Here is a 43850-nt window from a genome sequence, read left to right as displayed (position 1 = left end):
GCCGTAGAGCCGTAGAGCCGTAGAGCCGTAGAGCCGTAGAGCCGTAGAGCCGTAGAGCCGTAGAGCCGTAGAGCCGTAGAGCCGTAGAGCCGTAGGCCCTTCCCCGTGAGCCGGTGACCGTCCTGGGCTTCATCCGATGTCCCTGACCATCGTGGACGGGTCCCGCCGCGCGGTTCGCCCCCGATCCCGCAGCACCCGCCCCTCCACCAGATACACGTCCAGCACCTCCACCACCGGACGCGGCAACGGCACATCCAGCGTCCGCCCACCCTTACCGAAGATCCGCCAGCGGGGAGCCGGGGGGCCTGGATTCGTCAGCTGACCCCGTCGCTGCGGTCAATCGGCCCGGCTCCCTACAGCCCACCGCGGCGCCGGCGCCGCGCAGCGCGCTGGCGAACTCCGGCTCCCGATCCCCGCATAGCTGAACGGAGACCCGCGCCCGTCCAGGTACTTTCTCTAACCCGAGGGCTGCACCGCCACAACGAGGCCTTCGCCACGGTCGATAGAGAGAACTGCCCGCTGGCACGTCCGCGTTCGTGAGGGGGTGAAAGTGGCCAACAGTGAGCGCACGGACGAATCAGACTGCACACGGAGAGGGCGCGCCCTAGAACACTTGGCCCCGGCCTGGCGCCAGCCGCAGTGGTCGGGCGAATTGCTCCCGCTCCCGACCGAGACTTCTCGAAGCAGCGCCGCAGGGCCACAGCGCCACAGCGCCGCAGGGCTACAGCGCCGCAGGGCCACAGCGCCGCAGGGCCACAGCGCCGCAGGGCCACAGCGCCGCAGGGCCACAGGGCCACAGGGCCACAGGGAGGACGACACCGCTGCGGTCACGCATCGCCGGCCTCCGAACCCCGACATCCGCGCCCGGCCGTCGGCGCGGGAGACCGGCCGGTGGTGACCGCTCGGCACCGCAGTGGGCATGCACGCGGCTCCGCGGCCCGCCCGAAGCAGCCCCACGCGGCTCCTGCCCGAGCGACGTCCCCAATTCCCCGCCCCAGATCCGGACGTTGGTCACGGCAATGTACGAGCGAAAGCGCCGCTGGACGTTCTCATCTACGGGCGGACGCCGACCCGGCGGGCGAATACCGGCCGCCGGCTTCTCCGCAGGCGCGCTCACTTGCCGCCATCCATCAGGAGCGCTGTGGTGAAAGAGGTCCGCGCCCGACGACCGCCGCCTCGTCCTCCCGTCGCGTGATTCCACGCAGCCCGGTGAGCGCACGCGGACACATAGAGAGGTCGCGGTGCCGTCCATGACGCTCCCCAGCTTCGGCGAGACCAGCTAAGTCCACCCCGATTGGCCGCAATCAACTCGCCGATCATTCTTTAGCCGGAGTGGCGAACAGCAGGGAGCTAAACCTCTGCGCACGGCCGCCGCTCGCTCACACGGCGGATCGCCAGGATGGTTCCGGCCACGTAGAGGACGCCTCCGTGCCGGTGTCGTGCCGCATGACCAGACTCTCGCTGGCACCACCGAACCCAATCCCGGTGCACACCACGAAGCTGGGCACCGCACGGAGTGGACCCGACTCCCAGCGACGTCAGTCCCGCGCGCCCTCCACAGGCCCTATTCAGACACCAGCCAGAGGAACTCCCGGCTCGGGCGTCCGGAAGCACCCAGCGTCTCGGCCAGCCGCCATCCTGGCTCGGGCGTGCGGACGGCGCGCAGCGGCTCGGCCAGGGACACCCCCCGGCTCTGATGTCCGGATGGCGCCCAACGGCTCGGCCAGCTCCCGGGCGGTACCGCTGGGCACGACCGGCTTGGTGACGCTGGCGTAGTCGATGATCTCCCAGTGCTCCAGATACTCGGACGTGTGCCTGGCCGCCCGCAACAGAACCGCGGCCGTCACGAAGGAGTTGCCTGCGACGATCACTTCGCCCCGCGGTCGTGTGCCAGCCGGTCCAGGTCGGTGTAGTCGTCAGCGGTCAGCCTGCTTGATCCGACCACCACATGCACCCGGCCCGTACTGCCGTCCGCGCGTTCTTCTGGCGGCGGCATTGGCGTGGTCGACCACTACGTCGGCCGAAGTGGCGTCGAGCGCCTCGGCGACGGACCAGTAAACCGCCTCCAGCGTTCGTCGAGCCGACAGCCGTCGCCAAACTCTCCCCAGACGCCGAACGCGAGACCCCATCGGCCAGCGTCAGATCATCGGCCTCGCAATCGCAGTCACAATCGGTGCCGCCGTCCACCCGGCCACTCCGGCAAAGTAAACGTTGATCGTGCCGTCACTGTGGGCACCCCCACGGCTGCCCTCTATTTCTCCACCAACCTGCACGAAGCACCGCATGGAGAGCCGACGACCCCACGGAGAAAGCAGCCTGTGCCCAGCAGGCGGCGATCCTTCAGCGCGAGAAGGGGGCGCCCCAACGGAACGCTGCCCGGGGAGTCGACGACCCACGGGGGCAGCTCCTGCCCGCGCGCGATCCTGGAGCGCAAGCAGGACGCCTTATCTGCAGCAGCAACCCGTCGACCAAGTCAGCCCTGACCTGAGCGCGACGGAGTTGGACATGCTCTCCCGGTCGTTCCGGCCGGCGCAGGATCTGGCGCTGGGCGCAGGCCCCCGGCCACGACGGCGTGGTGCTGCATCGCACCATCCAGGCGCTGCCAGCGGCCAGGCCCAGCGTTGCGGGCGCCGCTGGGCCGGTTGTCGCCGCAGCCGCCGCAGCCAGACGCCAACCGGGTTTCACGTGAAACGAAACCTCCGATCCAAGCCGAGAGTCTGACGCTCAGCCGCCCTCTTCGGCAGCCCGCCGCTCGCGTGACTGCAATTGGGCCGTCGCACCGTCGCCTCATGCCGGTGGTGTTGATTGTGGTCCAGGCGTCGTGGACGCCGAGGGAGTTCCCGCACGCCCGCCCTCGGGGAAATCACCGGCGGGCCGCCCTGAATACGTCCGGGGCGCCCGCCGCGCCAGCTCTACCACCAAATGACCCTGACTTTGTGCGTGGCCGATCGGTGCCGCTCGACCCGTACGCGCCGATGGCGAAGTACTGACCGGAGTTCGCCGCACTTGGAGAGCCAGCCGGGGACTCCCCAGGAAAGCAGCCCTTGCGCGGCGATCCTATGAGTGGGCAGGACGATTCATCTTCAGCAGCAAGATCCGTTCACCATGTCAGCTCTGGACTGAATAGGGCGGCTCAGACCTCCTCCCCCGCTGTTTCACGTGAAACGAAGCCTCCGATCGACGCGGCGAGTCCGAGATCCGCTTGCCTCCCTCTGGCCACCCGCCGCTCACGTTGCTGCAATAGGGGCCGCTGCTCCGTCTAGTCATGCCCGTGGGATGGGCGCATGAGCGACTCTCGAATTGGCGCCCGAATCGCGACGTGATCAGCGATCGTCCACTGGCGATGCCATCGGGGCGCCGACTCGAACCGTCAGCCGCATCTTGTGCCGCCACACGGCGTTCTTCACCCCCACGCGGCATCGCGCGGATCGAGTGGGCGCTGACCGACCATGCCAAGATCTAGAGGGTTAGCCGCGCATTCCAGCACGCCTGGCCGACTTGGACATCAGACAAGGTTCTCCCGGCCCCGCTGGCCGTGGACCGATGGCAGAGCCGAACGCCTCCATCGCACCTGGCTACCAAACGGACCTACCGGCGCCCCTACCTACACCAGTACCGACCGACGCCCCAAGCACTCAGGCCCTGGCTGGAGCACGCCAAACCAAACGCCTGCACTCAGCCTGGGCAGCCAACCCCACCCGACCACTACCAAGATCATGACCGAGTGCAGCACGTGGCTGGCTGGGCGGTAGACGTCCCCCGCTTGCGGCACCCGGGGGGTGCCGGTGGTCGCAGATGACGACCCGCTGGAGGTCGAGGCGACAGCCGTCATACCCCGCGGACACCGCTCCCACTGTTGCCTGTTGCGGTGTCAGCCGGGCGTGTGGGGCCCGGCCCCGTAGCGTGCACCGCTGGCGGTGGAGAAGGCCGGGGCTCCACTGACCCTGTCGCCGGAGGGCAGGTCAGCGCCGTCTACCCGAAGCCAGGCCAACGGTAGCGGGGGCAGCCGGGTTATCCCCGGGCGCGCCGAGACGGCCGCCACGATCTCGCACATGTCGCCGACCTTGAGGTCGGCGTGCAGCCACGCCCAGCGCTGCGCGTTTCCGTGTCCGTAGACGCAGGCAGACGCGCCGGGCGCGCCGCCAGGACGAGAATGCGGTCGCAGACCGCGCCTTGGTGGTGTTAATGGTGGTGCAGGCGCCGTGGACACCGAGGACAACGCACGCCCGCCCACGGTGGATCGCTGGCAGGTCGCCGTGAACGCGTCCAGGACGCACGCCGCGTCAGTTCCCCAACTACTAGATGACCTTAATTCTGCGTGTGGCTAAGCGTGGGCTGCCCGATCTCTACTTTTACCGTCGCCGGCACCGGCCCGCTGTCAGACCTTGCCGTGGTCCGCACCGATGGATCCACCCCCCACGGCCCGGCCACCCTTGGCGGCGCCGACGACGTGGTCGTCGGGTAACTGGTCGTGGCACTCGGCAACCTCCTCGGCTGGCCGGGTCGGTGGCCGCCAAAGTGGTGTCGGCGCTCAGCCGGTACCTGCCGATCTCGTGGCCCGCCTGCTCCGGGGCCGACGTGGGGGCGGGGCTCATCCCACCCGAGGGCGCTGCCGGCGGGCGACGGGCCATTGAGGACGACATTCACTCCGTCCACTATGTCGGCCCTGGAACCGAGCAGGAGGAGTCAGGCATCCTCTCCCGTTGTTTCACGTGAAACGGGCCCTTCGACCGAAGCCGCGAGACCGACATTCGCCTCGTCTCTTGCCGTCGGCCGCCGGTGACGTTGCCGCTGGCGCAGGGCGGCGCTCGGTTGGGCGAGCCGCCTGACCCGCGCCCGGCGCTTGCGGGGCCCACTTGGGCGCTGAGGGACGTGAAGCTCGCTGACTCATACCTGTGGATGGGCCGACACGAATCGGATCTTCACTGATGATCTGGTGGCCACATCAAACTGGCGTGCCGTGGCGGGCGCCTGGCCGAGGTGGCGAGAACCGCTCGTGCGGCAGACCGTCCTCCGTTCCCGCGTCCGCGCTCGTGACCTCTGCCGCCATCGCCGCGTCGTTGGCGGCCCTTCCCCGTCTTGGGCAGCACCGCTTGGGCCGGGCCGCTGGCCTGGGAGCCGCCGTCGCGACCGCGCCGCGATCGTCTGTCATACATCCCCCGGGTCCCCACGATCGGTTCTTCCCTCTCCTTCTCGGCGGCTTCCTGGGGCCCGTGTCAACGGCGGCCCTCGACATGGCCACGTCCCCAGGTGTGACGGACCGGCCGCGTGCTGCCGACCCTGGGGCCAGTAGCTGGCGGCCGGGCGCTCCCCGCGTCGGCTGCCAGCCACCGGCCATGTAGGGCCAACTCGACGTACCACCACTGTGGCCACCGCGAGGGCTGAGCCGGCTCGGGCCATCCATTGCCGCCATCCCTACGGCTCGCCCGCAATGGCGCGTGCGTGCGCATCGCCGCGTCGGCTGCGGCATTGGCAAGTGGCCGGGTGCTTCCCAACAAGGTGGCCCTGTGGCCGCCACCATGGCATGACCAGACTGCTGTTGAACGGGTGGTGGGACGGGCGGGCTCGCCCGTGGCTCGCCGCCTGGGCGAAGCCGGTGATCAGCGGTATTTCGTGTATCGGTGATTCACCGAACCTGGCCGCGCGTGTCGTCGGCCCGCCTGAGGAGCGGGAGCATTACTCCCTCAGCTCGTGGCCGATCCGCGCGTGGGTCGTTGGCCGTCGGTCCGGTGGCCTTGCGGTGGTCGGGACTCGTCGACCGGTTGCGGGCGGCGAATGCCGATTTCAGCAGCTTTGGCCCGGGCATGAGGTGGCGGTCCGCCCTGCCGACCGTAAGACCATCCTGCATCCGCGGGTGGGTCGACTGCTAAGGACTGCGAGACCCTGCTCATGGTCGACCAGCGTCAGCAGTTGCTGGTGCTCCTCCCTCTGGGCCTTTGCCGAAGAAGTCTCGCCTAACGCCGCGCATTGTTCGGTCGCACCGGGAGGCAGCGCGGCACCCGTAAACCGGGGCTACGGGTGCCGCTGCGCGTTTACGCCGACCATCAAGTCTTGGCCACGCCGTCGGCATTCCAGATCGCCGTCGTACCGCTTTGCTGCTGGGACGGAGGCTTCGCGGGGAGGAGGTGTCGAGCGCGTCGGCGTCGGCGCTGCTGCATCAGTGCGCTTTTCGGGCACGGGCGATGGGTTCGTGAAGATCGGCTTGAGCTGTCGAACGCGCGGGCCAAGACGTTGTGGAGTGCCGCAGTCACGCGGACAGGATCGGCCTCGGCGGGGCGGGCGCATCGGGGGATCACGGCGACACGGTGGTCGCGAGCCAGGCGGTCCGGTGTGGGCCTAGACATCGGCAGTCGCCCAGCACAGCGTGCATTGCGGCTACCCGGCGATCGCTCTAGAACTTCCCGAGCACCATGCGAGACGTCCTTGTGGCATGGTGGCGGCAGAAGCGGTTCGGTGACCGCCCAAGGGACACAGTGGCGGGGTGTGTTCAGCGACGGACCGTCCCGCCGTCGGGCGAAACTGTAGATGCAGCGGCCTGGCGTGACAGGAAGCTGTGACCACTGGAGCACAGGCTTTCCTGCCCTGCGCGCGGGTCGTGGGAAGCTCACTGGGCTACATCTCGACCGATGGGCTGAAGAACCTCATGACCAGGCTCGGGCAGGACATCACCGATACCTGCGCAGTGGATGTGGTGGTGGCCGCCGGCGCCGTACTCGTCATGGTCATGCCCCATCGCTCTATGGCGTCTCGCGCTCAACCTGCCCGGGGGAGAGTGAGGCCGGTGGGGCTGTGGTTGTGGTGGCGTCGCGGCCCATGGTCAGCGCGCAGGTCGGCGGACACCGCTCCGGGGTGGAGTGACCGCGACCGTCAGGAGTCGGGCGCCAGGGAGAAGACCCGCGGCGGCCCTGCGCACCGTGCCTGCACGTTCACCGCCGAGCCATCAAACCCGCCAGGCCCTCCGTCCGTCCGCACCGTCCTGTTCTCCGACGGCGCGTACGGTCGTTAGAGCGGTTGGACTCAGTGGCACTGCCAGGTGAAGCGGGCCTTGTCGAAGCGATGGGCGGCGAGGTCTTGGGCGGTGGCCAGCCAGTAGAGGACGCCCGCATCACCCCACATCATGTCGGCGTCGGTGTCGCCCGCGAACTGGGCTAGGAGTTCCCACCGCGATGCTTCGGCGAGGATGTCGTCCAGATGCGGATTGTCGGGAGTGAAGTCGTCGATGTCCCAGTCCGGTGGGAAGTCGGCGACCTCATACTCGACCTCGCCTTGGACGTTGCTGGGCAAGCCGCCCACCTGATGTTTGTGGGTGGAGCACAGGTCCCGTACGGCGTCGTTGAACTCGGCGTACATCGGGTCGGTGTCCAGCGTCTCGGGGGCGATGCCGAGCGGTTCGTACATCTCGAAGGTGTCGATCAGCGGCAGGGCAACGGCTGGTTCCGCGCGGAGCGGCACCTGCTTGTAGGGCTTCAGAGGGCTCGGTGCCCGGCGTGGCTGTACGGGTGTACCCGCAGGGATGTGCAGGAGCCGCGATCCGGGCTGGGACTCGGGTTCTGATGGATGAACCCAACTCCCGTAGTTGTCGGCCTGCCCGTCGAAGTAGAAGAAGAGCAAGGTGCCGCTCGCGGGCAGCGCCAGCCCCGTGTGAGTCGTCGACAGTGGACGGCAGTCGAGTGCCGCGACGAAGGACAGCGGGCCGTGACCTTCCCACACTGGCCAATCGGAGGTCTCCGGAAGCTGTGGTTCGCCGCCCAGGACGCCGATCCGGTCGTCTCCGGGTTGAGCGGCCGAAAGGATCTGGCCCGACGGTCGCAACAGTGAGCTGTAGCGGTCCGCAAGATCGGCGGGGAGCCGTTCCCGCGCCAGCCCGCTGATCTCGGAGAGGCTGATCATCATGCGGCGGAAGTATGCCAAACCCGGGTGACACGGGCTGGAGGGATCACTGGCCTCGCGTCGATCGAGGCCGCCTGTCCCTGGCTCTGCGCCGCAACTTCCGATATCGCCAAATCGCTGCGCCACCGCCTCATGCCCTCGCCATGTTCCGACGCGACTACGACGAGCCGGCTGGACGCCAGAGGCTCGCGCGCCGGATGCGAGGTGCCTGGCATCGAGGTGGGTGCCGCCAGCGTCCCTACGTATCCGCGCCACCCCTTCGTCGCCACGACGCGCGTGGCCTTTGGTGCCCATCGGTTGTCGCTGGATCGCTCTGCACCTGCTTCCGGGCGGTCCTGGCCACATGCCCGCCGCCCCGACAGGTCCAGCTCATGTTCACCTGCATCGGTTGCTCTCACTTGCAGAGGCTGCGGCGACCAATGAGCCACACAGCGCCCCGTCTGCAGGCTTACCAAGGTGTTGGACGTTCAGGCTGAATCGGGCGAACGACTGTATGGACGGTGTCCACTTCCGCCGAGATCGTCCCGCTGCTGAGGCGCGGGCGATGGCGCCCGGTGATCTGTGGGGTGGTGGAGGTGGGTAGGCGGCTTGGGATCTTGTCTCCTTGCCGGAGGCGGGCTCGTCGGCCGGGGTGGTGTCCAGGCGGATGGGACCCGATCCGTGCACGTACGGCTTCCTCACCGGCACAGTCGGCCTCGGCATGTCGTTCATTGGCGTCGTCACGCGGGCGGGGCGGCGGGGTGGCAACGACCCGCCTCTGCGTGGTCGGCGGACTGGACGTCTATCTGGGGAGTGGTTCTGCCCGTGGGGCTACGCGGGGGTGTTAGGGGAGGTGGGCCTGAAGGAGGGATTCGCAGACTTCGCCCAACTCCAGGCCGGCGACGCTGACGGCTCGGGGGAGGAGGCTTGTCTCGGTCATGCCGGGGGCGACGTTGACCTCTAGGAAATGGACCTCGCCGTCCTGGGAGACGATGAGGTCGGTGCGGGACAGGTCGCGGAGGCCCAGGGCGCGGTGGGCGGTGACGGCGGCGGCGGTCGCGCGGGTGGACGCCTCGGGGGTGAGGCGGGCGGGGGTGACGAACTCGGTGTCGCCGGCGTCGTAGCGGGCCGTGTAGTCGTAGATGCCGCCGGGGGCGACGATCTCGACGGCGGGGAGGGCGGTGGGGGTGCCGTCGCGTTCGATGACGCTGACGGACACCTCGGTGCCCTCGATGTAGCGCTCGACGAGGGCGGCGTCGCCGTAGGCGAAGCAGCCGACCATGGCGGCCGACAGGCCGGACGCCTCGTGCACGACGGAGGCGCCGAGCGCCGAGCCGCCCCGGGTGGGCTTCACGAACAGGGGGAGGCCGAGGCTGCCGACGATCTTGTCCATGACCGATGTGGCGCCGAGGTCGTGGAAGACCTCCTTCGGCAGCGCGACGGAGTCGGGTGTCCGCAGGCCGGCGCGGCGCACGACGGACTTGGCCGTCGGCTTGTCCCAGGCGACGCGACATGCGTCAGGACGGGCGCCGACGTAGGGGACGTCGAGCAGTTCGAGGACGTCGCGGATGGAACCGTCCTCCCCCGCCGCGCCATGCAGGACGGGGAACACGACGTCCGGCGGGTCGTCCGTCAGGGAGTCCAGCAGTGTCGCGTCGGCGTCGCGGAGCTCCACGGGGATGTCGCGGGCGCGGAGGGCGTCCGCGACACGGCGTCCGGACCGGAGCGACACCTCTCGCTCGTAGGAAAGTCCCCCGGCGAGGACGACGACATGCCCGAGTTCCAATGCAGGTGCCCCTCAGCGTGTTTCACGTGAAACGGTCAGACGACGTCCGGACCCGGTGCCTGGACGCCGGTGGAGGTGTCGCCGACCGCGCCGCCGAAGGTGTTCCGGAGCTGGATCTCCTGCTCCACCACGCCGGCGAGGCGGCGGACGCCCTCGCGGATCCGGTGGGGTTCCGGGAAGCAGTAGGACAGGCGCATGTGCCGGTGCCCGGTACCGTCCGCATAGAAGCCGGTGCCGGGGACGTAGGCGACCCGCTCGGCGATCGCCCGCGGCGCCATCGCCTTGGCGTCGAGGCCTTCCGGAAGTGTCACCCAGACAAAGAAACCGCCCGCGGGGCGCGTCCAGGTGCAACCGGCCGGCATCAGCTGGTCAAGGGACTCCAGCATCGCGTCACGGCGGGCCCGGTACAGCTCGCGGAAGTCCTTGATCTGCTCCCGCCACGGCTGGGTGGCGAGGTACTCGCGAACGGCGAGTTGCGAGAAGTTCGAGGGGCACAGGATCGCGGACTCGGCGGCCAGCACGAGCTTGGCCCGCACCGCATGCGGCGCCAGCACCCAGCCGACGCGCAGGCCGGACGCGATCGTCTTGGAGAACGACCCCAGGTAGATGACGCGCTCGGCGTCGTCCGCGCGGAGGGCCCGCATCGGCTCGCCGTCGAAGCCGAGGAGGCCGTACGGGTTGTCCTCGATGACGAGCACGTCGTACTCGGCGCAGATCTCGAGGACCTGGGCGCGCCGGGCCGTCGTGAGCGTGACCCCCGCGGGGTTCTGGAACGTCGGGACGGTGTAGAGGAACTTGACCCGCCGGCCTTCGCGACTCAGCCGCGACAGGGTCTCCCGGAGCGCCGAGGGGATGAGGCCGCCCTCGTCCAGCGGCACGTGCACGACGTCGGCCTGGTAGGCGGCGAACGTGCCGAGCGCGCCGACGTAGGACGGGGCCTCGGCGAGGATGACGTCCCCGGGATCGATGAAGATCTTGGTGATGAGGTCGAGCGCCTGCTGCGCGCCGACCGTGACGACGACGTCCTCCGCGGACGCGTGGACGCCCTCAAGGGACATCACCTCGCAGATGTGCTCGCGGAGCAGCTCGTCCCCCTGGGCGGAGCCGTACTGGAGCACCTCGGCGCCCTTGCCGGCGACGAGCTCGCCGACCATCTGGCCGACGGCGTCGAGGGGGAGCGCCGACACGTACGGCGCCCCGCCGGCCAGCGAGACCACCTCGGGACGGGCGACCATCGCGAACAGAGCCCGGATCTCGGACGGCACCATGCCGGCGGCACGGGCGGCGTAGCGATCGGCGTAGGCATCTGAACGCGAGTGCTGTTCCACGAGGCACCTCCGAGGTGGAAATGGCTTCCCTGCAAACTACGCCATGGTCATCGCGGCGACGCCCGCGGGTGTGGCGAGCCGCGGGGTTGGGGAAACTCCTGTCCGATACGATGCCCGCGGGTCCCGGAAGGTTGCCGGGAACTTCCGCCGCCACGGGTTCCAGGCCCGACGGGCGAGGATCGCAGCAGGGGGTGCCGACCCGGTGTCGCGTCGTCTCGTCAACATCACGCTGGACAATCTCGGTGATCTGCCGCACCGCTGTCGCGGCTGCGTGTTCTGGGAACTCGACCCGGTGAGCCGGGAGCGGGCGCAGGACAGCGGGGACGCCGGTCTGGAGAAGGAGGCGTGGATCTCCTCGACGCTCCTGGAATGGGGCAGTTGCGGGAAGATCGTGTACGTGGACAACGTCCCGGCGGGGTTCGTGATGTACGCGCCGCCGCTGTACGTGCCGCGCTCGGTGGCGTTCCCGACGAGTCCGGTCAGCGCGGACGCGGTGCTGCTGATGACCGCGCACATCCTGCCGGAGTTCGCGGGCGGCGGCCTCGGCCGGATGCTCGTCCAGGGCGTCGCGAAGGACCTGACGCGCCGCACGGTGAAGGCGATCGAGGCGTTCGGCGACCTCAAGGGCGAGGAGGGCGGGTGCATGGTGCCCGCCGACTACCTGCTGTCGGTGGGGTTCAAGACCGTCCGGCCGCATCACCGCTATCCGCGGCTGCGCCTTGAGTTGAAGTCGGCCCTGTCGTGGCGTGAGGACGTCGAGGTGGCGCTCGAACGGCTCCTGGGCTCCATGACTCCCGAAGGGGCACTGCGGCCGGTCTGAGGCGATCTGAGCCGGTTTGAACGACGTGTGGCCCGCACTCCGGACGGAGTGCGGGCCACACGCTTTCGCGCTCGCCGCGGGAGACGGGAGGCGGCTCAGATGAAGTCGGCGAGGTCCTTCAGCAGGGCGGCCTTCGGCTTGGCGCCCATGATCTGCTTGACGACCTCACCGCCCTTGTAGACGTTCATCGTCGGGATCTGCATGACGGCGTACTGCTGCGGCACCTTCGGGTTCTCGTCGATGTTCAGCTTGACGATCTCGATCTTGTCGCCGTGCTCCTTGGAGATCTCCTCCAGGATCGGCGCCACCATCCGGCACGGGCCGCACCATTCCGCCCAGAAGTCGACGAGGACCGGCTTGTCGTTCTCGAGGACCTCGGTCGCGAAGTCGGCGTCGGTCACGGCTTTCATGTTTCTCCCTCTGTTCTCGCGCGGGCGGGACCCTTCCCCCGCCCGCGATGCGGCTCGTCCGTCCTGTGGTGGGCATGGCCGGTCGGCGGGCGGGGTCCGCCCTGCCTCGCGGTGGTGGGTCAGGCCTGCGGGACGGTCTCGGCGGCGTCCTGGTCCTGGAGCCAGCGTTCGGCGTCGATGGCGGCCGCGCAGCCGCTGCCCGCCGCGGTGATCGCCTGGCGGTAGATGTGGTCGACCACGTCGCCGCAGGCGAAGACGCCGGGGATCTTGGTCTTCGTCGTCGGAGCGTCGACCAGCAGGTAGCCGTCGGTGTCGGTCTCCAGCTGCCCGGCGAACAGGTCGCTGCGCGGGTCGTGGCCGATCGCGATGAACAGGCCCGTGAGCTCCAGCTCCGACTCCGCGCCGGTCTTGGTGTTGCGGACGGTCACGCCGGTGACGCGGTCGTCACCGTGGATCGCCGCCACCTCGCTGTCCCACAGGAACTGGATCTTCTCGTTGGCGAAGGCCCGATCCTGCATGATCTTGGACGCGCGCAGCTCGTCCCGCCGGTGGATCACCGTCACGGAGCGGGCGAACTTGGTCAGGAAGATCGCCTCCTCCATCGCGGTGTCACCGCCGCCGACGACGGCGATGTCCTGCTCGCGGAAGAAGAAGCCGTCACAGGTCGCGCACCAGGAGACGCCGCGTCCGGAGAGCCGCTTCTCGTCCGGCAGGCCCAGCTCCCGGTAGCCGGAGCCGGTCGCGACGATCACCGTCCGGGCGAGGTAGGTCTCGTCCCCGACCTTGACGACCTTGGGGTCGGCGGTCAGGTCCACCTCGGTCACATCGTCGGTGACGAGCTCGGCACCGAACCGCTCGGCCTGCTTGCGCAGGTTGTCCATCAGGTCCGGACCCATGATCCCGTCGGGGAACCCGGGGAAGTTCTCCACGTCGGTGGTGTTCATCAGCGCACCGCCGGCCGTCACCGAACCCTCGAACACCAGTGGCTTCAGGTCGCCGCGAGCCGCGTAGATGGCGGCCGTGTAGCCCGCGGGACCGGACCCGATGATGATGACGTTACGGACGTCGCTCACAGTTCTTGCCTCTCCTCGTTGGCCGCCGGTGCCGCACGTCCGGCCTACCAGTCGCGTCAACCGATCCTAGGGCCCGAGGATTCCCGGCACGCGGGGACCGGCCGCGCGCCGGCCCGCCCGGCGCTGTTCAGGGCTGCTCTAGGGTGTGGCCCATGGCACGCATCCTGCTTCTCCACTCGATGTACGGGCTGCGGCCCGCGGTGCACCAGGCGGCCGACCGGCTCCGCGCGGCCGGGCACGAGGTGCACGTCCCCGACCTCTACGACGGGCGTGTCGTCGACGACGCCGAGGCCGGGATCGAGATCAAGGAGGAGATCGGACGGGACGAGCTGCTGCGGCGCGGGGTCGCGGCCGCGGCGCCCCTGATGGGCGACGGCGGGCTCGTCTACGCGGGGTTCTCGCTCGGCGGCTCCATCGCCCAGAACCTCGCGTTCGCCGACGAGAAGGCCGGCGGGCTGCTGCTGATGCACGGCACGTCCGACATCGCGGAGGGCGCGTCCACCGACGTCCCGGTGCAGCTGCACGTCGCCGACCCCGACACGTGGGAGCCCGTCGACTGGCTGAACGCCTGGTACCTGCAGATGCGCAAGGCGGGCGCGGACGTGGAGGTCTTCCGCTACCGGGGCGCCGGCCACCTGTTCACCGACCCGGACCTGCCCGACTACGACGCCGACGCCGCCGAACGCGCCTGGACGATCGCCCTGGACTTCCTGGCCACCCTCTGACCGACCCGCCCCCGCACGACCGGGCCCACCCCCCAGCACCCCGAGTATTCGGTCTGCTGGTGCCTGACGCGGTGCCTGACGCGGTGCCTGGGCGTGGGGTTGGTGCGGTGCTTGGCGCCTGGTGCGCGTCGCGAGCGGAACACCCCCGGCCGGAGGTGGTGAGAGGGAAGGCCATGGACGGCGGTCGGGGCGTCCATGGCCTTCGGATATGTGTGAAGCCTGCGTCAGGCGTTGGTGAGTTTCTTCAGCAGATGGTGGTTCTGGGCGGTGCAGTCGGGACCGACGACCCAGATGTTGTGCTTGCCGGGCTTGTCGCCCTTCACGGCGATGACGATCGCCGGTTTCCCGTCGTACTTCGCCTGGTCGACCAGCTGGAGCGACTGCTTGTTGGCGACGCTCGTGACGCATCCCCGGAGACGGGCGTCGGGGGGTGCGGCGCTCGCGCGGAGCTCCTGCTCGCCACCGATGACCTGGCCTACCTGGTCGCCGAGAGTCCCGGAACGGTAGTCGGTGCCGCTGTGAGCGACCTTGAACGCCGGCTCCGGGGCCGCCACCTTCGGGTTCACACCCGGCGGGGCCTCGCCCGATGCGCGGTCCTGGGCCGGGTGCCGGGCCGCCCCGTCGGTGCCGTTCGCGCCGTCGAGCGCGATCTTGCCGACGGTCGCTCCGCCGCCGACCACGATCACCGCCGCCGCGGCCGCCGACAGTATCCGCCAATGCCGCCTTCCGCGCCGCTGTTCCAGGCTCACCACGGTGGCGGTGTGCATCGACTCCGCCGCGATGGCGGTGTCGATGCGCTCGGCCAGTTCGGCGGGCATGGACGGCACGGGTGCCTCCGCCAGGATCCGGGAGACGTCCGCAAGGTCGGCGGACAGCTCACGGCAGTCGGCGCAGGTGTCGAGGTGCGCGTTGACGGAGGCGGCTTCGTCGTCTTCGAGTAGTCCCTCGGCCAGGTCGGCCAAGACGTCGTAGTCAAGGTGTGCGGGGTTCACTTGGGCATGCCACCTCCTTCCACACCTCCGACGTTTTTGCGTTCCCGTCGGTTCCGGTGGTGGACGAGAAGGGGGGCGAGCCTGGCGCGACCCCGCGCGCACCGGCTCTTGATCGTTCCGGGTGGGACCTCCATCACCTGCGCGGCGTCGTCGACGGAGTAGCCCATCATGTCGACGAGGACGAGGGCGGCGCGCTGCTCGAACGGCAGCTGCTCCAGGGCGGTGTGGACGTCGAGGGACACGCCGTGCGCGTCGGTCGGGTCCGGCATCTTGGGCGCGACGGCGTCGAACGTCGCGTCGTCGCCCATCGGCGTCGCCGGGCGGACGGACTTGCGCCTGATGCGGTCGAGGCAGGCGTTGACGACGATGCGGTGCAGCCAGGTGGTGACGGCCGCGTCGCCGCGGAACCGTCCGGCCGCGCGGAACGCCGAAAGGCAGGCGTCCTGCAGCGCGTCCGCGGCCTCCTCCGGGTCGCCGAGCGTCCGCAGCGCGACCGCCCACATCCGGTCGCGGTGCCGGTGGACGAGTTCGGCGAAGGCGTGCGGGTCCCCCTGGGCGTGTGCCGGGCGAGGAGCTCCTTGTCGGGCACCTCGTCGACACGACGCATGCTCACCGACGTCATGAGCGACCGCTTTCTCGTTCGGGACGCCAGGCCGGCGCCGGACGTCCTCGACCGGCTGCTGAGGTAGGCACCAAGGATTCCTGGGGACGAGGGGACAAAGTAAAGTGCTCACAGGCACGATACAGACATGCGCCGCTCCACGTCACAGCTCAGGTGACGGGCGAGAGACGATCAGCCCGCCTCGCCGTAGACGGTGATCTCGCCGAGCCGTCCCTTGAACGGCCCGCCGGGCAGCTGGGTGAACCACACGAGCACGTACCGGCCGGTGGCCTGCGGGTTCGCGGTGATGGTGATCTCGCCGCCGTTGGGGGCCTGCTCGCCGACCCGTTGCAGGGCGGTCGGGGTCTTGGAGTCGCCGACCCGCACCTGGAGCGTCCCGCCGGTGACCGGGGAGTGGATCTTGACGTCGGCGACCTTGACGGGCTTGCCCATGTCGAGCAGGACGCCGAGGCCCTTGGACAGCCTGCCGAAGTCGGCGCCGTTGTAGCTCTGCGTCTCCCACTGGCCGGAGGCCTTGCCGTCGGTCAGCGTGGACAGGTGCTTGCCGATCGTGTCGTCGCCGTTGCCCGCGGCGGTGCGGAGCTCGGCGGGCTCGATGTTCTGCGGGGTGAGCTTCGCGACGGACGGCGTGACCGGAGCGCTCGTCTTGCCCTTGTCGGTGACGCCGCCGTCCTTGGGGTCGTCGCCGCCGCTGTTGCTGGACAGCGCCCAGGCGCCGAGGCCGACGATGACGGTCAGCGCGGCGGCCGCGACGCCGAGGAGGGCCCGGTTGGCGGGACGTTTCGGTGCGCCGTGCCCGTGCGCGGGGCTCGTCCGGGTGGACGTGGCGGCCGGCGGCGGAGGCGGGGCGGCGTGCCGCTGGGCACGCGACCGCGGCGGCGGGACGTGCGAGGGCGTGGACGCCTCGGGCGCGGGCGGCCGGTGCGGTTGCGTCGTCGCCGCCGTCGACGGGGTGGCGGGACGCCGGGGCGGGGTGGACGCGGGGGACGCGGGGGACGCGTGGCCGAGGCCCGCGAACAGCGGCAGCGGGGTGCGCGGGACGCCGCGCAGCGCCTTGGCCAGGTCGGCGGGGGCGGCGAGCGGTTCGGCGGTGCCGATGCCGAGGCAGCGGCAGACGATCGCGTCGATCGCGTGGGAGATGCCGGCCTGGACCTGGCGGGGCGCGTGCGGGACGCCGTCGGCCTCGGGGGCGGCGGGCAGGCCGGAGCCGTCCTCGTCGCCGGGCCAGTGGGCGGTGAGCGCCGCGTACAGCATCCGGCCGAGGCCGCGGACGTCCTCGGCGGCGGGGTCGTCGGAGTGCCGGTCGCCGAGGACGGCGTCGATCGCGACGCCGAGGAGCTTGACGGTGCCGCCGGTCGTCCAGACGAGGTCGCGGGGGGTGAGGCAGAGGTGGGAGAGGCCGGCGGCGTGCGCGGCGGAGATCGCCTCGGACGCCTCGTACAGCAGCGTCGCGGCGCGGCCCGGTTCGAGCGGGGCCTTGCCGAGCATGCCCTCCAGCGTCTCGCCGGCGACCCACTCGCTGACGATGTAGGCGCTCTCGCCGGAGTCGTCGGCGTCGAACACCTGGGTGAGGCGGGGGTCGGTGAGCCGGCTGGCGGAGCGCGCGGACGTGACGGCGTCGGCGATCCGGGGGAATTCGGGGTCGAAGGTGCGGACGGCGACCGCCCGCGCGAGGATCTCGTCGATCGCCTTCCAGAGCGACGATCCGCCCGAGTCGCTGATGCGCTTCTCAAGCCTGTAGCGGCCGGCGAGACGTGTGCCGGGCTCGATGACTGACGTGCTCACGGCAACGTCCTGCACAGGTGGTCAGATCCCATGTTCGTGGCGTGGCAGCTTACGCCTCCGACCCTCCTCTTTGCGTTCCCCAGGGTGTCGCCCCGCAAGCCGTAGTCCCCCACATGGTAGTGGTTACTCGCACCAGTGGCCCGTCTTATCGCCGCGCGTCCTTTTACTTTGCCCGACCCGGCAGGCGCCGCGCGAACGTGGCGAGCGTGGTCTGGATCTCCTCGACCCGCATCAGCTTGGCGAAGAACACGTAGAGCAGCCCGCCGCCCACGGATCCGGCGACGAGGGTGGCGAGTGCCGGCAGCAGCGTGTCGGTGCCGGCGAGGGCGTCTGCGACGGTGTGGGCGGCGTAGGCGAACCCGACGAGCGGCCAGATCGCGACGAGGAGCTTGAGGTGGCCGCCGACGATGCGGCGGCCGTCGATGCCGCCGAGTTTGCGCCGCAGCACCAGCCAGCAGGTGATCGTCCCGACCAGGTTGGTGATCGCGAACCCGCCGGCGATGCCGACCACGATCCACTTGACGTCGAGGACGTTGTAGGCGGTGAACGCCATGACGATGTTGGACGTGGTGACGACGAGGCCGACGAGGGCGGGCGTGCGGGTGTCGCCGTGGGCGTAGAAGACCCGCAGCATCAGCTGGTAGATGGAGAACGGCACGAGCGCGATCGCGAACATCTGCATGACCCGCGCGATCACCAGGGCGTCGTCGGACGAGGTGTTGCCGTGCGCGAACAGCACCGTGGTGATCTCCGGGCCGAGCACCAGCATCAGCGCCGCCGCGGGCATGATGATCACCGAGGAGAGCCGCAGGCCGCTGGAGAACGCGGCGCGGACGTCGGCGGTCTTGCCCTCGGCGGCGAACCGGCTCATCCGCGGCAGCAGCGCGGTGATCACCGACACCCCGACGATCGCGTAGGGGAGCTGGAAGAGCTGGTAGGCGTTGAAGTAGGGGGTGTAGCCGTAGCCCTCGCCGAGGCCCTCGTCGACGGCGAGGTTCCCGGCCCGGTTCGCGAGCGCGGTGACGACGGCGAGCGCGGCCTGGGTGGCGACGACGTACAGCAGCGTCCAGCCGGCCATCTTGCCGACCTCGCCGATCTCGCCGCGGCGGAAGTCCAGCCGGGGCCGCCACCGGAACCCGACGCGGCGCAGCGACGGCCACAGCGCGACCGTCTGCAGGACGATCCCGCCGGTGGTGCCGACCGACAGCAGCAGCATCTGCCCGTCGGAGATCGAGGACGGGTCGACGCGGCCGGTGGTGATCGCGAGGAACGCGCCGCCGATGGCGATCACGACGATGTTGTTCAGGACCGGCGCCCACATCGGCGCGCCGAAGCTGCCGCGCGTGTTGAGGATCGCGCCGGCGAACGCGCCGACGCCGTAGAAGAACAGCTGCGGCAGGAAGAACTGGGCGAACAGGATGGCGACCTCGCGCTGGTCGCCGGTGTAGCTGCCCGCCAGGACGCTGATGAACAGCGGCGCGAGCAGCACCGACACGACGGTGAGGGCGCCGAGGCCGATCACCGCGAGGGTGAACACGCGCTGCTCGTACTGCTCGCCGTAGGCCTGGTCGCGCTGCTTCGCCCGGACCAGCAGCGGGACGATGACGCTGGTCAGGATGCCGCCGAGCAGCAGGTCGTAGATCTGGTTGGGGATCGTGTTGGCGGTGTTGTAGGCGTTGGCGAGCAGCCCGGTGCCGAGCGCCGCGACGATGACGGCGGTGCGCAGGAAGCCGGTGACGCGGGACGCGAGGGTGCCCACCGCCATGATCGCGCCGGACCGCAGGATGCCGGACGCGCCCTTCCCGGAACCGCCGGAGTCACCTGAGCCGCCGGGGCCCGGCGTGTCCACGATCGTGGTGTCGGCGACGGGGGAGCCGCCTCCGGGGAGGGGCAGGTCAATCGCCGTCTCGGCGGCGGTGCTCGCCGCGCCGGGCGGCCTGCCCGTCGGCGGCGGGCTCGGGTATCCCTGCGGAGGCCGGGGGCTCTGGTACGGCGGGCCCGGGTGCGGCTGGGCCGGGCGTCCCCGGTCCGGCGGGCGGGGCGGCGGGGGACCCTGGGGAGGAGGTCCCTGGGGCGGGGGGCCCTGCGGCGGGCCCTGCGGGGGGCCCTGGGGAGGGCCCTGGGGAGGGCGGGGCCTCTGGGGATGGCCCTGACCCGGATACCCCGGGGAATTCGGCGGCGGGTATCCCGGCCCCTGAGAGCCCGGAACCGGGGAACCCGTCCCCTGGTTCCCCTGGCCCTGCCGATCCCATTCCGGTCGGTCCGTCACCGGCTGCCTCCGCTTTCCGGCGGCGCCTCGCTCTGATGGCCCGCACTCCGACGCCCACGAAGAGTACGGCAAGTCCGCCGCCCGTGATGAGCAGGGCGATACGCCCGTAGCCGGTGACGGTGACGGCGATGCTCTCGCCGCTGCCGTACGTCCGCCCGCGCGACTCCGGGATCTGCAGCTCCAGGTTGACCTTGAAGTTGCCGTTGCCGGCCGCCTGCGCCGGGATCCATCGCTGGGCGCGCTCGCCCGGCCGGAGCTCGATCAGCGCGTCGTCGGGGTCCAGCCCGCCGAGCCGGAGCTTCGCGGTGTTCTCCGAGGTCACGACGAGCCTGACCGCCACCGCCTGGTCCTGCAGCGTGTTCTCGACGAGGACCGGCAGCCGGCCGGAGCTGCCGCCCATCAGCACGCGTTTGTTCTTGGTGGTGACGACGCGGACCTTGCGCATGTCCCACTTGAGCTCGTTCTCCAGCTCGTTGCGCGCCCGCTTGGCGCGTCCCGGGGAGGACCTCCATGCCACCGACTCCATGCGCAGCACGGCCCGCTCGTAGGAGATCTTGACCGGGCCGGTCATCACGGCCCGGAACGCCGCCGCCCGCTCCGCGATCGCCTGGGTGTGGTCGAGGTGGGCGTCGCCGAGCTCGTAGCGCTGGTAGGGGTCGGGGTAGCCGTTGAAGACGCGTTGCTGCGGCGCGGTCGACTCGATCTTCCGCAGCGGCACCTCGCGCAGCCAGGCGGCGCCCTTGGTGTAGCTCAGCAGGCTCTTCGCGAGGCCGTCGGCGGGGTTCCAGTACCGGTCGGGGGCGACGACGACGGTGCGCTGGGCGTTCGGCGCCTCCCCCGCGATCACCGCCGTCTCGGCGAGGAAGCGCTGCTCGCTGAGCAGGGCCCCGGACGCCGACCTCGCCCCGTCGCTGACGATCTGGTTCATCGTCTGGTCGAAGATGAGCGTCTTCTTGACGCCCAGGTGGGTCTGGAGCGCGCTGGCCGCGTTCGGCTGCGCGCCGTTCGCCGGGTTCTGGAACTGCGAGCTGTTCATCAGGAACGTCCCGCCGTCCTTCAGCGCGTACTTGGCGAGCTGGTCGAGCGTGCCGGGCCCGCCGGCGCCGGCGGCCGGCCAGGCGACGTGCGCGTCGGGCGCCCGGCCGAGGATCTGCGCCACCACGCCGGTGTTGCGCTGGTCGAACGCGGTGCCGATGTCGCGGGTCGTCTTGCGGCGGACGAGGGCGGTGACGTCGGGGTCGCCGTACGGGAGGACGAAGTAGGGGTCGCCCTTGGAGGCGTTCTTCAGGGACGTCAGCCATTCCGCCGCGACCCGGCTCTTCTCCTTGCGCGTGGCCTTCTTCGCGCCGGGCGCCCGGACGTAGTAGTCGCCGGCCGCCATCCGCTGCACGTCGTCCAGCAGCGCGGGGTCGATCGCCCAGGTGAGAGGGGTGTTGGTGCCGGCCGCGGCGTCGACGAGCCGGCGGAGCCGGCCGCCGGGCGACAGGTCCGTGGTGAGCCGGTCGTCGATGAAGGTCTGGTCGTTGGTGCGGTGCATCCGGTCGATGAGCGGCACGATCCAGCCGACCGCCACCGGCTTGAAGCGGCGCTGCTTCGGCATGAGGGTCAGGAAGGTCGTCAGGCCGCCGACCACCTGCTGGGCGGAGTTCAGCACCTCGACGCCCACCGGGTAGACGCCGGGGGTGCCGGCGGGCGCGCGCAGCCCGAGCTGCCTGGCGCTGGTGCGGAACGTCCAGTTCTGCTTCACGCCGGGCCCGGCCGCCTCCGCGAGCGGCTGCTGCGGGCCGACGTTGGGGAGCGCGCTCGGCTGGCCCTTCGCGATCTGGTCGAGCTGGATGCGGCTGGTGACGGGCTGCGCGCTGTACCGCAGCCGCAGGGTGAGGCCGGGCAGCTGGCCGTCGGTGCGGTTCTTGGCCACCCCGGAGATCTCGATCTTGGAGTTCTCGCCGACGGTCTTGGGGGTGACCTTCGTCAGCGCCAGCGCCACCTGCGCGCGGGCGAGCGCCTGCGCCCGGGTCGGCGGCCGGGCACCGGCCGGGGGCGCCAGGGCGGCGGGAGCCGCCATCGCGAGACAGGGCAGCAGCGCGGCCAGCGCCGCCACGCGTTGGACCGTCCTCACGCCGCGCCCGCTCTCACTCCGCGTCCGCCCGGGGGCCGTCCGGCACCGTGCAGGCGGCTTCGGGACGGCGGGCATGGATTTCCCGCACCACGGCGTCGAGTCTAGATGCAGTGCCCCGCGCGCCGGGCCCCGCGCACCGGTTCCCGGGAAGGCTCAGGTGGCCGCGCGGTCGAGGTTCGGGGCGCGGGCGGGCGGCGGGGAGAGGAGGTCGGCGGGCTTGGCGTGGCAGAGCGCGAACAGGGTGCCGGCCCGGATGCCGAGCGCGGTGGACGCCTCGCCCGTCGCGGTGTAGACGACGTCGTCGGCGGGCAGCCGGTCGGTGAGGCGGTGGTCGATCAGCAGGGTCACCGAGTCCGGCAGGAGCAGCGGGCAGACGAGGCCCGCCGCGTACTCGGTGACGGCGTTGACGACGTCGGCGCGCGCGGGGCGGACGGTGCGGGCGCCGGCGGCGAGCCGCACGGCCTCCGCGGAGGGCCGCCGCCCGGCCGGGACGAGCACGCCGGTCAGGAAGGGCCGGCCGCGGGCGTCCTCGCAGGAGTAGACGCGCGTCACCAGGCACCGGTCCGCCGGGAGGCCGAGCGCCTTCGGCAGTTCGTCCGCGTTCCCCATCGCGACGGGCAGCCGCACGATCTCGTGCACGGCCTCCCATTCGAGCAGCGCGCGGTGGATGACGAGAGCGTCCTTCATGTTCGGCTCCATCCCGCGGGGGGTCTCCCCGCTCACACCCGGAACGTGGTTCGCTGTGTCCCCGTGCTTCGCACTCTGCGGGGGAAATCCCCACATACCCGAAACGACCGATCTAACCCGCGTCATACATCACGTAAAACCCTCACGATGCGCCTCATCCGCAGGTGCGGCGGACCGTGGCCTTTCGGATCCCGCTACCGTTGTCGTGCGGGGGGCTCTCCGGGTCGCGCAGGCGTCATCGGGGTGTCCGCAACGTAACCCGGGGATCGCGGCATGGGAAGGGCCACGTCCTCCTTCGGCCCCCGAAAGTACTCCCGCCCGAACCCCCGTGGATCGCCAGAAAGTCCTTTGTCAGCCCGTCAACCAAGGAAATACGCTCGATGGCCGTGCCTGACCAGAACGTGACCCCAGAGTCCTCGCGCCGCACCGCGATCGCCGAGCTGCTGCGCGGGATCGCGCCCGTGGCCGACGACCTCGGCGCCCGGTTCGCCGCGGCCGGTCACGAGCTGGCACTGGTCGGCGGGCCCGTCCGGGACGCGCTGCTGGGCCGTCCCACCAAGGACGTCGACCTGACCACCGACGCGCCGCCCGAGCGCACCCTGGAGATCATCCGCGGCTGGGCGGACGCGCACTGGACGATCGGCATCGACTTCGGCACCATCGGCCTCCGCAAGGACGGCGTCGAGCTGGAGATCACCACCTACCGCAGCGAGTCCTACGACCCGAAGTCCCGCAAGCCGGAGGTCTCGTACGGGACGTCCCTCGTGGAGGACCTGCGCCGCCGCGACTTCGCCGTGAACGCGATGGCGGCGCGGCTCCCCGGGCGCGAGTTCACCGACCCGTTCGGCGGCCTCACCGACCTGCGGCGCAAGGTGCTGCGGACGCCGGGCCTCCCCGAGGACTCCTTCAGCGACGACCCGCTGCGGATGATGCGCGGCGCCCGGTTCGCCTCGCAGCTGGGCTTCACCGTCGCCCCGGACGTCGTCCGCGCGATGAAGGACATGGCCGGCCGCATCGAGATCGTGTCGGCCGAGCGGGTCCGGGACGAGCTGTCCAAGCTGCTGTGCGGGGAGTACCCGCGGCAGGGCCTGGCGCTGCTCGTCGACAGCGGCCTCGCCGCGCACGTCCTGCCCGAGCTGCCGAAGCTGCGCCTGGAGATCGACGAGCACCACCGGCACAAGGACGTCTACGAGCACTCGCTGATCGTCCTGGAGCAGGCGATCGCCCAGGAGGAGGACGGCCCCGACCTCATCCTGCGGCTGGCGGCGCTGCTGCACGACATCGGCAAGCCGAAGACCCGCCGGTTCGAGCCGGGCGGCCGGGTGTCGTTCCACCACCACGAGGTCGTCGGCGCGAAGATGGCCCGCAAGCGGCTCACCGCGCTGCGCTACCCGAAGGACGTCATCAACGACGTGTCCCGCCTCGTCGAGCTGCACCTGCGGTTCCACGGCTACGGCACCGGCGAGTGGACGGACTCGGCCGTCCGCCGCTACGTCCGCGACGCCGGGCCGCTGCTCAGCCGCCTGCACAAGCTGACGCGCGCCGATTGCACCACGCGCAACAAGCGCAAGGCCGACCGGCTGCGCCGCACCTACGACGACCTGGAGGCGCGGATCGAGCGCCTGGCGCAGGAAGAGGAGCTGGCCGCGATCCGCCCGGAGATCGACGGCAACGAGATCCAGGAGATCCTCGGCATCACCCCCGGCCCGCTCGTCGGGCGCGCCTACCGCTTCCTCCTCGACCTCCGCCTCGACCGCGGCCTCATCGGCAAGGACGCCGCCGCCGACGCCCTGCGCGCCTGGGCCGCCGAGGAGGGCATCACCACCGGCGGCGACGCGTGATCCCGCTGCAGCTGGGGCGGATGAGCCCCCGCGAGGCCGAGCGGATCGCGGAGTTCGACCGCGAGCACATCTGGCATCCGTACGCCCCGATGCCCGCGCCGGTGCCCGCCCTGCCCGTCGTCTCGGCGGACGGGGTGCGGCTCACCCTCGCGGACGGGACCGAGCTGATCGACGGCATGTCGTCCTGGTGGGCGGCCGTGCACGGCTACAACCACCCGAAGCTGAACGCCGCCGTCACCGGGCAGCTCGGCAAGATGGCGCACGTGATGTTCGGCGGGCTCACGCATCCGCCGGCCGTCCGGCTCGCCGAGCAACTCCTGGAGATCACCCCGGAGCCGCTGACCAAGGTGTTCTTCGCCGACTCCGGCTCGGTGGCCGTCGAGGTCGCGATCAAGATGGCGCTGCAGTACTGGCGGTCGCAGGGGCGTCCGGAGCGTCGCAGGCTCCTCACCGTCCGGGGCGGGTACCACGGCGACACGTTCGGCGACATGGCCGTCTGCGACCCGGTGAACGGGATGCACCACCTGTTCAGTGACATCCTCGACAAGCACGTGTTCGCGCCGCAGCCCCCGCTCGGGTACTCGGCCGACCCCGACGCGGCGTACCTGGACGAGCTGTCCCGGCTGGCGGCCGAGCACGCGGGCGAGCTCGCCGGGATCATCGCCGAGCCGATCGTCCAGGGCGCCGGCGGCATGCGCTTCTACGCGCCCGAATACCTGAGCGCCCTCCGCGACATCGCCGACGAGCACGGCCTGCTGTTGATCCTGGACGAGATCGCCACCGGGTTCGGCCGGACGGGGGAGCTGTGGGGCTGCGACCACGCCGAGGTCGTCCCCGACATCATGTGCCTCGGCAAGGCCCTGACCGGCGGATACATGACCATGGCGGCGACGCTGTGCACCGACCGGGTGGCGCACGGCATCACGTCCGGCGAGGCGGGCGTCCTCATGCACGGGCCCACGTACATGGCCAACCCGCTGGCCGCCGCCGTCGCGTCCGCGTCCATCGACCTCCTCCTCTCGCGCGACTGGCGGGACGAGGTCGACACCATCGAGGCGACCCTGACCAGCGAACTCGACGGCGCCGCCGCGTTCCCGGGGGTGGCGGACGTCCGCATCCTCGGTGCGATCGGGGTGGTGGAGGCGCGGGAGCCGGTGGACGTCGCGTCCGTCCAGGAGACCGCCATGGCGCACGGCGTCTGGCTCCGTCCCTTCGGCAAACTGATCTACACGATGCCGCCCTACGTCTGCACCGACGACGAGGTCCTGCACATCGCCGCCGCGCTCCGCGCGATCGCCGAATCGCTCTGAGGTCAGCGCAGGGCGTGGGCCGGCCGGCGCATGCGGGACGCGGCCGTCCGGTAGGCGACGGCGCCCGCGGCGTAGGCGGCGATCACCGCGAGGAGGGTGACGGTGGCGCGGCCGTCCGGGGGCAGCCAGGTGGCGGCGGCAGCGGCCGCCGCGGCGAACGTCGCGTTGAACAGCATGTCGTAGACGGCGAACACCCGGCCCCGGTAGGCGTCCTCGATCCCCTCCTGCAACGTTGTGTCGACGCACAACTTCACGCCCTGTGACACCACGCCGAGCAGGAAGGCACCCGCCGCCCACGGACGTTCCGCGAACGGCGTCCCCAGAAGGAGCAGGCTCAGCGCCGCCCCGGCGAGCAGCCACGCCACCCACGCCTGCTTGCTGATCCGCCGCACCACCGGCGGCGTGATCAGTGCCGCCGCGAAGTACCCGGCGCCGGACACGCCCAGCATCAGCGCGAACGTCTCCAGCCCTCGGTCGGGGTCGTCGGCGAAGTGGTTCCGGCACAGCAGCAGCGTCATGATCAGGACGATGCCGTACAGGAACCGGTGGAACGAGATCGCGCCGAGCGCCAGCGCCGCCTGGGGCCGCCGCGCGATGTGCCGCGCCCCGTCCGCCAGCCCGTACAGGACGCCGCCGAGCGCCTCCACGGTCCGGGGCAGCTCCGCCCGCGGCGCCCCCGGCAGGGCGTCCTCGGCCGGGTGCGGACCGAGGAGCCGCCTCGGCAGCGTCGTCGCCGTCGCCCCCGCCAGCAGGAACAACGCCGCCGCGACCACGAGGATGGACGCCGTCCCGTCGTGCCCGGACCCGAACAGCCGCCGCAGCAGGTAGCCGACGCCCGCGCCGGCGAACGCGATGACCGTCCCGGACGTCACCGTGAACGCGTTCGCCGTCACCAGCTGATCCCGCCGCACCACGTGCGGCAGCGCAGCGGACAGCGCCGCGAGAAAGAACCGGTTGACCCCCAGCACGACGAGAACGCCGAGGAAGAACCCCAGCCCGTCCTGCCCCGCAGCGACGAGGGCCGCGACAAGAAGCACCAAGACAGCGCGCACTACAGGCGTCCACACGAGGATCTGCCGCCGCTGCCACCGGTCGATGAACACGCCCGCGAACGGCCCGAGAGCCGAGTACGGCAGCAACGTCACCGCGAACGCCGCCGCGGCCTTCGTGGCCGTCGTCTGCCGCTCGGGCGAGAAGAACACGTACCCGGCCAGCGCCACCTGGAAGACGCCATCGCTGAACTGCGACGCGAGCCGCGTGCCGTAGAGCCGCCGAAAATCCCGCCCCCGCAAGATCCCCCGCAACTCACCCGCTTCCACCCGATCACCCTACGTCCTCCCCCAACCCCCCAAATCCGCCCGCCGGCAGTTAGTGACGGGTGCCGGGCCGCTAGGCCCTGCGCCCGTCACTTACTGCAAAGACAACACCGTGTAGTCGTAGGCGGCGGTGGTAGGGAGGTAGCGGGCGTTGCGGACGCGGGAGGAGCGGAAGAGGGTCTGGGCGCGGTCGAGGAGGGGGACGATCGCGGCGTCTTCCATGATCTTCTGGTCGGCCTGCTGCCAGTAGCCGGCGGCGTGTTCGGCGTCGGGGGCGGTGAGGGCGGCGTCGATGAGGGCGTTGACCTGCGGGTTGTCGTAGCCGCCGTAGTTGGTGGAGTTCTGCCCGTAGGTGCGGCCGTCGAAGAGCGGCTGGACGATGGAGCGGCCGTTGTTGCCGTACCAGTCGGGCACCCAGCCGGGGGCGGCGATGTCCCAGGCGCCTTCGCGGGCGCGGGCGGGGACGGAGAGGGTGCCGGAGTAGAAGGAGCCGCCCGAGTCGGCGGTCAGTTCCGTCTTGACCCCGCAGGCGGCGAGGTTCTCGGCGATGGACTGGGCGATCAGCTTGTGGACGCTGTTCGTCCGGTACGGGAACTTCAGTTCGAGCCCGGAGTACCGCGTCTTGCCGAGCAGTTCGCGGCATTTGGCCGGGTCGCCGGACTCGCCGGGTGTCGGGTAGTGGTTCAGGGCGGCGTATCCGGCGTTGCCGGACGGGATCACCGTGTGCAGTGGCTTCGCCACCGACGGCCCGCCGACGATCTTGATGAGGGCGCTGCGGTCGATGGCGTACTCCAGGGCCTGCCGGACGGCCCGGTCGCCGAGCGCGCCGCCGTTGTTGGGGCTGCGCAGGTTGAAGACGAGGTAGGGGCTGTTGTTCGGCGTCTCCCTGATCGCGAAGCGCGGGTCGTCCCGCAGGTCCGGGATGGCGGACGTCGGGACGGGCTGGTCCCACGCGAGGTCGGCGACGCCCTGCTCGATCTGCTGCTGGACGGTCTCCGGCGAGTCCTGCCCGAGCGTGATCCGGATCTTGGCGACGTGGCGCTCGCGGAGGGGGTCGCTCGCCGCCCGCCAGGCCGGGTTGTGGGAGAGCACGTACGAGAGCCCCGGACGGTACTCGGTGATCTGGTACGGGCCGTTGGAGATCGTGTGCTGCCGGAACTCGGCGCCGTCCGGGACGTACGCGTCGTACTCCTTCGGCGCGGCGGCGGTGAACGGCAGCGACAGCAGGTTGAGGAAGTCGCTGGCGGGACGCTTCAGCTTGAACACGAGCGTCCTGTCGTCCTTGGCGCTGACGCCCTCGATGTCGTGGTCGCGCTGGTAGGCGGCGATCGCCCCGGCGTTCTTCGCGTCGACGGAGCCGAAGCCGCGGCAGAACTCGTCCATTCCCTTGAGCGTGGAGAGGTAGTAGCCCTTGCCGGAGGACGGCGACGCCGGGTTGCAGAGCCGTTCGAAGCCGCGGACGAAGTCGGGCGCGGTGACCGGGCGCGGCGGGCTCGTGTTCCACTGGACGCCGTCGCGGAGCCGCACCGTGTACGTGCGGCGGTCCTTGGAGATGTCGCCGTTCTCGCGCGTGGGGAGGCGGACGGCGACGTCGGGCCGGACGGGGATCGTCTCCTGGAAGTCGTTGGACGCGCGCGTTCCGAACAGCGTCCGGGCGAAGGTGCGCGCCAGCCCGTACGCGCCGACGCTGGACACCGACGCGGGGTCGAGGTGCTCGACGTCGGACGAGCCGATGACGCGGAGCGTGCCGCCCTGGCGGGAGGCGCCGTCCGCGGAGGCGTCGTCACCCCCTCCCGCGCACCCGGCGATCCCCATCACGAGGCCCGCCAGCCCCACCGTCACCTTGAACATCTCGCGTGCCATCACGTTCCCCACCTCGAAGCTTCGGCACCTGGCGCGCAGTAACCGGCGGTGTCACAGTAGGGCCAGAGCGTGACAAAGGGCCGGTACATCACCGTTTTCTCACAGAAGTAAGGACGCCCTGACAGTGGGATGTCCACTGCCAGGGCGTCCTTTGGGAACTTTGTGATCAGACTCTCAGGGCTCAGCGCTCCACGTCGCCGCGGATGAACTTCTCCACCGCGTCGTGCGCCTGGTCGTCGTTGTACTGCTCGGGCGGCGACTTCATGAAGTAGGAGCTGGCCGACAGGATCGGGCCGCCGATGCCGCGGTCCTTGGCGATCTTGGCGGCGCGGACCGCGTCGATGATGACGCCGGCGGAGTTCGGGGAGTCCCAGACCTCCAGCTTGTACTCCAGGTTGAGGGGCGTGTCGCCGAACGACTTGCCCTCCAGCCGCACGTACGCCCACTTGCGGTCGTCCAGCCACGGCACGTGGTCGGACGGGCCGATGTGCACGTCCGCCTTGGCCATCTCGTGCGGGATCTGCGAGGTGACGGACTGCGTCTTGGAGATCTTCTTGGACTGGAGCCGCTTGCGCTCCAGCATGTTCATGAAGTCCATGTTGCCGCCGAAGTTGAGCTGGTACGTGCGCAGCAGCTCGACACCGCGGTCCTCGAACAGCCGGGCCATGACGCGGTGCGTGATCGTCGCGCCGACCTGCGACTTGATGTCGTCGCCGACGATCGGCACGCCCGCGTCGGTGAACTTCTGCGCCCACTCGGGGTCACTGGCGATGAACACCGGCAGCGCGTTCACGAACGCGACCTTGGCGTCGATCGCGCACTGGGCGTAGAAGCGATCGGCCTCCTCCGAGCCCACCGGCAGGTACGACACCAGGACGTCCACCTCGGCGTCCTTCAGCGCCTGCACCACGTCGACCGGCTTGGCGTCGGACTCCTCGACCATGTCCAGGTAGTACTCGCCGAGGCCGTCGAGCGTGTGCCCGCGCTGGACGGTCACCCCGGTCGGCGGCACGTCGGCGAACTTGATGGTGTTGTTCTCGCTGGCGTGGATGGCCTCGGACAGGTCCATCCCGACCTTCTTGGCGTCCACGTCGAACGCCGCCACGAACTCGACGTCGCCCACGTGGTAGTCGCCGAACTGGACGTGCATCAGGCCGGGGACTCGCGTGTCGGGGGCCGCGTCCTTGTAGAACTCGACACCCTGGACGAGCGAAGAGGCGCAGTTGCCCACACCCACGATGGCTACGCGCACCGAACCCATCCGGTTGCTCCTTCTCTGTTGCGGAACATGTGGTGTTTCACCCGCCCCCGAAGGCGCCGGGCCGCTCGTTGTTCAGCGGCCCTCGTCCCGAGGCATGTCCTGATCAATTCGCTTAGCTGACTGTGCTTGCTGTTCCTGCTCGGCACGCTCGCGCCCGATGAGCTCGTTGAGCCACCGGACCTCGCGCTCCACCGACTCCAGCCCGTGGTTCTGCAGCTCCAGGGTGTAGGAGTCGACCCGCTCGCGCGTTCGCGCCAGGGCGGCGCGGACGCTCTCCAGGCGCTCCTCCAGCCGGCTGCGCCGGCCTTCGAGGATCCGCAGCCGGACGTCGGCGCGGGTGTGCGAGAAGAAGGCGAAGTGCACGCCGAACCCCTCGTCCTCCCACGACGCCGGACCGGCCTCGGTCAGGAGCTGCTGGAGGCGCTCCTTGCCGTCGGCGGTGAGCTTGTAGACGATCTTCGACCGGCGGCTCTGCAGTGCCAGTGGCGGGTTCGGCTCCTCCGGCCGGTCCTCCATGATCAGCCCGTTGGCGAGCAGCTGCTTGAGGCACGGGTAGAGCGAGCCGTAGGAGAACGCGCGGAACATGCCCAGCAGGGCGTTGAGCCGTTTGCGCAGCTCGTAGCCGTGCATCGGGGACTCGTGCAGCAGCCCGAGCACGGCGAGCTCCAGCACGCCCGCGCCCTTCTTGGCAGCCATCCCGGTCCCTCTTCCGCAGAGCCGATGTCTCGATCCGATGTATCGAGCGAATGTATCGGCTCGATACATCGACAAGATACGTAGCCCGGCCCCTCCTGGCAAGTGGCGATCTACCTGGGGCGGCTCGGCGGGGCCGCGGTCCCGCCTCCCGAATGCGGCGAATTCAGGGTGTATGTGGCGGAAATATGTCAAAGTTGCGCAAGGCGCTATCGGCCACGTCGTACGTACTCAGGAACGGGGACCCGAGCCCCGAGCGAGAGACGAGTAAGGAGGATCCGCCTACTCCGGGGGCGTTGACCGGCCGAAACGTACCTTCGCCGTGCACGCGCTCCCCCCGCTCACCAGCCCGCACAGTACTCTTCGGACGGCGCACGAGTCGCAACAAGGCCGGGGAGCCACCCCCGGCCCTCGGCAACACCCGTTGTCCCCTGTTGATGAGGTCGCGTGAGTAATCCAAGCCAGCCCCGACCGGAACCCGGGTCGCAGAGGCCGGGCGGGCAGCAGAACCCCCGTCCCGGCGACTCCGGCGAATCCGGCCTTCCGGGTGCCCACCGTGAGCCCGCCGGGTCGAACCCGGCGGGTCCGTCCGGCATGCCCCAGAACCCCGGCCCGCCCGGCCCGTCGGAGAGCCCCGGCTTCATGGCCGGCTCCTCCGGCCCCGCCGCGTCGCCGGGGCCGCTCGGCGGCACCGCGCCCAATCCCGCGCTCCCGTCCCCGCCGTCCAGGGGCCGCCACGCGGCGCAGCCCCCGCCCGCCGACCCGGGCCCGATGGGCACCCCAGGCCCCCAGGACCCCCCGCTCGGCGGCCCGAGCGCCGGCGGCCACGACCCGCTGGCCGGCCCGCTCGGCGGCCCGGCTGATCAGGGTGCGTTCGGCGGTTCGGGCGCAGGCAACGCCGCGGGCGGCCAGGGGCCGCTCGGTGGCCCCGGTGACCAAGGTGGGTTCGGCGGCCCGAGTGGCTCAGGCCCGATGGGCGGCCAGGATCCGCTAGGCGCCCCGCTCGGTGGCGTGGCCGATCAGGGTGCGTTCGGCGGTCCGAGCGCCGGTCCTGCCGCAGGCGGTCAAGGTCCGCTGGGCGGTCCCGGTGGCTCCGGCCCGATGAGCGGCGATCCGCTGGGCGCCCCGCCTGGTGGCGCGGCTGAACAGGGCGGATTCGGTGGTCCGGGTGCGGGTGGTGCCCCGGGTGGCCAGGGTCCGCTTGGCGGCGGTGACCAAGGTGCTCTTGGCGGTCCTGGGAACTCGGGGCCGATCGGTGGACGGGAGCCGCTGGCCGGTCCGCCCGGCGGGGTGCCTGATCAAGGTGCTTTCGGTGGTCCGTTCGGTGCTCAGAGTGGTCCCGGCGGCGGTGCGCCTGGCGGTCAAGGGCCGCGGGTCGGGCCGGGTGAGGCCGCTCCCTCTGGCCCCAGCGGTTCTGGGGCGCTTGTGCCTTCGAACGGGCCCCGGATGGGCAACGCGCCCGGCGGGCCGGGTAACTCGGGGACGCCTAACGGCCTTGGCATGGGGGGCGTTCCGGGCGTTCCGGGTGGACCGGGTGGACCGGGTGGACCTGGTGGGCCAGGCGGGCCCGGGGCGTTCGGTGCGCCGGGCGGAGGTATGGCCGGGCCCGGGATGGGCGCCCCGGCGGGGTTCGGTCCCGCGCCGAAGCCCGGGGTGAAGGAGAAGCTCGGCGAGCTCGGGAAGATCGGGCAGGACCTCGGTTCGAAGGTGACCGCGAAGTTCCGCGGTGGTGGGGTGCGCGCGGCCAACCGGTCGACCGGCCCCGGAGGCCCCGGCGGACCCGCAGGGCCCGGCGGGCCCGGGGGACCTGGCGGGCCCGGGGGACCTGGCGGGCCCGGGGGACCTGGCGGGCCCGGGGGACCTGGCGGGCCGGGCGGGCCCGGTCCGCAGGGGCCGCCCGGGAAGAAGGGGTTCCTCGGGCATCTCCGGTCCCGCGAGACGGGGTGGCGGCGGTTCATCCCGTCCTGGAAGATCGTGGCCGGGGTCTCCGGGCTCGGCATCGCGGCGTTCGTCACGCTGATCTGGGTGGCGTACGCGAACACGCCGACGCCCAAGGAGCCGACGGTCGCGGGCGTCGAGGACCAGGCGTCCATCTTCTACTTCACCGACGGCGTCGAGATCGGCCGGATCGGCAAGAAGCGGCAGAGCGTCGAGCTGAGCAAGGTGCCGCCGCACGTCCAGAACGCGGTGCTCGCGGCGGAGAACCGGAGCTTCCGCACCGACCCCGGGTTCTCGATGAAGGGCACGACGCGGGCGGTGTGGGACAACCTGACCGGCGGGTCGGGCGGCGGGTCCACGATCACCCAGCAGCTCGCGAAGAACTACTACTCCGACCCGAACAACCGGACGGTCAGCCGGAAGTTCAAGGAGCTGTTCATCTCGCTGAAGCTGGAGGACGAGCACTCCAAGGACGAGATCCTCAAGCTCTACCTGAACACGATCTACTTCGGCCGCGACACCTACGGCATCCAGGCGGCGTCCCGCGAGTACTTCGGGACGGACGTGTGGAGGCTCCGGCCGGACCAGGCGGCGCTCCTCGGCGGCATCATCCAGAACCCGAACCGGGACCCGGGCGACAAGGCCAACCAGGCGTGGACGACCGCGAGGTACCAGTACACGCTCAAGGGCATGGTCTCGATGGGCAAGCTCAGCCAGGCCGAGGCCGCCAAGTACATGCAGCGCCTGCCGAAGATCAATAAGGCCGGCACCAGCGACCAGCTCTACGGCGGCCAGCGCGGCTACATGCTGATGCGGGCCAAGGAGGAGCTCCGCCGGCTGAAGATCGCCGACAAGGAGCTGACGACCAAGGGCCTGCGCGTCTACACGACGTTCGACCGCAAGAAGATGGCGATGGCCAAGCGGGCGGCCGAGCGCACGGTCCCCCAGGTGAACCCGAAGAAGCTGGCGAAGAAGAAGATCCGCGTCGGCCTGATCTCGGTGAACACCGCGAACGGGGAGGTCGTCGCGTTCTACGGCGGTCCCGACTACCTGGACCAGTCCTTCAACAACGTGTGGCAGGGCTCGGCGCAGGCGGGGTCGGCGATGAAGCCGTACGTCCTCGCGACGGCGCTGAAGCAGAACTACAGCCTGAAGAGTCTCGTGGAGGGACGGTCGAAGACACCGATCGGCCCGGAGGGCAACGTGGTGTCGAAGGACGACCCGAACGCGGTGATCGTCCCGAACAGCCATGACGTGGGCCCGGCGATCAACCTGGTCAAGGCGACGCAGGACTCGGTGAACACCGCGTTCATCCAGCTGATGGGCAAGGTGGGCATCGAGGAGGTCATCAAGACCGAGACCGACGCCGGCATCGAGTCCGAACTGCTGAAGCCGCACGCGTGCTGCCTGAACCTGGCGCTCGGCGTCAACAACATCCGCCCGGTCGAGCAGGCGGCGGGGTACGCGGTGTTCGCCAACGGCGGCGTGTACCACCAGCCGCACGTGATCCGCACGGTGAAGGCGTCCGACAACAAGACGGTCCGGCTGAAGCCGAACTACGAGAAGCGCCGCGTCTTCAGCCCGAAGGTCGCCGCGGACGCGACGTACGCGATGCAGCAGGTCATCCGGGGCGGTACCGCGACGGCGGCGGCGCTGCCGGACGGGCGCCAGGCCGCGGGCAAGACCGGCACGACCGACCGGAACGTCTCGTCGTGGTTCGTCGGGTACGTCCCGCAGGTCTCGACGGCGGTGACGATCTTCAACGACTCGGTGGGGCCGGACGGGAAGAAGAAGTCGGTGATCCTGCCGGGGATCGGCGAGGTGGAGGGCGGCACGATCCCCGCCCGCATCTGGCGGTCCTACATGGCGAACGCCGTGCAGGGCATGGAGCCTCAGGCGTTCCCGCCGCCGGTGTGGGGCGGGATCGTCCAGAAGTGGGCGAAGCCGCCGGAGAAGAAGAAGGACAAGCGGCCGCCGTGGTGCGACAGCCCGATCGGCCGGTTCGATCCGCGCTGCCAGGGCGGCAACGGCAACGGCGGCGGTCCGGGCGGTCCCGGCGGCGGCAACCTGCCGCCCTGCCAGTCGCCGTTCCAGAACGGCAACTGCGACCCGAACAAGCCGCCGAGCAACCCGCCGCCGCGGTGGTGGTGCCAGATGCACCAGGGCGACCCCGCCTGCCGGAACAGGCGGGGCGGCCGCGAGGCCGAGACCGAGAGTCTGCGCCCGCTGTCCCTGCTGTCGAGACCGCCGGAATGAACCGGCGGACCCTCCCGAGCCGAACCGTCCAGTGGAGATTGGGGGTGTGACATGAAGCATCTTCGTGAATTGCCGCACGCCAGCGGTCATGACCGTGTGCGTCCGTCCGCTCTGGGGGAGGCGAGCCTCGCCTCATCGCCCCCCGCGGCTCCGGGGGCACAGTACGCTCGGACGACGCACAGCCGTCCCCCAGTTGATGAGGCCGCGTGAGTAACCCAAGCCGATACGGACCGGACTACGGAGAGAGCCCCGGCCGGAGGGGCGCCCCCCGCCCCGGCTCATCCGGCGCGCCCGCGGGCGGGCAGCGCGGCGGGCCGGCGGGCTCGCCGACCCCCGGCCGCACGCCGGCGCGCCCCGGCGGCAGGCCGGGCGGGCGCGGCGGCCCCGCGCGGGCCGGTGCCCCCGGCGGCGGCGCCCGCCGCCGCGGTGCGCCCGCGGCGATGCGTTCCGGCGGCGCGGGCCGTCCCGTCAAGCGCAACGGCCCCGGCGGCCCTGGAGGCCCTGGAGGCCCCGGTGGGCCCGGCGGGCCCGGCGGCGGTGGCGGCGGCGGGGACGACGGTTTCTGGGGCGGGGACGACGGCGGACGGAGAGGCCTCAAGAGGAAGAAGCGGGCCGACGGCGAGGCCAAGACCGGCTGGCGGCGGTACGTCACGAACTGGAAGATCGTGGTCGCCGTCATCAGCGTGATGATCCTCGGCATGGCCACGCTCACCGTGGTCGCGTACGCCAACACCCCGCTCCCGACGCAGGCGCAGCAGGCCGCGCTGCAGAAGGAGTCGCGGATCACCTACAGCGACGGGTCGACGCTCGCCCGGATCGGCACCCACCGCGATCCCGTCCCGCTCAAGGAGATCCCGAAGTTCGTCCAGGACGCGGTGCTCGCGGCCGAGGACCGCGGCTTCTGGCACGAGCCCGGCATCTCCCCGGCCGGTATCGCGGGCGCGCTGTACCGGGCCGGGACCGGCGGCGGCGTCGCGGGCGCCTCGACGATCACCCAGCAGCTGGCCCGGAACTACTGGGCGAACCTCAGCCAGGACCGTACGGCCAGCCGCAAGATCAAAGAGATCTTCATCTCCATCCGCATGGGCAAGGAGATGGAGAAGAGCGAAGTCCTGGAGCTGTACCTCAACACCGTCGCGTTCGGGCGCCACTCGTACGGCATCCAGGCGGCGTCCCGCGCGTACTTCCGCAAGCCCGTCAACAAGATCAACGAGTCGGAAGCGGCGATGCTCGCCGCGATGATCCAGCAGCCCTACTACTTCCGCACCCGCGGCCCGGAGTCGCACCCGGCCAAGAAGGCGCTGGTCGACCGCTGGAACTACGTCCTCGACGGGATGGTGAAGGAGGGCTGGCTCGACCAGTCCAAGCGCGCGGCGGCGAAGTTCCCGCTGACGCAGGAGGACTGGAGCGACGCCCCGGACGACCCCAACGTCGGCTACCTCCAGGACCGCGTGATCGCCGAGCTCAACGCGCTCGGCATCGACCAGCGGATGCTGGACCAGGGCGGCCTGCAGATCAAGACCACGTTCGACAAGCGGCTGCAGCAGTACACCAACCGGGCCGTCGCGCAGATCAAGAAGGAGAACCGCCTCGGCAACGACATCAAGTTCGGGCTCGCGGCGGTCAACCCGGCGACCGGTGGGGTGGTGGCCGCCTACGGCGGTCCCAACTACAAGAAGTCGCAGTTCGACAACTCCTTCCAGGGCCGGGTGCAGCCGGGCTCGTCGTTCAAGCCGATCGTGCTCGCCACGGCGCTCGACCAGGGCATCAGCCTGAAGACGACGATGGACGGCAGCTACAAGCGGAACATCGCCGGCGCGACCTTCACCAACGACGCCCGCCACGAGAACGGCGTCTACAACCTCAAGCAGATGACGGCGATGTCGATCAACACGGCGTACGTCGAGCTCGGGCAGAAGGTGGAGCTGGGCAACGTCGTGGAGATGGCCAAGAAGATGGGCATCCCCGCCAGCACCCCGAGCCTCAAGGACGACATCACGTCCCTGCCGCTCGGCGTCATCGACACCACCCCGGTCACGATGGCGTCGGTCTACTCGACCTTCGCGGCGGGCGGGAAGCACCGCGACGCCCATGTCATCGAGGAGATCAGGCGGAGCGACGGCCAGCCGATCGTGAGCAGCAAGACCCACAAGGTCGTGAACAAGAACCCCTGGGGCAAAAAGGTCACGCAGGCGTTCTCCGAGGGCGTCGCGGCGGACGCCACGTCCGCGATGCAGGCGGTCGTCCAGTCCGGTACGGGTACCCGCGCGAGCCTCGGCTCCCGTCCGGTCGCCGGTAAGACCGGTACGACGGACGAGAACAAGTCGGCCTGGTTCGTCGGCTACACGCCGGAGCTGTCGACGTCGGTGGCCATGTGGCGCGAGGACAAGAACCAGCAGCGCAAGTCGCTGATCGGTGTCGGCGGCTACAACCAGGTCTACGGTGGTACGGTCCCGGCCGAGCTGTTCAAGACCTTCATGCTGAAGGCGCTGGAGGGCAAGGACATCACCCAGTTCCCGCCGCCGGTCAACGGCGGCGAGATCGCCCCCTGGGCGAAGGCGCGGCCGCAGCCGACCACGTCGCCGACGCCGACGCCGTCCAACACGCCGACCTGCCAGCCGGGTCAACAGCAGGGCCAGCAGCCGGGCCAGCAGCCGGGCCAGGGCTGCGAGTCGCCGCAGCCGGGACCGTCGAGCACGCCGACGATCAACCCGCCCGGCGGTCAGGGTCGGCCGTGCACCGAGGCCGAGTACAACATGCCGCTCAACTGCAACCCGGACCTTCCCCCCAACGGTGACAAGTCCTGGTGGTGCGCGAAACCCGAGCATCAGAACCACCCGGCCTGCCGGAACGAGAACGACAACCAGAACGGCACCTAGCCGCGGCGTCGACGGGACGGCCCGGAGCCTTCGACGGCTCCGGGCCGCCCCGTTTTCGATCACGGAGACCGGTCCGTGTTGATCGCCCCCGGGGCGGGACCAATAGTCTTGCTGTCCATGTCGTCGTCTACCGAAAGGGTCGCGATGTCCGCCGACGGCGACCCGGCGGAGGGACCGGGTCGGCTGAAACGGCTCGTCCCGGTGCTGGCGGGCCTCACCGTCCTGGTCTGCCTGCTCGGCCGGCTGCAGAAACAGCCGTGCGCGTCGGTGCGGTTCGACTTCCTGAAGACGACGGAGAACGCCTGCTACACCGACATCTATCCGCTCTACTACGTGCGCGGGCTCGCCGACGGGAAGATCCCGTACTTCGACACGTTCACCGGCTCCGACATCCGCTACGTCGAGTACCCGGTGCTGAGCGGCGGCTTCATGCAGCTGGCCGCGTGGCTGGTGAAGCCGTTCGGCGCGGACGGGCGCGGGATGGCGTTCTTCAACGTCACCGTCCTCCTCCTCGCCGTCCTCGCGGTCGTCGCCGTCCTCGCCACCGCCTACGTCGCCGGACGGCGCTCGCTGCGCACCGGGCTGATGGTGGCGCTGTCCCCCGCGCTGCTCCTCACCGCGTACATCAACTGGGACCTGCTCGCGGTGGCGCTGTCGGCGCTGGCGCTGGCCGCGTGGTCGGCGCGCCGCCCCGCCCTCGCCGGGGGCCTGCTGGGGCTGGCTATCGCGGCGAAGTTCTACCCGCTGCTGTTCCTCGGCCCGCTCGTGCTGCTGTGCGTCAGGGCGGGGCAGTGGCGCCCCATGGGACGGATGCTCGCCGGCACCGCCGCCGGCTGGCTCGCCGCCAACCTCCCCGTGATGCTCTTCGCGTGGGACGGCTGGAAGGAGTTCTACACCTTCAGCCAGGGACGCGGCATCGACTGGGGCTCGATCTTCTTCGTCCTCCAGAACCACGGGCTGGAGAAGCCCGCGACCGACACCGACCTGCTCAACCTCCTCGGGACGGGAACGTTCCTCGTCCTCGCCGCCGGGATCGCCGTCCTCGCCCTGACCGCGCCGCGCCGGCCGCGCGTGCCGCAGCTGATGTTCCTCGTGCTCGTCGCGTTCATGCTGCCGAACAAGGTCTGGTCGCCGCAGTACGTGCTGTGGCTGCTGCCGCTGGCGGTGCTGGCGCGGCCGAAGCTGCCCGCGTTCGTCGTCTGGCAGCTCGGCGAGATCGCCTACTTCTTCGGCATCTGGTGGTTCCTGCTCTCGGTGTCCGGGCAGACGCCGGGCGCCGACCTGGCCGGGACGATGTCGGCGGTGCTGAGCCTGGACGCGCCGGAGGGCGGCATCAGCCAGGACGTCTACTCGCTGGCGCTGCTCGCCCGGTTCACCACCGTGCTCCTGATGGCGGCGCTGGTGGTGTGGGACATCCTGCGCCCGTCCGGTGACGCCGTCCGGGCGGACGGCGTGGACGATCCCGCCGGCGGCGTCCTCGACGGGGCGGTCGACCTGGTGTCGCTGGGACGCTGGCGCGGTGCCCACCACGCCCGCGTCCCGGTGACACCCTGACTCAGGCGCGCAGCGCCTCGATGAACCACTCGAACGCCGGCGTCAGCGTCGGCGGGACGGGCCAGCCGTTGATCACGGCGAGCAGCTGCCAGTACCGCTCCGCCCGCCGGTCGTTGCCGATCTCCATGCGGGCCAGCAGCTCGCGGTGGAAGGCGGCGTCGTCGGTCGCGCCGGACGCGTCGGCGTAGGCGCGGGCCAGCTCGTCCACGATGGGGCGGGCCTCGTCCGCGTCGGGCGCGATCCCGTCGGCGAGGGCCTGCCCGGCCTTCTCCACCGTCAGGTCGGCGAGGCGTCGCGGGTCGTCCGGGACGGTCTGCCGTCCCATCTCGGCGGCCTGGAACTCGGCCATCCGCCGCACCGACGCCCGGAAACCGGGGTCGCCGACCAGTTCGGCCAGCTCCACCCAGGCGTCGACCTGCTCGGGCTCGGGGTCGTCCGGCAGGTCCGGCAGGGCGGCCCGCATCTTCTCCGCGAAGCCGGGGTGGACGTCGAGACCGGCGAACGACTCGTCGATGAAGTCGGTGATGATGCGCCGCCGCTCCTCGTCGGACAGCCGGGCGAGCTTGTGCATGAGTTCGATCTCCTCAGGGTTCGATCCGCGTTTCGCCACCGCCCGCAGCACGGCCCGGCGCAGCCGGAGCGTGCGGATCTGCACGTCCAGCGCCTCCGCGTGCGCCGCCGCGACCTCCCCGACGCCGACCTCGCGGTCCAGCACCCGCCGGACGGTGCCGAGGTCGACGCCGAGGTCGCGCAGCGTCCGCACGAGGTCGAGGCGCGCGGCGGCGTCCGCGTCGTAGAGCCGGTAGCCGGCGTCGGTGCGGCGGGTGGGCGGCAGGACACCCGCGTCGGAGTAGAACCGGATCGTCCGCACCGAAAGCCCGGTGCGCCGCGCCAGCTCCCCGATCGTGTACACGGTGTCGCCTTCCATGCCCCTCACCCTGGGGCCTCCAGCCACTGGAGACTCAAACCCGGATTCATCATGCCCGCGGAAGCGCGCGCGGGAGACGCATGGCGGAGGCCCGTCCGGCAGGATCGCCGGGACGGGCCTCCGGGGGTGCGGGGTCAGCCGTCGTAGGCGGGGTCGGCGACCGTCGGGGTGGTGCCTTCGCGCCGGGCGCGGCGGACGTCCTGGACGAACTCGCGCGAGAACATCGCGGACAGGGTGGCGACCCCGCCGCGGTGGACGCGGATCTCCCCGTGCCGGATCTCGCCGGTGACGCGGACCGTCCGGCCGCCGCCGTTCTCGCCGGTCCAGTCCTTGACCCGGCCGCGGCCGGTGTAGCGCAGGTCCCAGTGGTCGATGCGGGCGTCCTGCGGGACGAGCAGCTTCACCATCGCGTGGTCGAGGCCGACCTCGACCTCGATGTCGCCGTCCGGGATGCGCGGGGACCGCAGGTCGAGGACGACCATGCCGCGGCGGGCGCGCACCTCGAAGCGGCGGTCGTCCGTCCAATGGCCGAGCTTCCTGACGGTCTCGTAGTGGGCCTGGACGCGGGTGGCGGTGGGCGTGGTGTTCATCTCTGTGTTCCTTCCGGAATCGGGCAACTACCTCGCTCCGAGAGTTACTCTGAAATTGAGCATCTCTTGAATCGAGAGAATACGGAACGACGAGAGACGCTGTCAAGGTCGGGAAATCGGCGCCGCTCAGCGCGTCATGGGCGGGACCGCGTCGGGTGCCCGTGCGGCGATCGCCGGGCGCTCCGGCGGCCGTGGCCGGAACGTGCCCATGTTGGGGGATTTTGCGGCGGATGTCCGGGAAATGATCGCCGCGGGCGGGTCGACCCGGACCCCGCGCGCCGCAGGAACGCACGACACTGCCGGGAGATGACGTGGACGCGAACCAAGCACTGACCGAGCTGCTCGCGGGACGGCTGGAGCCGGGCGTCTACCAGTGGCGGACGCCGCCGGTGCCGGGCGCGGTCGGCGACACGAGCTGGATCGGCAGGGCCGAGGAGGCCGGCTGGCGCGGCTTCTACCTCGACGGACGCCGCGCGCGGACGGAGGAGTCGTTCCTGCGCCTGTGCGGCGGCGCTTTCGAGCTGCCCGAAGGGGCGGGAACCGGCTGGGACGACCTCGGCGAGTACCTCAAGGACCTGTCCTGGACGCCGGCCAAGCACGGCTACATGGTGCTGTACGAGTCGTGGGCCGAACTGGCCGACACGGACCCGGCGTCGCTGCGCGCCGTCCTGGACGTCTTCGCCGGAGCGGTGAAGGCCTGGCGGGACACCCCCACCCCCATGACCGTGCTGATGTCGAGCGTCGGCGTGGAGGTGGCGGGCGTTCCCCGGCTCGCCTGAACGGTCAGTACGTGCTGCTGGTCGCGGCGCCGCTGCCCACGATCATCGCCCACAGGCCGATGTAGAAGATCCAGAAGATGATCCATCCCGCGGACACGATGTAGCCGAGGACGAGTCCGGCGACGGCCATGCCGTGGCCGCCCTCGCGCGTCCGCTTGATCTGGTTCAGCGAGATGTGCCCGAAGATGACCGCGAGGATCGACGTCAGACCGCAGGCGAAGAAGCCGATGAGCCCGCACACCAGCGACGCGGTCGCCATCCCGTTGGTCGGCGCGGTGGCCGGCACCGACGACCCGTAGTAGTGGTGCTGGACCGCGGGCTGCTGTGAGTAGGACTGGGCGTAGGGGTCCTGCGCTCCATAGCCGTAGGGGTCGTAAGGGGGCTGTGCCATGAGCATCCCGATCGGTCTGCGCGCCCGCCGCCAGAGTGGACACGCGTGCGCTGAGGGCTGGGTTCCGGATTATGCCAGTGTGACGTGACCTTCGGATTTTGTCGTCCGGCTTGACCTACGCGGTTTCCGTCACGACCCGTTAGATGCCGTGCGCGGCACGGTGGTTCCCCACCCTGGGCGAAGATCCATCCGGCGGCCGCGTCAGATCTTCGACCGCAGCCACGCGATGTCGTCGGACTGGCCCGCCGCCGGCGTCTCCACCACGACCGGGGCGTTCGCCGCCCGGACGACACCGAGGATCAGCTCGGGATCGATGCTCCCGCTGCCGAGGTTGGCGTGCCGGTCGGCGCCCGACCCGAACGCGTCCCGGCTGTCGTTGCAGTGCACCAGGTCGATGCGGCCGGTTATGGCCTTGATCCGGTCGACGGCGTCGACGAGCTCCTCCCCCGCCGCGTGCGCGTGGCACGTGTCGAGACAGAAACCGATCTTGCCGTCCAGCCCCGGAACGCCGGACAGCACCTCCCACAACCGGGCGATCCGGTCGAACTTGCGCGCCATGGCGTTGCCGCCGCCCGCGGTGTTCTCGATGTAGACCGGAATCGGACACTCGACGCGCTCGAACACCTTGCGCCAGTTCTCGAAGCCGGTCTCCGGGTCGTCGTCCTTCAGGACGTGCCCGCCGTGCACGATCAACGCCTTCGCGCTGATGGAGGCCGCCGCCTCCAGCTGCTGCGTGAGGTTCTTGCGGCTCGGGATCCGGATCCGGTTGTTGGACGTGGCCACATTGATCGTGTACGGAGCGTGCACGTAGACGTCCACGCCGGAACCCGCCAGCGCCTCGACGCCCTCCGGCAGGACGGGCTTCTTCCACCCCTGCGGATCGCCCAGGAAGAACTGGACGACGTCGGCGCCGACCGCGCGGGCGTTGTCGAGCGGGTTGTTCTGGTCGACATGGGCTCCGATGCGCATGCCCACGAGCCTAGCCGCGCACCACGACAGCGCGGGCGGGCTCCGCGGTCAGAGGGAGAACCCGCCGTTGCTCAGCGCGAACCCGGCGCCGATGAACGCGGCGATCATCCCGATCACGTTCAGCCAGCGCTCGTTCGTCGTCGCCGACACCATCTGGGAGTACAGGGCCAGCGGCAGCCCGATCGTGCCCAGCACCGCGCCGAAGAAGTGAGTTTCCGGGATCCACCCGAGGACCAGGGCCGCGAGCCCGACGGTGACGGACGCCAGAGCGAGCACGTCCTGCATCCGGTGCGGCTGTGACTCGGCCTGCGCGCGGGCGGCGGACGGCCGCGAGCCGGTCGCCTCCTGTGGCATGGACTCCTCCTCGTCAGCTGATGGCCCCCGCGCCTGGGGCGCACGGTGAGCGCGGGACCGGACGGACCATGTGGGTAAAGAAATGCCCAGCCGAGCAAGAGATCAACCGGCGGGGGCGCGCGATTAATGTCGGCGGCACCCGGTACGGTCGAACATGGATTCGAGAACACCGGGCTCGGGTCCGCCCGGGGGAGGAGCAGGAGGTGCACACCGTGACGAAATCGGAGCTGGGGCTCATCGGTGACGCGGAGCTCGTCGAGGAGCTGTCGCAGCTGACGACCCAGGCCGCCCGCATGCGCGCCCGCATGGCCGACATCATGGCCGAACTAGACCGCCGCCGCTGCGCCCGCCGACCACCCCACCCAACCCCCACCCGATGACCCACGCGCCATCACCGTTCCGGCAGGGGCGGTACGAGCCGGTTCACTCCGTTCCGCTGGCGC

Annotated in this window: 30 protein-coding genes and 1 pseudogene; 9 read left to right on the top strand and 22 right to left on the bottom strand. The window is 70.7% G+C overall.

Translation table 11 applies throughout. The annotated features are described in order from the left end of the window. Positions 1-129 precede the first annotated feature (129 nt). The 4 genes from BM339_RS52185 to BM339_RS46125 all read right to left on the bottom strand — a co-directional run bounded on the left by BM339_RS52185 (position 130) and on the right by BM339_RS46125 (position 10923). Positions 130-252: a hypothetical protein gene (locus BM339_RS52185; RefSeq protein ID WP_256255873.1), complete on the bottom strand. Its 123-nt coding sequence runs from the start codon at positions 250-252 to the stop codon at positions 130-132. Between the two features lie 6765 nt (positions 253-7017). Next, positions 7018-7893, bottom strand: a complete 876-nt coding sequence (locus BM339_RS46135) for a YwqG family protein (protein ID WP_075024962.1) — start codon at positions 7891-7893, stop codon at positions 7018-7020. Positions 7894-8713: 820 nt separating this feature from the next. Further along, positions 8714-9655 carry a D-alanine--D-alanine ligase family protein gene (locus BM339_RS46130; protein ID WP_021598160.1) on the bottom strand — a complete coding sequence of 314 codons (942 nt, stop codon included), beginning with the start codon at positions 9653-9655 and terminating at the stop codon, positions 8714-8716. Between the two features lie 35 nt (positions 9656-9690). Then, on the bottom strand, positions 9691-10923 hold the full coding sequence (locus BM339_RS46125) for an aminotransferase class I/II-fold pyridoxal phosphate-dependent enzyme (protein WP_024936613.1): 1233 nt from the start codon (positions 10921-10923) through the stop codon (positions 9691-9693). A 262-nt stretch (positions 10924-11185) separates the two neighbouring features. Here BM339_RS46125 and BM339_RS46120 point away from each other — a divergent pair, with 262 nt between their 5' ends. Next, the gene (locus BM339_RS46120) at positions 11186-11803 is read left to right on the top strand and encodes a hypothetical protein (RefSeq protein WP_021598158.1); all 618 of its coding nucleotides are present in this window, start codon (positions 11186-11188) and stop codon (positions 11801-11803) included. Between the two features lie 95 nt (positions 11804-11898). Here the strand turns inward: BM339_RS46120 and trxA are convergent, their stop codons facing one another. Then, positions 11899-12213 (bottom strand): thioredoxin, encoded by a 315-nt coding sequence (gene trxA / locus BM339_RS46115; RefSeq protein ID WP_024936614.1) that lies wholly within the window; start codon positions 12211-12213, stop codon positions 11899-11901. A gap of 119 nt (positions 12214-12332) precedes the next feature. Further along, positions 12333-13286, bottom strand: coding sequence for a thioredoxin-disulfide reductase (gene trxB, locus BM339_RS46110; RefSeq protein WP_021598156.1), 954 nt, complete (start codon positions 13284-13286; stop codon positions 12333-12335). 152 nt (positions 13287-13438) lie between these two features. Between trxB and BM339_RS46105 the strand changes: the two genes are divergently transcribed. Next, complete coding sequence (locus tag BM339_RS46105; RefSeq protein ID WP_075024954.1) at positions 13439-14011, top strand: dienelactone hydrolase family protein; 573 nt, start codon at positions 13439-13441, stop codon at positions 14009-14011. 224 nt (positions 14012-14235) lie between these two features. On the opposite strand, the gene BM339_RS46100 is transcribed toward BM339_RS46105, so the two are convergent. The 6 genes and pseudogenes from BM339_RS46100 to BM339_RS46075 all read right to left on the bottom strand — a co-directional run bounded on the left by BM339_RS46100 (position 14236) and on the right by BM339_RS46075 (position 22485). Beyond that, on the bottom strand, positions 14236-15003 hold the full coding sequence (locus tag BM339_RS46100; RefSeq protein ID WP_021600292.1) for an anti-sigma factor family protein: 768 nt from the start codon (positions 15001-15003) through the stop codon (positions 14236-14238). Then, a pseudogene (gene sigM, locus BM339_RS46095) lies at positions 15000-15625 on the bottom strand (RNA polymerase sigma factor SigM). Before sigM ends, BM339_RS46100 begins: the two are co-directional and overlap by 4 nt. A gap of 171 nt (positions 15626-15796) precedes the next feature. After that, a complete protein-coding gene (locus tag BM339_RS46090; RefSeq protein ID WP_024936616.1) occupies positions 15797-17410 on the bottom strand; it encodes a protein kinase family protein in 1614 nt (537 codons plus the stop codon). Positions 17411-17573: 163 nt separating this feature from the next. After that, positions 17574-19259, bottom strand: a complete 1686-nt coding sequence (gene murJ, locus BM339_RS46085; RefSeq protein WP_256255872.1) for a murein biosynthesis integral membrane protein MurJ — start codon at positions 19257-19259, stop codon at positions 17574-17576. Positions 19260-19305: 46 nt separating this feature from the next. Continuing rightward, positions 19306-21780, bottom strand: coding sequence for a DUF6049 family protein (locus BM339_RS46080; protein WP_075024953.1), 2475 nt, complete (start codon positions 21778-21780; stop codon positions 19306-19308). A gap of 171 nt (positions 21781-21951) precedes the next feature. Then, positions 21952-22485 carry an aminoacyl-tRNA deacylase gene (locus tag BM339_RS46075; RefSeq protein ID WP_021596991.1) on the bottom strand — a complete coding sequence of 178 codons (534 nt, stop codon included), beginning with the start codon at positions 22483-22485 and terminating at the stop codon, positions 21952-21954. Positions 22486-22865: 380 nt separating this feature from the next. Between BM339_RS46075 and BM339_RS46070 the strand changes: the two genes are divergently transcribed. Together BM339_RS46070 and BM339_RS46065 are read left to right on the top strand one after the other, a co-directional pair. After that, entirely contained in the window at positions 22866-24326 is a 1461-nt protein-coding gene (locus BM339_RS46070; protein WP_021596992.1) for a CCA tRNA nucleotidyltransferase, read from the top strand. Then, positions 24323-25636, top strand: a complete 1314-nt coding sequence (locus BM339_RS46065; RefSeq protein WP_083598574.1) for an adenosylmethionine--8-amino-7-oxononanoate transaminase — start codon at positions 24323-24325, stop codon at positions 25634-25636. The genes BM339_RS46070 and BM339_RS46065 overlap by 4 nt, the downstream gene beginning before the upstream one ends. A gap of 2 nt (positions 25637-25638) precedes the next feature. Here BM339_RS46065 and BM339_RS46060 read toward each other — a convergent pair whose 3' ends face one another. The 5 genes from BM339_RS46060 to BM339_RS46040 all read right to left on the bottom strand — a co-directional run bounded on the left by BM339_RS46060 (position 25639) and on the right by BM339_RS46040 (position 32071). After that, positions 25639-26955 carry an MFS transporter gene (locus BM339_RS46060; RefSeq protein ID WP_024936620.1) on the bottom strand — a complete coding sequence of 439 codons (1317 nt, stop codon included), beginning with the start codon at positions 26953-26955 and terminating at the stop codon, positions 25639-25641. A 90-nt stretch (positions 26956-27045) separates the two neighbouring features. Next, positions 27046-28815, bottom strand: a complete 1770-nt coding sequence (locus tag BM339_RS46055; RefSeq protein ID WP_256255870.1) for an ABC transporter substrate-binding protein — start codon at positions 28813-28815, stop codon at positions 27046-27048. Between the two features lie 181 nt (positions 28816-28996). Beyond that, positions 28997-30076: an inositol-3-phosphate synthase gene (locus tag BM339_RS46050; RefSeq protein ID WP_075024952.1), complete on the bottom strand. Its 1080-nt coding sequence runs from the start codon at positions 30074-30076 to the stop codon at positions 28997-28999. 72 nt (positions 30077-30148) lie between these two features. Next, entirely contained in the window at positions 30149-30772 is a 624-nt protein-coding gene (locus BM339_RS46045) for a PadR family transcriptional regulator (protein ID WP_021596997.1), read from the bottom strand. A 987-nt stretch (positions 30773-31759) separates the two neighbouring features. Beyond that, positions 31760-32071 carry a hypothetical protein gene (locus BM339_RS46040; RefSeq protein ID WP_143118866.1) on the bottom strand — a complete coding sequence of 104 codons (312 nt, stop codon included), beginning with the start codon at positions 32069-32071 and terminating at the stop codon, positions 31760-31762. A gap of 294 nt (positions 32072-32365) precedes the next feature. Between BM339_RS46040 and BM339_RS46030 the strand changes: the two genes are divergently transcribed. The 3 genes from BM339_RS46030 to BM339_RS46020 all read left to right on the top strand — a co-directional run bounded on the left by BM339_RS46030 (position 32366) and on the right by BM339_RS46020 (position 39396). Continuing rightward, positions 32366-34963: a transglycosylase domain-containing protein gene (locus BM339_RS46030; protein ID WP_083598573.1), complete on the top strand. Its 2598-nt coding sequence runs from the start codon at positions 32366-32368 to the stop codon at positions 34961-34963. 206 nt (positions 34964-35169) lie between these two features. After that, positions 35170-37842 (top strand): transglycosylase domain-containing protein, encoded by a 2673-nt coding sequence (locus BM339_RS46025; protein ID WP_256255869.1) that lies wholly within the window; start codon positions 35170-35172, stop codon positions 37840-37842. A gap of 117 nt (positions 37843-37959) precedes the next feature. Continuing rightward, complete coding sequence (locus BM339_RS46020) at positions 37960-39396, top strand: glycosyltransferase family 87 protein (RefSeq protein ID WP_244938806.1); 1437 nt, start codon at positions 37960-37962, stop codon at positions 39394-39396. A 1-nt stretch (position 39397) separates the two neighbouring features. On the opposite strand, the gene BM339_RS46015 is transcribed toward BM339_RS46020, so the two are convergent. Next, positions 39398-40324 (bottom strand): MerR family transcriptional regulator, encoded by a 927-nt coding sequence (locus BM339_RS46015; RefSeq protein WP_075024947.1) that lies wholly within the window; start codon positions 40322-40324, stop codon positions 39398-39400. Between the two features lie 134 nt (positions 40325-40458). Beyond that, positions 40459-40914: a hypothetical protein gene (locus tag BM339_RS46010; RefSeq protein WP_075024946.1), complete on the bottom strand. Its 456-nt coding sequence runs from the start codon at positions 40912-40914 to the stop codon at positions 40459-40461. Between the two features lie 311 nt (positions 40915-41225). Here BM339_RS46010 and BM339_RS46005 point away from each other — a divergent pair, with 311 nt between their 5' ends. After that, positions 41226-41693, top strand: coding sequence for a barstar family protein (locus BM339_RS46005; protein ID WP_075024945.1), 468 nt, complete (start codon positions 41226-41228; stop codon positions 41691-41693). Positions 41694-41697: 4 nt separating this feature from the next. On the opposite strand, the gene BM339_RS46000 is transcribed toward BM339_RS46005, so the two are convergent. The 3 genes from BM339_RS46000 to BM339_RS45990 all read right to left on the bottom strand — a co-directional run bounded on the left by BM339_RS46000 (position 41698) and on the right by BM339_RS45990 (position 43407). Next, on the bottom strand, positions 41698-42084 hold the full coding sequence (locus tag BM339_RS46000; protein WP_033334204.1) for a DUF4190 domain-containing protein: 387 nt from the start codon (positions 42082-42084) through the stop codon (positions 41698-41700). A 201-nt stretch (positions 42085-42285) separates the two neighbouring features. Next, positions 42286-43053 (bottom strand): deoxyribonuclease IV, encoded by a 768-nt coding sequence (locus BM339_RS45995; RefSeq protein ID WP_075024957.1) that lies wholly within the window; start codon positions 43051-43053, stop codon positions 42286-42288. Between the two features lie 48 nt (positions 43054-43101). Next, the gene (locus tag BM339_RS45990) at positions 43102-43407 is read right to left on the bottom strand and encodes a hypothetical protein (RefSeq protein ID WP_021595781.1); all 306 of its coding nucleotides are present in this window, start codon (positions 43405-43407) and stop codon (positions 43102-43104) included. A gap of 212 nt (positions 43408-43619) precedes the next feature. On the opposite strand from BM339_RS45990, the gene BM339_RS50510 reads away from it, so the two are divergent. Beyond that, positions 43620-43787: a hypothetical protein gene (locus BM339_RS50510; protein ID WP_177287937.1), complete on the top strand. Its 168-nt coding sequence runs from the start codon at positions 43620-43622 to the stop codon at positions 43785-43787. Positions 43788-43850 lie beyond the last annotated feature (63 nt).

This window comes from Actinomadura madurae, assembly GCF_900115095.1.
Taxonomy (GTDB): domain Bacteria; phylum Actinomycetota; class Actinomycetes; order Streptosporangiales; family Streptosporangiaceae; genus Spirillospora; species Spirillospora madurae.
Note: the sequence above shows the minus strand (reverse complement) of the source record. Positions and strands in the feature narration are given on the sequence as shown.

Coding starts and splice junctions, on each gene's coding strand:
- BM339_RS45995 (WP_075024957.1), bottom strand. CDS start 43,053: ATGCGCATCGGAGCCCATGTCGACCAGAACAACCCGCTCGACAACGCC.
- BM339_RS46030 (WP_083598573.1), top strand. CDS start 32,366: ATGGCCGGGCCCGGGATGGGCGCCCCGGCGGGGTTCGGTCCCGCGCCG.
- BM339_RS46125 (WP_024936613.1), bottom strand. CDS start 10,923: ATGGTGCCGTCCGAGATCCGGGCTCTGTTCGCGATGGTCGCCCGTCCC.
- BM339_RS46010 (WP_075024946.1), bottom strand. CDS start 40,914: ATGAACACCACGCCCACCGCCACCCGCGTCCAGGCCCACTACGAGACC.
- BM339_RS46045 (WP_021596997.1), bottom strand. CDS start 30,772: ATGGCTGCCAAGAAGGGCGCGGGCGTGCTGGAGCTCGCCGTGCTCGGG.
- BM339_RS46055 (WP_256255870.1), bottom strand. CDS start 28,815: ATGGCACGCGAGATGTTCAAGGTGACGGTGGGGCTGGCGGGCCTCGTG.
- BM339_RS46050 (WP_075024952.1), bottom strand. CDS start 30,076: ATGGGTTCGGTGCGCGTAGCCATCGTGGGTGTGGGCAACTGCGCCTCT.
- BM339_RS46070 (WP_021596992.1), top strand. CDS start 22,866: ATGGCCGTGCCTGACCAGAACGTGACCCCAGAGTCCTCGCGCCGCACC.
- BM339_RS46105 (WP_075024954.1), top strand. CDS start 13,439: ATGGCACGCATCCTGCTTCTCCACTCGATGTACGGGCTGCGGCCCGCG.
- BM339_RS46015 (WP_075024947.1), bottom strand. CDS start 40,324: ATGGAAGGCGACACCGTGTACACGATCGGGGAGCTGGCGCGGCGCACC.
- BM339_RS46000 (WP_033334204.1), bottom strand. CDS start 42,084: ATGGCACAGCCCCCTTACGACCCCTACGGCTATGGAGCGCAGGACCCC.
- BM339_RS46075 (WP_021596991.1), bottom strand. CDS start 22,485: ATGAAGGACGCTCTCGTCATCCACCGCGCGCTGCTCGAATGGGAGGCC.
- BM339_RS45990 (WP_021595781.1), bottom strand. CDS start 43,407: ATGCCACAGGAGGCGACCGGCTCGCGGCCGTCCGCCGCCCGCGCGCAG.
- BM339_RS46020 (WP_244938806.1), top strand. CDS start 37,960: ATGTCGTCGTCTACCGAAAGGGTCGCGATGTCCGCCGACGGCGACCCG.
- trxA (WP_024936614.1), bottom strand. CDS start 12,213: ATGAAAGCCGTGACCGACGCCGACTTCGCGACCGAGGTCCTCGAGAAC.
- BM339_RS46135 (WP_075024962.1), bottom strand. CDS start 7,893: ATGATGATCAGCCTCTCCGAGATCAGCGGGCTGGCGCGGGAACGGCTC.